The organism is Stutzerimonas tianxiuensis, from assembly GCF_053470365.1.
This window is the reverse complement of sequence record NZ_JBPVWS010000002.1, coordinates 173,277-230,420: the sequence shown is the minus strand read 5'-3', so window position 1 is coordinate 230,420 and position 57,144 is coordinate 173,277. Positions and strand designations below refer to the sequence as shown.

The 57,144-nt window shown below is 57.4% G+C and carries 53 protein-coding genes and 4 tRNA genes (1 of these 57 cut by a window edge); 13 read left to right on the top strand and 44 right to left on the bottom strand.

All coding sequences use genetic code 11. The annotated features are described in order from the left end of the window. From cydB to ACSSNI_RS03785, 4 genes are all read right to left on the bottom strand, one after another. On the bottom strand, nt 1-941 hold the 5' portion of the coding sequence (gene cydB / locus ACSSNI_RS03800) for a cytochrome d ubiquinol oxidase subunit II (protein ID WP_102836203.1). Its footprint begins 67 nt before the window's first position; 941 of the gene's 1,008 nt are visible here — the first part of the coding sequence; it begins with the start codon at nt 939-941; its stop codon lies beyond the left edge, outside the window. A 3-nt stretch (nt 942-944) separates the two neighbouring features. Beyond that, nucleotides 945-2,384 (bottom strand): cytochrome ubiquinol oxidase subunit I, encoded by a 1,440-nt coding sequence (locus ACSSNI_RS03795; protein WP_148926224.1) that lies wholly within the window; start codon nt 2,382-2,384, stop codon nt 945-947. A gap of 232 nt (nt 2,385-2,616) precedes the next feature. Further along, nucleotides 2,617-4,254: a methyl-accepting chemotaxis protein gene (locus ACSSNI_RS03790; protein ID WP_102836201.1), complete on the bottom strand. Its 1,638-nt coding sequence runs from the start codon at nt 4,252-4,254 to the stop codon at nt 2,617-2,619. A gap of 383 nt (nt 4,255-4,637) precedes the next feature. After that, nucleotides 4,638-4,714: transfer RNA gene (locus ACSSNI_RS03785), tRNA-Asp, on the bottom strand. 343 nt (nt 4,715-5,057) lie between these two features. Between ACSSNI_RS03785 and ACSSNI_RS03780 the strand changes: the two genes are divergently transcribed. After that, on the top strand, nt 5,058-5,693 hold the full coding sequence (locus ACSSNI_RS03780) for a type II secretion system protein N (protein WP_200639385.1): 636 nt from the start codon (nt 5,058-5,060) through the stop codon (nt 5,691-5,693). 3 nt (nt 5,694-5,696) lie between these two features. Next, a complete protein-coding gene (gene gspD, locus ACSSNI_RS03775; protein ID WP_200639384.1) occupies nt 5,697-7,967 on the top strand; it encodes a type II secretion system secretin GspD in 2,271 nt (756 codons plus the stop codon). An 88-nt stretch (nt 7,968-8,055) separates the two neighbouring features. On the opposite strand, the gene ACSSNI_RS03770 is transcribed toward gspD, so the two are convergent. The 13 genes from ACSSNI_RS03770 to leuC form a co-directional block, all read right to left on the bottom strand. After that, nucleotides 8,056-9,267: an O-succinylhomoserine sulfhydrylase gene (locus ACSSNI_RS03770; RefSeq protein WP_200639383.1), complete on the bottom strand. Its 1,212-nt coding sequence runs from the start codon at nt 9,265-9,267 to the stop codon at nt 8,056-8,058. A 44-nt stretch (nt 9,268-9,311) separates the two neighbouring features. Beyond that, nucleotides 9,312-10,817: an amidophosphoribosyltransferase gene (gene purF, locus ACSSNI_RS03765; protein WP_200639382.1), complete on the bottom strand. Its 1,506-nt coding sequence runs from the start codon at nt 10,815-10,817 to the stop codon at nt 9,312-9,314. 84 nt (nt 10,818-10,901) lie between these two features. Continuing rightward, nucleotides 10,902-11,414, bottom strand: coding sequence for a CvpA family protein (locus tag ACSSNI_RS03760; RefSeq protein WP_200639381.1), 513 nt, complete (start codon nt 11,412-11,414; stop codon nt 10,902-10,904). Nucleotides 11,415-11,528: 114 nt separating this feature from the next. Beyond that, entirely contained in the window at nt 11,529-12,158 is a 630-nt protein-coding gene (locus tag ACSSNI_RS03755; protein ID WP_200639380.1) for an SPOR domain-containing protein, read from the bottom strand. Further along, complete coding sequence (gene folC, locus ACSSNI_RS03750) at nt 12,142-13,446, bottom strand: bifunctional tetrahydrofolate synthase/dihydrofolate synthase (RefSeq protein ID WP_200639379.1); 1,305 nt, start codon at nt 13,444-13,446, stop codon at nt 12,142-12,144. The genes ACSSNI_RS03755 and folC overlap by 17 nt, the downstream gene beginning before the upstream one ends. Then, nucleotides 13,443-14,336 (bottom strand): acetyl-CoA carboxylase, carboxyltransferase subunit beta, encoded by an 894-nt coding sequence (accD, locus tag ACSSNI_RS03745; protein WP_200639378.1) that lies wholly within the window; start codon nt 14,334-14,336, stop codon nt 13,443-13,445. Before accD ends, folC begins: the two co-directional genes overlap by 4 nt. Nucleotides 14,337-14,560: 224 nt before the next feature. Further along, nucleotides 14,561-15,184, bottom strand: coding sequence for a phosphoribosylanthranilate isomerase (locus tag ACSSNI_RS03740; protein ID WP_159968188.1), 624 nt, complete (start codon nt 15,182-15,184; stop codon nt 14,561-14,563). A gap of 124 nt (nt 15,185-15,308) precedes the next feature. Then, nucleotides 15,309-16,175 carry a tRNA pseudouridine(38-40) synthase TruA gene (truA, locus tag ACSSNI_RS03735; RefSeq protein WP_200639377.1) on the bottom strand — a complete coding sequence of 289 codons (867 nt, stop codon included), beginning with the start codon at nt 16,173-16,175 and terminating at the stop codon, nt 15,309-15,311. A gap of 2 nt (nt 16,176-16,177) precedes the next feature. Continuing rightward, the gene (locus tag ACSSNI_RS03730) at nt 16,178-18,913 is read right to left on the bottom strand and encodes a motility hub landmark protein FimV (protein WP_200639376.1); all 2,736 of its coding nucleotides are present in this window, start codon (nt 18,911-18,913) and stop codon (nt 16,178-16,180) included. Between the two features lie 457 nt (nt 18,914-19,370). Beyond that, nucleotides 19,371-20,483, bottom strand: coding sequence for an aspartate-semialdehyde dehydrogenase (gene asd, locus ACSSNI_RS03725; protein ID WP_200639375.1), 1,113 nt, complete (start codon nt 20,481-20,483; stop codon nt 19,371-19,373). 187 nt (nt 20,484-20,670) lie between these two features. Then, nucleotides 20,671-21,753 carry a 3-isopropylmalate dehydrogenase gene (gene leuB / locus ACSSNI_RS03720; RefSeq protein WP_200639374.1) on the bottom strand — a complete coding sequence of 361 codons (1,083 nt, stop codon included), beginning with the start codon at nt 21,751-21,753 and terminating at the stop codon, nt 20,671-20,673. A 64-nt stretch (nt 21,754-21,817) separates the two neighbouring features. After that, nucleotides 21,818-22,465, bottom strand: a complete 648-nt coding sequence (gene leuD, locus ACSSNI_RS03715) for a 3-isopropylmalate dehydratase small subunit (protein ID WP_148926235.1) — start codon at nt 22,463-22,465, stop codon at nt 21,818-21,820. Nucleotides 22,466-22,475: 10 nt separating this feature from the next. Next, the gene (gene leuC, locus ACSSNI_RS03710) at nt 22,476-23,903 is read right to left on the bottom strand and encodes a 3-isopropylmalate dehydratase large subunit (protein WP_148926236.1); all 1,428 of its coding nucleotides are present in this window, start codon (nt 23,901-23,903) and stop codon (nt 22,476-22,478) included. Between the two features lie 153 nt (nt 23,904-24,056). Between leuC and ACSSNI_RS03705 the strand changes: the two genes are divergently transcribed. Both ACSSNI_RS03705 and ACSSNI_RS03700 read left to right on the top strand, forming a co-directional pair. Next, complete coding sequence (locus tag ACSSNI_RS03705; protein WP_102836185.1) at nt 24,057-24,923, top strand: LysR family transcriptional regulator; 867 nt, start codon at nt 24,057-24,059, stop codon at nt 24,921-24,923. 121 nt (nt 24,924-25,044) lie between these two features. Beyond that, nucleotides 25,045-27,939, top strand: coding sequence for a sensor domain-containing protein (locus tag ACSSNI_RS03700; RefSeq protein ID WP_200639373.1), 2,895 nt, complete (start codon nt 25,045-25,047; stop codon nt 27,937-27,939). A gap of 97 nt (nt 27,940-28,036) precedes the next feature. Here ACSSNI_RS03700 and ACSSNI_RS03695 read toward each other — a convergent pair whose 3' ends face one another. After that, nucleotides 28,037-28,480 carry an Hsp20 family protein gene (locus ACSSNI_RS03695; RefSeq protein ID WP_200639372.1) on the bottom strand — a complete coding sequence of 148 codons (444 nt, stop codon included), beginning with the start codon at nt 28,478-28,480 and terminating at the stop codon, nt 28,037-28,039. 116 nt (nt 28,481-28,596) lie between these two features. Between ACSSNI_RS03695 and ACSSNI_RS03690 the strand changes: the two genes are divergently transcribed. Beyond that, entirely contained in the window at nt 28,597-29,343 is a 747-nt protein-coding gene (locus ACSSNI_RS03690; protein WP_200639371.1) for an SDR family oxidoreductase, read from the top strand. A 7-nt stretch (nt 29,344-29,350) separates the two neighbouring features. Here ACSSNI_RS03690 and ACSSNI_RS03685 read toward each other — a convergent pair whose 3' ends face one another. From ACSSNI_RS03685 to ACSSNI_RS03595, 19 genes are all read right to left on the bottom strand, one after another. After that, nucleotides 29,351-30,325 (bottom strand): tRNA dihydrouridine synthase, encoded by a 975-nt coding sequence (locus tag ACSSNI_RS03685; protein WP_200639370.1) that lies wholly within the window; start codon nt 30,323-30,325, stop codon nt 29,351-29,353. A gap of 337 nt (nt 30,326-30,662) precedes the next feature. Further along, complete coding sequence (locus ACSSNI_RS03680; RefSeq protein ID WP_200639369.1) at nt 30,663-31,130, bottom strand: tetratricopeptide repeat protein; 468 nt, start codon at nt 31,128-31,130, stop codon at nt 30,663-30,665. Further along, nucleotides 31,131-31,526, bottom strand: coding sequence for a hypothetical protein (locus ACSSNI_RS03675; RefSeq protein ID WP_102836179.1), 396 nt, complete (start codon nt 31,524-31,526; stop codon nt 31,131-31,133). Further along, entirely contained in the window at nt 31,508-31,834 is a 327-nt protein-coding gene (locus tag ACSSNI_RS03670; protein WP_200639368.1) for a helix-turn-helix domain-containing protein, read from the bottom strand. The genes ACSSNI_RS03675 and ACSSNI_RS03670 overlap by 19 nt, the downstream gene beginning before the upstream one ends. Before the next feature lie 141 nt (nt 31,835-31,975). Next, nucleotides 31,976-32,443 (bottom strand): YkvA family protein, encoded by a 468-nt coding sequence (locus ACSSNI_RS03665; protein ID WP_200639367.1) that lies wholly within the window; start codon nt 32,441-32,443, stop codon nt 31,976-31,978. A 472-nt stretch (nt 32,444-32,915) separates the two neighbouring features. Continuing rightward, entirely contained in the window at nt 32,916-33,233 is a 318-nt protein-coding gene (locus tag ACSSNI_RS03660; RefSeq protein WP_200639366.1) for a ComEA family DNA-binding protein, read from the bottom strand. A gap of 125 nt (nt 33,234-33,358) precedes the next feature. Further along, nucleotides 33,359-34,633 (bottom strand): flagellar hook-associated protein FlgL, encoded by a 1,275-nt coding sequence (gene flgL / locus ACSSNI_RS03655; protein WP_200639365.1) that lies wholly within the window; start codon nt 34,631-34,633, stop codon nt 33,359-33,361. An 11-nt stretch (nt 34,634-34,644) separates the two neighbouring features. Further along, on the bottom strand, nt 34,645-36,717 hold the full coding sequence (flgK, locus tag ACSSNI_RS03650) for a flagellar hook-associated protein FlgK (RefSeq protein WP_200639364.1): 2,073 nt from the start codon (nt 36,715-36,717) through the stop codon (nt 34,645-34,647). 2 nt (nt 36,718-36,719) lie between these two features. Then, nucleotides 36,720-37,913, bottom strand: a complete 1,194-nt coding sequence (flgJ, locus tag ACSSNI_RS03645; RefSeq protein ID WP_200639363.1) for a flagellar assembly peptidoglycan hydrolase FlgJ — start codon at nt 37,911-37,913, stop codon at nt 36,720-36,722. An 11-nt stretch (nt 37,914-37,924) separates the two neighbouring features. Then, nucleotides 37,925-39,028, bottom strand: coding sequence for a flagellar basal body P-ring protein FlgI (locus tag ACSSNI_RS03640; protein WP_200639362.1), 1,104 nt, complete (start codon nt 39,026-39,028; stop codon nt 37,925-37,927). A gap of 13 nt (nt 39,029-39,041) precedes the next feature. Beyond that, on the bottom strand, nt 39,042-39,737 hold the full coding sequence (gene flgH / locus ACSSNI_RS03635; protein WP_102836172.1) for a flagellar basal body L-ring protein FlgH: 696 nt from the start codon (nt 39,735-39,737) through the stop codon (nt 39,042-39,044). Between the two features lie 29 nt (nt 39,738-39,766). Next, nucleotides 39,767-40,552, bottom strand: coding sequence for a flagellar basal-body rod protein FlgG (gene flgG / locus ACSSNI_RS03630; RefSeq protein WP_159968204.1), 786 nt, complete (start codon nt 40,550-40,552; stop codon nt 39,767-39,769). Nucleotides 40,553-40,596: 44 nt separating this feature from the next. Next, complete coding sequence (gene flgF, locus ACSSNI_RS03625) at nt 40,597-41,337, bottom strand: flagellar basal-body rod protein FlgF (RefSeq protein WP_102836171.1); 741 nt, start codon at nt 41,335-41,337, stop codon at nt 40,597-40,599. 188 nt (nt 41,338-41,525) lie between these two features. Further along, entirely contained in the window at nt 41,526-42,848 is a 1,323-nt protein-coding gene (gene flgE / locus ACSSNI_RS03620) for a flagellar hook protein FlgE (protein ID WP_200639361.1), read from the bottom strand. A 31-nt stretch (nt 42,849-42,879) separates the two neighbouring features. Beyond that, nucleotides 42,880-43,560, bottom strand: a complete 681-nt coding sequence (gene flgD / locus ACSSNI_RS03615; protein ID WP_200639360.1) for a flagellar hook assembly protein FlgD — start codon at nt 43,558-43,560, stop codon at nt 42,880-42,882. Nucleotides 43,561-43,578: 18 nt separating this feature from the next. Then, entirely contained in the window at nt 43,579-44,022 is a 444-nt protein-coding gene (gene flgC / locus ACSSNI_RS03610; RefSeq protein WP_102836168.1) for a flagellar basal body rod protein FlgC, read from the bottom strand. A gap of 14 nt (nt 44,023-44,036) precedes the next feature. Further along, nucleotides 44,037-44,441 (bottom strand): flagellar basal body rod protein FlgB, encoded by a 405-nt coding sequence (gene flgB / locus ACSSNI_RS03605; RefSeq protein ID WP_200639359.1) that lies wholly within the window; start codon nt 44,439-44,441, stop codon nt 44,037-44,039. Nucleotides 44,442-44,642: 201 nt separating this feature from the next. Continuing rightward, nucleotides 44,643-45,467, bottom strand: a complete 825-nt coding sequence (cheR, locus tag ACSSNI_RS03600; protein ID WP_200639358.1) for a protein-glutamate O-methyltransferase CheR — start codon at nt 45,465-45,467, stop codon at nt 44,643-44,645. Between the two features lie 37 nt (nt 45,468-45,504). Next, entirely contained in the window at nt 45,505-46,437 is a 933-nt protein-coding gene (locus ACSSNI_RS03595) for a chemotaxis protein CheV (protein WP_102836166.1), read from the bottom strand. A 162-nt stretch (nt 46,438-46,599) separates the two neighbouring features. Here ACSSNI_RS03595 and flgA point away from each other — a divergent pair, with 162 nt between their 5' ends. The 4 genes from flgA to ACSSNI_RS03575 all read left to right on the top strand — a co-directional run bounded on the left by flgA (nt 46,600) and on the right by ACSSNI_RS03575 (nt 49,125). After that, complete coding sequence (gene flgA, locus ACSSNI_RS03590) at nt 46,600-47,352, top strand: flagellar basal body P-ring formation chaperone FlgA (protein ID WP_200639357.1); 753 nt, start codon at nt 46,600-46,602, stop codon at nt 47,350-47,352. A gap of 105 nt (nt 47,353-47,457) precedes the next feature. Further along, nucleotides 47,458-47,787 (top strand): flagellar biosynthesis anti-sigma factor FlgM, encoded by a 330-nt coding sequence (gene flgM, locus ACSSNI_RS03585; RefSeq protein WP_200639356.1) that lies wholly within the window; start codon nt 47,458-47,460, stop codon nt 47,785-47,787. 44 nt (nt 47,788-47,831) lie between these two features. After that, nucleotides 47,832-48,302, top strand: coding sequence for a flagella synthesis protein FlgN (locus ACSSNI_RS03580; protein WP_200639355.1), 471 nt, complete (start codon nt 47,832-47,834; stop codon nt 48,300-48,302). Nucleotides 48,303-48,375: 73 nt separating this feature from the next. Continuing rightward, complete coding sequence (locus ACSSNI_RS03575; protein ID WP_102836162.1) at nt 48,376-49,125, top strand: flagellar brake protein; 750 nt, start codon at nt 48,376-48,378, stop codon at nt 49,123-49,125. A 666-nt stretch (nt 49,126-49,791) separates the two neighbouring features. Here the strand turns inward: ACSSNI_RS03575 and ACSSNI_RS03570 are convergent. Then, nucleotides 49,792-49,868 (bottom strand) — tRNA-Arg (locus ACSSNI_RS03570). A 262-nt stretch (nt 49,869-50,130) separates the two neighbouring features. Here ACSSNI_RS03570 and ACSSNI_RS03565 point away from each other — a divergent pair. From ACSSNI_RS03565 to ACSSNI_RS03555, 3 genes are all read left to right on the top strand, one after another. Further along, complete coding sequence (locus tag ACSSNI_RS03565) at nt 50,131-50,334, top strand: hypothetical protein (RefSeq protein ID WP_200639354.1); 204 nt, start codon at nt 50,131-50,133, stop codon at nt 50,332-50,334. A 38-nt stretch (nt 50,335-50,372) separates the two neighbouring features. Further along, nucleotides 50,373-50,555, top strand: a complete 183-nt coding sequence (locus ACSSNI_RS03560; protein ID WP_200639801.1) for a PA3371 family protein — start codon at nt 50,373-50,375, stop codon at nt 50,553-50,555. A gap of 215 nt (nt 50,556-50,770) precedes the next feature. Beyond that, complete coding sequence (locus tag ACSSNI_RS03555; RefSeq protein WP_200639353.1) at nt 50,771-51,097, top strand: Arc family DNA-binding protein; 327 nt, start codon at nt 50,771-50,773, stop codon at nt 51,095-51,097. 187 nt (nt 51,098-51,284) lie between these two features. On the opposite strand, the gene ACSSNI_RS03550 is transcribed toward ACSSNI_RS03555, so the two are convergent. The 4 genes from ACSSNI_RS03550 to mgtE form a co-directional block, all read right to left on the bottom strand. Next, entirely contained in the window at nt 51,285-52,421 is a 1,137-nt protein-coding gene (locus ACSSNI_RS03550) for a sodium ion-translocating decarboxylase subunit beta (RefSeq protein ID WP_102836158.1), read from the bottom strand. A gap of 10 nt (nt 52,422-52,431) precedes the next feature. Continuing rightward, nucleotides 52,432-54,213 (bottom strand): sodium-extruding oxaloacetate decarboxylase subunit alpha, encoded by a 1,782-nt coding sequence (oadA, locus tag ACSSNI_RS03545; protein WP_200639352.1) that lies wholly within the window; start codon nt 54,211-54,213, stop codon nt 52,432-52,434. Nucleotides 54,214-54,235: 22 nt separating this feature from the next. Then, complete coding sequence (locus ACSSNI_RS03540) at nt 54,236-54,478, bottom strand: OadG family protein (protein WP_159968217.1); 243 nt, start codon at nt 54,476-54,478, stop codon at nt 54,236-54,238. Between the two features lie 137 nt (nt 54,479-54,615). Beyond that, nucleotides 54,616-56,064, bottom strand: coding sequence for a magnesium transporter (gene mgtE, locus ACSSNI_RS03535; protein WP_200639351.1), 1,449 nt, complete (start codon nt 56,062-56,064; stop codon nt 54,616-54,618). A gap of 310 nt (nt 56,065-56,374) precedes the next feature. Here mgtE and ACSSNI_RS03530 point away from each other — a divergent pair, with 310 nt between their 5' ends. Continuing rightward, nucleotides 56,375-56,866 (top strand): DUF4124 domain-containing protein, encoded by a 492-nt coding sequence (locus tag ACSSNI_RS03530; RefSeq protein ID WP_200639350.1) that lies wholly within the window; start codon nt 56,375-56,377, stop codon nt 56,864-56,866. Between the two features lie 55 nt (nt 56,867-56,921). On the opposite strand, the gene ACSSNI_RS03525 is transcribed toward ACSSNI_RS03530, so the two are convergent. Together ACSSNI_RS03525 and ACSSNI_RS03520 are read right to left on the bottom strand one after the other, a co-directional pair. After that, nucleotides 56,922-56,998 (bottom strand) — tRNA-Arg (locus tag ACSSNI_RS03525). Between the two features lie 69 nt (nt 56,999-57,067). Then, nucleotides 57,068-57,144: transfer RNA gene (locus ACSSNI_RS03520), tRNA-Arg, on the bottom strand.

Sequence of the window (57,144 nt, the reverse complement as noted above, 5' to 3'; positions counted from 1 at the left end):
AGGATCAGCGGAATGATCAGCAGCGCTCCGACCAAGGTGAACCCCTGGCTCTGGGGTGGCGCAGCGGCGTCCCAGATGGTGACGGACGGCGGAATGATGTTTGGCCAGAGGCTGATCCCGAGTCCGCTGTAACCCAGGAAGATCAGCGCCAGGGTAAACAGGAACGGAGAATAGTGGGCGTAACGCTTGATTGATCGCAGCAGCCCGAAGGTGCACGCCAGCACCAGAATCGGCACCGGTAGGAACAGGATCAGATTCGGCATGCTGAACCAGCGCTCTGCGATGTCCGGATGGGTCAGCGGCGTCCAGATACTGACGATGCCGGTAACGGCCAGCACCGCCCAGACCAGCGGAATACCGATGTCATGCATGCGTTTCTGCAGGTCACCGGCGGTTTTCATGATCAGCCAGGTGCAGCCAAGCAGGGCATACGCCACGATCAGGGCCAGGCCGCAGAACACCGAGAACGGCGTCAGCCAGTCCAGTGGGCCACCGGCATAAGCGCGATCAGCCACAGGGAAGCCATGGATGAAGGCACCCAGTGCGACCCCCTGGAAGAAGGTTGCGGCCAGCGAGCCACCAACAAAGGCCTTGTCCCACACGTGCTGTCGGGCTGCGCTGGCCTTGAAGCGAAACTCGAACGCCACACCACGAAAGATCAACCCCATCAGCATGAAGATGATCGGCAGGTACAGCGCCGAAAGCACAACCGAATAAGCCAGCGGGAACGCGGCGAACAGTCCGGCCCCACCTAGGACGAGCCAGGTCTCGTTGCCGTCCCAGATCGGCGCCACGGTATTCATCGCGACATCGCGCTCGGAGGTATCGGCCAGAAACGGAAAGAGGATGCCAATACCCAGATCGAACCCATCCATCACCACGTACATCATGATGCCGAAGATGATGATGACGGCCCAGATCAGCGAAAGATCAATTCCCATAACTCAGTTCCTCTCGCCCAGTTGGTCACCATGATCGTGAGGGATCGCCTCGTCTGCTGCGGACAGTGGCCGCATCGGCGTGCGCTTCTCGCCCGGCCCACCAGCGCCCTTCTCGTTGCCTTCATTGATGATCGGCCCTTTGCCGATCAGACGAAGGACGTAGACGAAACCAATGCCGAATACCGCGAAGTAGATCAGGACGAACATCGCCAGGGTCAGCCCCAGCTGCCCGGCGCTATGGTTGGATACCGCATCGGCAGTCCGCATGATCCCGTACACCACCCAGGGCTGCCGCCCAACCTCGGTGGTAAACCAACCGGCGAGAATCGCAAGAATCCCCGACGGGCCCATCAGCAATGCGAGACGCAAGAATGGCTTGGAGTGAAACAGTCTGCCGCCGCGACGCAGCCACAGACTCCAGAAACCGGTGAAGATCATCAGCAGTCCCAACGCGACCATGATCCGGAAGGTCCAGAAGACAATGGTTGAATTGGGCCGGTCCTCCTTGGGGAAGTCCTTCAGCGCCGGGATCTGCTCGGTCAGGCTGTGCTTGAGAATCAGACTGCCCAAATAAGGAATTTCGACCTTGTAGCGAGTTTCTTCCCGCTCCATGTCCGGCCAGCCAAACAACAGTAGCGGCGTCGGCTCACCTGAAGTGTTATCCCAGTGACCCTCCATCGCGGCGATCTTGGCGGGCTGATACTCAAGGGTGTTGAGACCATGGAAATCCCCCACCACTGCTTGGATTGGCGCGACGATCAGCGCCATCCACATCGCCATGGACAGCATCTTGCGCACTGCGGGGTTGTCGTTGCCGCGCAGCAGGTGCCATGCGGCAGAGGCGCCTACCATGAACGCCGTCGCGAGAAACGCGGCAATCGCCATGTGGGTCAGACGGTAAGGAAACGACGGGTTGAAGACGATAGCAAACCAGTCCACTGGAATCACGATGCCATCGATAATCTCGTGACCCTGCGGGGTATGCATCCAGCTGTTGGATGCCAGGATCCAGAAGGTTGAAATCAAGGTGCCGACTGCGACCATTAATGTCGAAAAGAAATGCAGCCCAGCGCCAACGCGGTTCCAGCCAAACAACATGACACCGAGGAAACCGGCCTCGAGGAAGAACGCGGTGAGTACCTCATAAGCCAGCAACGGCCCCGTGACGCTCCCAGCAAACTCGGAATAGGCGCTCCAGTTCGTGCCGAACTGGTACGCCATGACGATGCCAGAGACCACCCCCATACCGAAGTTGACGGCAAAAATCTTCAGCCAGAAATGGTACAGATCTCGATAGACCTGGCGCTTGGTTTTCAGCCACAACCCTTCCAGCACCGCCAGGAAACTCGCCAAACCAATGGTGATCGCTGGAAAGATGATGTGGAACGAAATCGTGAAAGCAAACTGGATTCGCGCAAGCTCAAGCGCTTCCAAACCGAACATTAACCACCCCTCGTCAGTAAGCCACCAGCCCCTGGCTTGTTAGTCAAAGCACGCATTACTGACAGCATTAAACCGCAAGGGTGCGTCGATTACCCCGTTACAGGTTGACGCAGGTCAAGGTAAACGCTCGAAGGTTGTGGTCAGGCCAACCTCTGGCACGTTGCTGTCTGGCATGTGCAGCAACGGTCACGTCGCGGGGTTCAGCGCATCAGCAAGGCATCATCACGCAGCATCAGCCTCGGAAGTAACCCACCTTGCGATTCAACTCCTGAGCGAGCGTCGTCAGGTCTCGACTCGAGGCGGCGACTTGATTGGAGGCAGCAGAACTGGCGACGGCCGAATCATGGATGCGCGTGACGCTCTGGTTCACCTCCTCGGCCACCGCACTCTGCTCTTCCGAGGCCGTTGCGATCTGAGCATTCATTTCGTTGATCGAGCCGACCTCTTGGCGAATCTTCGACAGCGCCCCCTCCGCCTCGTGAGTTTGCTCGACCGTCTGTTGCGCCATTCGCCTACTGGCCTGCATCACCTCTGTCGCCTTGCCTGCTCCAGCCTGCAAGGACTCGATCATTTCACTGATCTCACTCGATGACTGCTGGGTACGGTTAGCCAGCGACCTCACCTCGTCGGCCACGACCGCGAATCCTCGGCCGTGCTCCCCGGCCCGCGCCGCCTCGATGGCAGCATTCAGGGCCAAAAGGTTGGTCTGCTCTGCAATGGCGGTGATGACCTGAAGAATTTTTTCGATGCTGCCGCTTTGCTCGGAAACCTGGGTAACCGTTTCGGTGGCCTCCTCAAGCACCTTGGCCAGATTGTGGATCGATATCGCCGTTTCACCCACCACACGGGTACCGGTCTCGACTTGCTCGTCGGCACTTTTGGCTGCAGACGCGGCGCGGGCAGCAAAGTTGGCGACTTCACTGACGGTCGCTGCCATCTGATTGATCGCGGTCGCCACCTGCTCGGCCTCGGCGGACTGCTGCTGGATCTGCTGATTGCTGTTGGACGATGAGGTCAGCAGTTCCCCTGACGCCACGCCAAGCCCGTCTGCAGCCGCACGAACTTCGGCGATGATGCCGGTCAATCGGCTGGCCATTTTTGCAGTCGCACCCATGACGCTGTCCGGATAGCGGGTGAGGATCACCTGGCCGAGGTCGCCATCGGCAAGGTTGCCGATTACGCGGGCCACTTCATCTGGCTCTGCGCCGAGGGTTGATCGCAACTTGCGGATGATCAGCACTGCGATCGCCGTGCCCAATAAAATCGCTATGCCGGTGACAGTGACGATGAGCATGAGAAAGCCGCTAGCCGTATCACGTACCACGGTCACCTGCTGATTTATGGACATCTCCTGATGATCGATAAAGGCATTGATCAGGCGCAGCCATTCGTCATAGCCACCTGCGACGTTTTCCAGGAGAAAGGCGTAGGCTCGTTCCGAGCCTTGAGCGAACCGCATGTCGATAACTTGCCTGGTCAGCTCATTGGTCTTCACTTCTACCGCTTCGATCTGTCCCATCAGTTGAAGCTCGATAGGGTCAGCGGTGCGCTGGGCCAACATTGCCTTCATCGGACCGGCCGAGTCGGCATACATTTTTGCAAGCCGGTCGATTTCAGCTACCCGATTACGCGCAAAATTCGGGTCAGCCGCGCTTACCGCATCGCGTACTGCAATTGCCCGGTCGTGAACGCTTCCTCGGAAGTTGATCGCGTATCGCTGCTTCAAACCTGCCTGAGAACTGATGCTCTTCATGGTCTGATCAATGGTGTCGACCTTGAACGCACTGATCATCGCAACAACCGCCATCAACGCGAGTACGACGAAAAAACCGAGACCGAGGCGCCTGGACACTGACATATGCTTGTTCATGATGAGTCTCTGTACGGGAGCTGCTAGGCAGCCAGCGATAAAGGTCGTTACGGCGCGCCACCAGAAAACTCTGAGGCGGCCATATCCTGCACAAGAAGATGGCACATTGATATATATTTGTACAAGTATTTCGCGTTTATCGGCAGTAATAAGTAGTTATTCCGATGCAAAACCCTCCCATAGAGCGAAAAAACCTCCACCTTGCACGCTGGATGTACAAGTTTGAGAATTTAGCTTGATACAAGGGCGCGCAGACCCAGACCAGACGCATCGGCGTGGGTGAGGCATATTGAAGTGATCGAAACGAGCATGAGGAAGGTAGAAACGAAAAAAGCGGCCTTATGGCCGCTTTTCGCGTGGCTTCCGCAAATGGGAAGCAGATATGGCGCAGCGGACGGGACTCGAACCCGCGACCCCCGGCGTGACAGGCCGGTATTCTAACCGACTGAACTACCGCTGCGCGTCGGCCGGACTTTCGTCCGATTCGCAAAGCTTCAATCCTCAACCGTTGTGACTAGTGGCTGATCGCCCTGCGAGGCGCGCAATTTACGCACCCCCCCTCACCAAGTCAACACTGTGCCGCGATTATTTATAAAAAAATAACGGCGAACCCAAATGGTTGCTGTAATTGACCGGCCGCTGGGCACCTTTTGCCTGAAAAACAGTCAGTTGCACTGGCATAGTCAGGTGCTTGTTTGTCATGGTCTGGGTCTACACTGCCAGCCAAGCCCGCCGCTTGCAGCTTCCGCGATCCGAACAAGCGGTCACCATCATCAATTACTTGGTTTCATGGAGCGCCTAGCTTGGCTTCCCCCGCAGCACTGCAGAAAGTTCGCCAGTATGCGCCCCTGGTCGTTAGCGCAGTTGTCGTCGTGCTGTTCGGCCTCTATCTGGCTGGCCAGATCATGACCTGGCTCAAACTGACTCAAACGCCGCCTGCCGCTATGCTGGACGATCGCCAAGCTGCCGGGGCCGCACCTGATCTCGAGCGAATGGAGCAGCTATTTGGGTCTCCCCCTTCAACCGACCAGAGCTATAGGCCCGGCGAATCGAGTTCTAATCTAACCTTGCTAGGCAGCTTCGTTCATGCGGACCCGGCTCGGTCGACCGCAATCATTCAGCTGAGCAGCCAACCGCCGCAGCTTTACCGGATTGACCAGGAGCTTGAATCGGGGGTGCGCCTGTACAGCGTTCACCCAGACAGGGTCGAAGTGAAGCGTGGTGCTCGTATCGAGAGCTTATTTTTCCCAAGCGTTCGCTCCCCCACGGCCGCGCTCGATAGCCTGCCCGACTATAGTGAGCCAGCGGAGGAGGAAATACTCGACCCGCAAGCCGAGATGCTTCAACAGCAGATGGAAGCACTCCGGCAACAGATGGAAGGGACTACAAGCCCGCCAGAAACCATGCCCTCCGACGAACAGACCACGGAAGACAACTGACCGATGCTGCCATTTTCCTCCCGCCCGCTCATTGCTTTGCTCGCCGCCGGTCTGCTTGCCGCTTCCCTGCCTCTGCACGCCGCCGACCCAGGAATCGAGCCGAGCGAGACCCAACAGGACGGCTGGACGATCAACCTCAAGGATGCGGATATCCGGGCCTTTATCGATCAGATAAGCCAGCTGACCGGGCAGACCTTTATCGTCGATCCTCGCGTAAAGGGACAAGTGAGCGTCGTGTCGTCAACGACCCTTTCCCTTGAAGAAATCTACCAGCTCTTCCTGTCAGTCATGGCCACCCACGGCTTCAGCGTGCTCACCCAGGGTGAAGTAGCTCGAATCGTGCCCAATGCTGAAGCCAAGTCGGAGGCTGGCGGAGGACCGACCGGTGGAGATCTGCTGGAGACCCGCGTCATCCAGGTCCAGCACACCTCTGCCACTGAATTGATTCCATTGATCCGTCCCCTGGTGCCGCAATATGGGCACCTTGCGGCCGTCAGCTCAGCCAATGCGCTGATCATCAGCGACCGCAGCGCCAACATCGCGCGCATCGAAGACTTGGTACGCCAGCTCGACAAAGCCCAAAACGACGATTACTCGGTGGTGAATCTGCAATACGGCTGGGCTGTGGACATCGCTGAGGTTCTGCGTAACACCTTGGCACGCGGAGAAGCCAAAGACACTGCCGGTGCACAGATCATTGCCGATTCGCGCACCAACCGTCTGATCTTTACCGGACCAGAACTGGCTCGCCAGAAGTTGGCCAGCCTGGCTAAGACACTCGATTCACCCAGCACGCGCTCAGCCAATACCCGAGTGATTCGCTTGCGCCACAATGACGCCAAATCGCTCGCCGAGACGCTCGGAGACATTTCTGAAGGGCTCGCCGCGCCTGGGGATGGCGAAGCCCAGGGTGGCCGCCAGCAGAACATACTCATTCGCGCCGACGAGAGCCTCAACGCTCTGGTCATGCTGGCCGAACCGGAACTGATCTCGACGCTCGAATCGATAGTTCGCCAACTCGATGTGCCCCGGGCCCAGGTGATGGTGGAAGCAGCCATCGTCGAAGTATCCGGGGACATCACTGACGCACTTGGCGTGCAGTGGGCCGTGGATGCGCGAGGAGGCACTGGCGGAGTCGGTGGTGTCAGCTTTGGTAACACGGGGCTCTCTATCGGCAGCGTGCTCAATGCCATCAATGACAATGAGATCCCGAGCAATCTGCCCGACGGCGCCATCATCGGTGTCGGCACGCGTAGCTTTGGTGCACTGATTACCGCACTGTCTGCCAACAGCAAGAGCAACCTGCTTTCGACCCCGAGCCTGCTGACGCTAGACAATCAGGAAGCCGAGATTCTGGTGGGCCAGAATGTGCCATTCCAGACCGGCACATACACAACCGACGCGTCTGGTGCGAACAACCCGTTTACCACGATCGAGCGAGAGGATATTGGCGTCACACTCAAGGTGGTCCCGCATATCAACGAGGGCGCCACGCTGCGCCTGGAGATCGAGCAGGAGATTTCATCGATCGCACCGTCCGCAAGCCTTTCGGCGCAGGCCGTGGACCTGGTGACCAACAAGCGATCGATCAAGAGCACCATCCTCGCCGAAGACGGCCAAGTCATCGTACTGGGTGGTTTGATTCAGGACGACGTGACTCGTACCGATTCCAAGGTGCCGCTGCTCGGCGATATCCCACTGCTGGGAGCGTTGTTCCGCTCCACCCAGGAGAGTCACATCAAACGCAACTTGATGGTGTTCCTACGGCCGACAGTGATTCGCGACCGTGCTGGCCTGGCCGCGCTGTCCGGCAAAAAGTACAGCGACATCCGAGTCATCGAAGCCAGCCCAGGCAGCCCGAGTATCCTGCCAGCCACGCCTGAAGGCCTGTTCGATGGGCAGGGTCAGCCGGCCCCGGCAATCGACCTGCGCTCCAACGAACCCAGCCAACGCAGCCGTCTGCCAGCTACACCGGCAACGCAACGCGCGCCACAGAGCTTCACCGCACAACCGCAGCCTCCGGTTCAAGCGCCGGTTCGCTCAGGCTGGGCAGTGCAGCTGGCGAGCCTGCAAAATGGCGACAGTGCTCGGGGGCTGGCGAACAAGCTTCGCGAGGAAGGATTTGAGGCCTACCTGCGCGTCAGCGGGCGCACGCACCGGGTGTTCGTGGGCCCGATAGACAGCCGGCAGGAAGCCAGTCGAATTCGGGACCAACTGGAGATCGAACAGCGGCTTGATGGTTTTGTGGTGAATTTCGAGCCGATGAAGAACTGAACCACTGACACTCGACACTGACAGGTTGCGTCGGCGTCCAGCCAGTAAAAAAGCCCCGCTTAAGCGGGGCTTTTTTTACTGTATCGATCTAAAGCGCAGCCAATCCTCGTGCGAGATCAGCTTCCAGGTCAGACACATCCTCAAGCCCCACTGCTACCCGAATCAAGCTATCACGGATCCCTGCTTTGGCTCGGTCTTCGGCAGATAGACGCCCATGGGTGGTGGATCCGGGATGGGTGATGGTGGTTTTGCTATCACCCAAATTCGCCGTGATTGAGATCAAGCGAGTGGCATCGATGAAACGCCAGGCGCCCTCTTTGCCGCCAGACACCTCGAAGCTCAGGACCGCACCAAAGTCTTTCTGCTGACGCTTGGCCAGTTCGTGTTGAGGATGGCTAGGCAACCCTGCGTAATAAACTTTCTCGACCCCCGGCTGTTGCTCTAGCCACTCCGCTAATGCGCGCGCACTGGCACAGTGTGCTTGCATACGCAGGCGCAGCGTTTCCAGGCCTTTGAGAAAGACCCAGGCGTTGAACGGGCTCAACGTCGGTCCTGCTGTGCGCAGAAATCCCACCACTTCCTTCATTTGTTCGGCACGACCAGCAACCACACCGCCGAGACAGCGGCCTTGGCCATCGATGTATTTGGTGGCGGAATGAATGACAATATCGGCACCAAGTGCCAATGGCTGCTGCAGGGCAGGTGTGCAGAAGCAATTGTCCACCGCGAGCATGGCACCATTGCCATGACACAGCGCTGCCAGCTCGGCAATATCCACCAACTCGGCCAGCGGGTTGGAGGGGGACTCGACGAAAACCAACCTGGTGTTGGGCTTGAATGCGGGCGCCCAGTCTGCAAGATCGGTAAGCGGTACGTAATCGACCTGCAGTCCGAAACGCTTGAGGTATTTCTCGAACAACGAAACCGTAGCTCCGAAAACGCTGCGCGATACCAGCACGTGGTCGCCAGCGGAGCACAAGCTCATCACCATGGCCAGGATTGCGGACATCCCCGACGCGGTCGCTACGGCCTGCTCAGCGCCCTCCATGGCGGCAATACGCTCTTCGAATGCTCGTACGGTGGGGTTGGTATAGCGTGAATAGACATTCCCCGGCGTCTCACCGGCAAAACGCGACGCAGCGTCAGCCGCACTTCGGAACACATAGCTGGACGTGAGGAATAACCCTTCGCCATGCTCCCCCTCAGGCGAGCGGCGCTGGCCCGCTCGAATAGCCAGCGTATCCATGCTCACACCGGACAAATCACTGTCCAGACGGCCTGCGTCCCAGTCGGTTGTCATAGTCATTTCCACCCTGGACCGTGGCGGCAAAGCCGCCGGGTCGATCAGTTGTTATACAGGTCGATAATGGCACTGCCGGCGACGCCCTTGCTCTTGCTCAGGTCATTGCGGGCCTGTTCGATCTTGTGCAGATAGACGTCATCGATGTCGCCGGTCACATACTTACCGTCAAACACTGCGCAATCAAAGTTCTCAATCTTTACCTTACCGCCGCCAACAGCCTCGATCAGGTCCTGTAGGTCCTGATAGACGAGCCAGTCGGCACCAATCAGCTCGGCGACCTCTTCGGTGCTGCGATTGTGCGCGATGAGTTCGTGTGCACTGGGCATGTCGATGCCATAAACGTTCGGATACCGAACGGCTGGCGCTGCCGAACAGAAATAGACGTTTTTAGCCCCGGCTTCGCGAGCCATCTGGATGATTTGCTTGCAGGTCGTACCGCGGACAATGGAGTCATCCACAAGCATCACATTTTTGCCGCGAAACTCGAGATCGATGGCATTGAGTTTCTGCCGTACCGACTTCTTGCGCGCGGCCTGACCGGGCATGATGAAGGTCCGACCGATATAACGATTTTTGACAAATCCTTCGCGAAACTTCACACCAAGCCGGTTCGCCAGTTCCAATGCTGCCGTGCGGCTGGTGTCGGGAATCGGGATGACCACGTCGATGCCATGTTCGGGACGCTCCCGGAGAATCTTGTCAGCCAGTTTCTCACCCATGCGCAGACGCGCCTTGTATACCGACACGCCATCCATCAGCGAATCCGAACGCGCCAGATAGACATGTTCGAAGATGCAGGGGGCGTAGTGCGGGTTAGGCGCACACTGACGAGTGTGCAACTTTCCATCAGCCGTGATGTAGACGGCTTCGCCTGGGGCGAGATCGCGAATCAGCGAAAAGCCCAGTACATCAAGCGCGACGCTCTCAGACGCGATCATGTACTCCACACCTTGATCGGTGTGACGCTGGCCGAACACGATTGGGCGAATTGCATGCGGATCGCGGAAACCAACGATGCCATAGCCGGTGACCATGGCCACCACGGCATAGCCGCCCACACAACGTTCATGCACCTTCGCAACGGCGGCAAAGACATCCTCCTCGGTGGGCTGCAACTTGCCCCGCACTGCCAGCTCATGGGCGAAAACATTGAGCAGCACTTCCGAGTCTGAGTTGGTGTTCACATGGCGCAGGTCGGACTCGTAAATTTCCTTGGTCAACTGGTCGACGTTGGTCAGGTTGCCGTTGTGCGCCAGCGTGATGCCATAAGGGGAGTTCACATAAAATGGCTGCGCCTCTGCCGAGCTCGAGCTGCCCGCCGTGGGATAACGCACATGACCGATACCCATGTTGCCTACCAGGCGCTGCATGTGACGCTGCTGGAAGACGTCCCGTACCAGCCCGTTGTCCTTGCGTAGAAACAGCTTGCCGCTGTCACTGGTCACGATTCCGGCGGCGTCCTGCCCACGATGTTGCAGTACGGTAAGCGCGTCATACAACGCCTGGTTGACGTTCGACTTACCGACAATGCCGACAATGCCACACATGCAAGGAACCTCTCAGTTGTTACAGGCTGATCCGGACATAGCACAGGCTTGAGCCTTGGCACGTCCTTCTAATGAGTGCTCGCCTCAGCTTGAAGCATCGAGCGAACCGGCCACCCACTGACTTCCAAACCCGAGAATCAGGTTCTTCGACCAGTCAGCAACCAACAGAAAATGCGGTAAAAGTGTCGACTCTCGCCACCAGGGATCTTGCTGGACAGGGGCGAGGCTGAGCAGGCCAACCAATACCACGACCAACAGCCCCCCTCGAGCGGCGCCGAATACCATGCCAAGGAAACGATCAGTACCGGAAAGGCCAGTAACCCGCACCAGTTCTCCGATGAGGAAGTTGACCAGTGCCCCGACTAACAAGGTCAGGACGAACAGAATTACGCACGCCGCAATGACCTGAAAGGAAGGTGTGCTGACGAACTCCGCGAGGTAGTGCGAAAGCGCGCCACCAAACATCCAGGCAACAACCCCGGCGATGATCCAGGTGAGCAGTGAAAGCGCCTCCTTAACGAAGCCTCGTTTCAAACTGATCAAGCTGGAAATGACCACAACGGCGATAAACGCCCAATCGACCCAAGTGAATGCCACAGGGTTTCCTGCAAAGGAGAAAGGCGGCGTATTTTAGCAGAGCGCCCGCTTGGGAGTAAGCACCGTGGAGGCGCCCTCCCGACTGGCGTTAAAAGGGGTGGAGCACCATCAAAATCAGCGTTGCTCTGGTTTGAAACGTACTACGAATCCGTCAAGTTTATGCTGTCGCTGCAATTGATCACGCAAGCGATTGGCCTCCGCCCGCTCCACCAACGGCCCCACGAATACTCGATTCATCCCGTCCGCAGTGCGTATATAGGCGTTATAACCTTGAGACCGCAGAGTTTTCTGCAACTTCTCGGCGTTCTCGCGACTGGAAAGGCTGGCCAGCTGCACCGACCAACTAACCGGCAGGTTGGCAGTATCCAGCCGCTGCTCTTCCGCATTTTCTGGCATGAGCGGTGGGGCTGCGGTGACTGCCTGCTCGGAAGCTTCCGGCGCAGGCTGTGCCTCCGCTGGAACTGGATCGATCGGATTAGCGGGAATACTGGATTCGGCGACAGAGTCTTCTTCGATAATCTCGTAATCTTCAGGGATGGCTTCGACCGCTGGCTCAGGGACCTCTACAGGCTGGGTCTCAATAATCGGCGCAGCAGGTGTCTCTGGCATTGCCGGAGCATCAACAGCGATCTGCTGGCCGGCATCATCTCGATTGAAAAGCATCGGTACGAATATTACCGCCAGCGCAACAAGCACCAACGCGCCGACAATACGCTGCAACAATCTTCTATCTACCAAGAGCATGCCCTCCGCTCGATGCGAGCTGATCTAGCCAAGCCAGCGCCTCAGCCACACAGTAAAATGATCCAAACACTACTATCTCGTCACCCTTGCGCGCCTGCTCACACTGCTGCTGGAGCGCCTCGGGTATTCCAGAGCAGATAGTGACGGCCTCGCCTCGCTCCATCAATGCCGATCTCAACTCGCCTGCCGTTCGCGACCGAGGGGTTCCCAAGGGCGCCACCGCCCAGGAGTCGAAAACGGTCTTCAGCGCATTGATGACACCCAAAAGATCCTTGTCAGCCAAAAGGCCGAAGACGGCAAGGCGGCGACCGGACGCCGATTTATGAGGCAGTTGACCTGCCAAATAGTCAGCCGCGTGCGGGTTATGCCCAACATCAAGCATGATCGTCAGCTCAACACCGCGCCAGCAGACAGTGCGCCGATCCAGGCGACCGGTAACGCGAGTGTCTTGCAATGCCTCGACGAGCTGCTCCGGCTGCCATGACGATTCAAGCAATGCAAAGGCCTGCAAAGCTAACGCAGCGTTATCCAGTGGAAGGGAGAGCATCGGTAGATCTAACAGCTCCAGGCTACGTCCATCGGCGGTTTTGCCACGCCAATGCCAACGGCCCGCCTCCTTGCTCAGATCAAAATCGCGCCCACGGACCAATAGAGGCACAGCGGAACGGGACGCGCTTTCCAACAAAGATTCTGGCGGATTAAAGTCGCCACATACGGCGGGCTTTGCAGGGCGAAATATCCCGGCTTTTTCAAAGGCCACGCTTTCGCGGGTAGTCCCAAGCCATTCGGCATGATCCAAACCGATATTGGTAACCACCGCCACGTCCGCATCGACTAGGTTAACTGCATCGAGACGCCCGCCTAGCCCAACTTCAAGGACCACTGCATCAAGTGCTTCGCGCTCAAAGAGCCAAAAAGCGGCCAACGTACCCATTTCGAAATAGGTGAGGGAAACAGAGCCTCTCGCTTGCTCCACTGCCTCGAATGCTTCGCATAAGGCCTCGTCTGTCGCATCGGCATCGTTGACACGAACCCGTTCGTTGTAGCGCAACAGATGCGGTGAGCTGTAAACACCCACCGTCTTACCCTGCCCTGCCAGCATTCGCGCAATGAAGGCGCACGTGGATCCCTTGCCATTAGTACCGGTTACGGTGACGACCTGGCAAGCCGGACGTGTCAGTCCTAGCCTTGCGGCGACTTCGCGGCACCGCTCAAGGCCCATATCAATAGCAACAGGATGCAGCTGCTCAAGATACTCGAGCCAGCCTCCCAGGCTGCGCCCGGTCATGCGTCAGCCGTGACTAACGCGGGTTCGCCCGGAGTAGGCAACTGCTGAAGCTGGGCCAACAGACGCGATAGACGAGCGCGCAACTCGGAACGAGGGACTATCAAGTCGATCGCACCATGATCAAGCAAGAACTCACTGCGCTGGAAACCTTCAGGCAGTTTCTCACGCACGGTCTGCTCGATAACGCGCGGACCGGCGAAACCAATCAGCGCCTTAGGCTCTGCGACAATGACGTCTCCCAGCATGGCGAGACTTGCCGATACCCCCCCATAAACCGGGTCGGTAAGAACGGAGATGAAGGGCAACCCCTCCTCGCGCATACGTGCCAGTACTGCAGATGTCTTGGCCATCTGCATCAGCGAAATCAGCGCCTCTTGCATCCGAGCACCGCCGGACGCTGCAAAGCAGACCAGCGGGCACCGTTGCTCAAGCGCAGCGTTCGCAGCACGCACAAAACGCTCCCCAACGATAGCCCCCATAGAACCGCCCATGAACGAAAACTCGAACGCACAAGCTACAACCGGCATATGCATCAAGGTCCCAGTCATTGCGATCAGGGCATCTTTTTCCCCGGTTTGCTTCTGCGCAGCGGAGAGCCGGTCCTTATATTTCTTACTATCCCGGAATTTCAGTCGGTCGACTGGCTCGAGGTCTGCAGCGATCTCTTCACGGCCTTCCTTATCGAGGAATATATCCAGGCGAGTTCGCGCGTCGATCCGCATGTGATGCTGGCACTTCGGACAGACATCCAGGGTTTTTTCCAGCTCCGGGCGATAGAGAACCGCCTCACAGGACGGGCATTTATGCCAAAGCCCCTCGGGTACTGAACTTTTCTGCGTCTCAGAGCGCATGATCGAGGGGATCAGCTTATCTACCAGCCAGTTGCTCATGCTTTTTGTTCTCCACAGTTTGTCAGTCCCGCGCGTAGCGACTGCACGCACCGGCAAAATTCACGTTTGCGACAAGTGTCCAACCGGAGTCACTGCGTCGCGTAGGCACTATTCACAAAACGCTGCCACTGACAATTGCCCCTAACCCCACCAATGGCAGCTCATCATTGATGGGCCTGGACAATCCAGCCAATGGTAACTGGACGGCAAGCAACCTCCGTTCGTCACATCGACGCCCTTACCAACCGAACGAACTCCCTCACACTCGCGGCATCTTTGATGCCCTTGCTAAGTTCCACTCCCCCACTCACATCCACGGCGAACGGCCGCACCTCAGCTACGGCCTGCTGGACGTTTTCGCAAGTCAGCCCGCCGGCAAGTATCAAAGGCTTAGGGAGGTCAGCGGGTATGAGCGACCAGTCGAAAATCTCGCCAGTCCCCCCAGGAACGCCAGCAACAAAAGTGTCGAGCAGAATGGCGCTGGCACCAGCATAGCGTGCAGCCTGCCGCTGAACGTCCTCGCCCGTCTGGACGCGGAGCGCCTTGTACCAGGGTCGACAGAAACCTTCGCAGTCGGCGGGGCTTTCATCACCGTGAAACTGAAGCATATCCAACGGTACGGCATCGAGCGTTGCGCTGATCTCGCTACGCGATGCATTGACGAACAAGCCGACGGTTGTGACGAAAGGTGGCAGAGCAGCAACAATATTCCAGGCTTGCTGCACACTCACTGCCCGCGGACTCTTGGGGTAGAACACCAGACCGATTGCGTCCGCCCCGGCTTCAGCCGCAAGAAGCGCATCCTCGACGCGGGTAATTCCACAGATCTTGCTACGAACGATAGGCAACGGCGGGCACCTGCAAGAGAAGACCCCGGATGGTAACAAAAGCACAAGAGGCTGCAACCTGCATCACCCGCCCGCCTAACATCCTGCATCGCCAAGGCCCGTTCGAATTTAGCCTTTTGCTTCATCACTGGAGCGCGCGAACATCCGGCAGCCCTGACAGGAAGTGTGGCCCCAAAAAGCGCTCTGGTAACTGGAACTGCTCTGGATAATCCACTTGAACGAGATACAACCCGTACGGATGGGCCGTCACTCCACCAGTACGCCTCACCCGCGACTCCAGTACCTCCCGAGCCCATGCCACAGGCCGTTCGCCGGCACCAATTGTCATTAGAACGCCAGCAAAGTTACGCACCATATGGTGCAGAAAGGCATTGGCCCGAACATCGATGACGATAAGCCTGCCATGTTCGAGTAACTCAAGGTGATGAATTGTTTTGATCGGCGATTTTGCCTGACATTGGCGAGCACGGAAGGCACTGAAGTCATGAGTTCCAACGAAGGCTGTAGCTGCCTCACGCATGCGAGCGATGTCTAGAGGGCGGTGATTCCAGGTTACCTCTTCGGCCAGATGGGCAGGTCGTATGTGGTCGTTATAGATAACGTATCGGTAACGACGAGCCATGGCGCTGAAACGCGCATCGAAGCTGTTCGGCATCTCCTTGGCCCAGGTCACGCTTATATCACTGGGCAGGTTCTGGTTCGTACCCATGACCCAGGCGTGCATGGACCGCTTCACTGGCGTATCGAAATGCACGACCTGGGCGCACGCGTGAACGAGCGCATCGGTACGCCCAGCGCAACTCAACGTCACCGGGTGACCGCCAGCAACCTTGCTCAAAGCATTTTCCAACGAAAGCTGAATGGACGGTACGCCGTCACGCTGTCGTTGGAAGCCCCGATAACGGGCGCCTTTGTACTCGACGCCGAGGGCAATTCTGAAAACGTCAGCGGCAGCCGAATCGGCTGCCGCTGGGCGTACTGCTTCAATCATAGTCAGGCTAGTTTGGCGAGCATCTCTCGCGCCTCTTGCTGCTGGTTGTCACTTCCTTCGCTCATTACTTCGTCCAGAATATCGCGGGCACCCTCAGCATCACCCATGTCGATGTAGGCACGCGCGAGGTCAAGTTTGGTGGTGGTCTCATCAGTATCGGCAAAGAAATCGAAATCGTCGTCAAGCGCCTCAGGTGTCGACGCAACCGGCTCAACCGCACCAGTCGTCATTGCTGGAGACTGATCAAGCGGCTCATTGAAATCGCGTGACAGATCTTCCAGATCCGCCTCGACCACCTCCAACTCAGAAGAGAATGTTTCCGGCGCAGGCTCTGCAACAGGCTCGTCGTCCAAGGACAGATCGAACTCGTCCGGCATGTCCGTGGGCTGGTCGGGGTCAGTAAGCCCAAAGTCAAGCTCATCCACTGACTCGCTCGAGGCCGGCTTAGTCTCGCCTGCAAGACCCAGCATCAAATCATCGCCAGCAGCCGAACTGGAAGATGGCTCATCTAGATCGAGGGAGAAGCCAGCCAGCTCATCATCCAGGGAGACATTGCTGGAAGTTGCCGGCTCGTCTAGATCAAACGAAAAGTCATCTGCAGCTTGGTCCTGTGCTGCGGCATCCAGGCCCGTCTCGTCGAAGTTGACGTCATCCCGCTCCACAGCGGACCCACCGACAGGCGTAACGGAGAGGTCCGTCAGGTCATCTTCTAGTTCGAGATCATCAAGGCTCAGATCAAAATCATCATCCGCCTGTTGCTCCGCCAAGGGGGCAGGCTCTTCCAACTCAAGATCATCCAGACTGAAACTGTCGAGGTCGTCGCTCGCGGAGACAGACGCAGCCACCGCGCCAAAACCTGCGGCCGCCATTGCTGGATACCTCGCCTTAGTTTGCTCGATCTCCGCAGACGAACCACCTATTTCCCGTAGCTCTGCTTCCTGGCGGGCAAACCCTTCTCGATCGCCAAGCTCAGCATAGACCTCCATGAGCTTTAGGCGCAGGTCGCTACGTTGTGGCTCGTCATTCAGCGCATTCTGAAGCAGCTCGGCTGCCTGGTTAAAACGACCGTAGGCAATATAGATGTCTGCTTCCGCCAGGGGATCGCTGCCCGTACCTGCCAGCGAGTCAGCAGAAACCTGACCAGCATCGTGAGAGGCCCCCAGATCAGCAGATTCAGTGTCGGACGAATCGAGCTCATGCTGCGCAACATAAAAGCTATCAGTCGAATTGTCGGCCAGAAGACTTTCTTGCAACTCAGCCTCTCTCATCGCGTTGCGACGAGACAGCACCATTAATCCAACCAGCAGGAGCAACAACGCGCTGCCACCCAGAACACCGAGTAGAACGGGACTACCCATCAATTCATCAACATAGCCGTCGGCTTGCGGTTCTTGCGGAGCAGAAACCGGTGCCGCGGGAGCAGCAGGCGCCTGAACATCCGGCTCAGGAGCTTCTGACTTCTCACTCTGGGGCGGCTGAGGCGCGGCGCTCGGAGCAGGATTGGCCTCAGTAGCAACTTCAGGGACAACCTCGGCCGCTTGCGTCACAGGCGTAGCGCTGTTGCCGGCTTCATCGACCGAGGGAGACGGCGAAGCAGCCAAGTCAAGACCTGCCTCTGCCCCGGACGCCAGCTGCGCCTGCAACTTGGCGAGCTGGTCGTCTTTTAGCTGCATCAAGCGCTGTAGCTTATCCAACTGCCCCTGCAGATCATTTAGACGATCCTTCAGGTCGAGATTTTCTCGACGACTGGAATCAAGACTTTCTTCACTGACAGCCAGCTTGTCGCGCAACGCTGCAGCGTCAGCGCCGTCCCCCCCATCACTGCCAACGGTAGACTTACCGGCCGCTGGCGCAACCAGGCGGAGGTTATCGCCTTGCTCGCTACGCGAGGGTGCAGCATCGGCTGAGCCGCGCTGGGTTGCGTCGAGCTGACGAGCAGCCGGCGCCCCAGGGCCCGCAGCCTGTCGCCAACTCGCGTTCTGCTGGGCAACCTCCTGAATCGCCTCTGCTTGCGACCGACGGCCAATCTGCTCGGCGCTGGGCAAGCGAAGCACCTGACCGTTCTTCATTCGATTGATGTTGTTGCCAATGAACGCGTCCGGATTAATATCCTGAATGGCCAACATGGTTTGATGGACGGTACCACCCAGACGGGCCCGCTCTGCTATCTCCCAAAGCGTGTCGTTAGGGGTAACTTTATATTCGCCACCCTGCGACGCAGGAGTCGTGGAAGACGAAGAGGTAGATCGGGACGCGACTTGCGGGGCAGCGGCCGGCCGGGAAACCGGAGTGGCAACCGGCAGTTGCGGCGCGACTGAAGCCGCAATCTCAGGCGAATACAGTGGCGGATCCAGGAGCAACGTGTACTCACGCAGGAGACGACCGCTTGGCCAGAGCACTTCGATGAGGAAATTCAGATAGGGTTCGCGAACCGGTTTGGTCGAAGACACGCGAATGACGCTTTTGCCGTCTGGGCGTAAAACCGGGGTGAAGGTCAGGTCAGTCAGGAAATACTGGCGATCAACACCTGCACGATTGAAATCTTCAGCGGATGCCAGAACCGGCACAACTTCACCGGGCGCTAGCGTTTTGGCATCCAGCAGTTCGATTTCGGCTACCAGCGGTTGATTCAGCGCAGACTTCAGCGTGACCTCGCCCAAGCCCAGCGCATAAGCCATTTCGGAAGTCAGCGCGGTAGCAGCCGCGATTGCCAGCACCAGATTGCGAACCCGAACCATTGTGTAAATCCTTGTTTTTAACTTTTCTCGGATCTTCGAGAGGGTCTTATAGTCACTGCCTGCGCCCGCCAGGTGGCGGTCCCCCGTCAGCGATAAGCCTAAACAGCGTTTTTAGCTAGACTAATTCTTCGAACTTCCAGCAAGTATCTTTTACAGATAGGGTTTTATCAACAACTCACCAGACCAGCTGGCGCTGCCCGTCACGCCTTTTCGCGTGTTATCAGACCCAATCCACAAATTAGCCCGGCGTGCAAAAGCGAGCGGCAGGATTAATCATCGGCACAACATCTCAGATGCCGCTTCCCTTGCGTGCCTTCAGGCGCTTCGCTGTGGTGGAAGCAACCCCATATACATGACACATAGACTTAAGCTGATCGAGAGCGGTAATTCGCTTTGTCATGGCGCAAAAAAAGCGCCGCGGTATCCCGAGGCGCTTCAGATTTGGCTCCTTCGTGACTTATCGCTCGAGAAGGATACGCAGCATGCGCCGCAAAGGCTCTGCAGCACCCCACAGCAGCTGATCGCCCACAGTGAATGCGCCAAGGTAATGCGACCCCATGTTCAGCTTGCGCAGCCGACCGACCGGAACACTCAATGTGCCAGTCACTGATGTCGGACTCAGTTCCTGCATACTCGCGTCTCGATGATTCGGAACGAGCTTCACCCAGGGGTTGTGCTGGCTGATCATGCCTTCGATATCCGAAATGGGCACATCTTTGTTCAGCTTTATGGTCAATGCCTGGCTGTGGCAACGCATCGCGCCGACACGTACACAGATACCGTCGACCGGAATCGGGCTTTTGAAACGCCCTAGAATCTTGTTGGTCTCCGCCTGTGCCTTCCACTCTTCGCGGCTCTGGCCGTTCGGCAGCTCTTTGTCGATGTAAGGAATCAAACTGCCCGCCAGTGGAACGCCGAAATTGTCTACTGGGAACGCTTCCGAGCGTTGGCATTCGGCGACCTTACGATCGATCTCCAGAATGGCGCTGGCCGGATCAGCCAGTTCATTGGCAACCGATGCGTTGATACTGCCCATCTGCTTGATGAGTTCGCGCATATTCTGCGCGCCAGCACCGGACGCAGCCTGATAAGTCATTGCGCTCATCCAGTCGACCAACCCATGCTCGAACAGGCCACCCAGGCCCATCAGCATCAAGCTGACCGTGCAGTTGCCGCCGATGTAATTGAGGGTGCCCGCGTCCAGTTGATGATCGATGACCTTGCGGTTGACCGGATCGAGCACGATAACGGCATCGTCGTGCATACGCAGCGTGGAGGCTGCATCAATCCAGTAGCCTTTCCAGCCCGCTTCCCGCAGTTTGGGGAAAACCTCGCTGGTGTAGTCACCACCTTGGCAGGTAAGAATTACATCGAGGGATTTCAATTCATCGATGCTGTAGGCGTCCTTGAGCGGCGCCATATCCTTGCCAATCGAGGGGCCCTGACCGCCGACGTTGGAAGTAGTAAAGAATACCGGCTCGATCAGGTCGAAATCCCGCTCCTCCAGCATCCGCTGCATAAGCACGGAGCCAACCATACCGCGCCAACCGATCAGACCTACACGTTTCATCGCAACTACACCTATATATGTGTGACCCGCATGACGGGCCGTCGACTAAGAAATACGCTTTCGGGTTCGAAAGCGCGGGCGCGCTGTCCATTTATGTCTGACACCACGCCTCGCACTCCTCGGCGTTTCCGCCTAGCCGTCGCCCCACAAGCTCTATCAACGGCTGGTGCAAATGGGACCAGAGAGATTACAACTTCGCGAGCGCCGCGACTACCGCATCACCCATCGCCTGGGTATTCGCCTTTTCACAACCCTCAGACCAGATATCACCCGTTCGCAGGCCCTGATCCAGCACGTTACTAACCGCCTGCTCGATCGCATCTGCTGCAGCGACCTGGTTGAAGCTGTAGCGCAGCATCATCGACACCGAGAGGATCGTTGCCAGCGGATTGGCGATACCCTTGCCTGCAATGTCCGGTGCCGAACCGTGACAAGGCTCGAACATACCTTTGTTGTTCGAATCGAGAGAAGCGGACGGCAGCATGCCGATTGAACCTGTCAGCATGGAAGCTTCATCCGACAGGATGTCGCCAAACATGTTGTCGGTGACGATTACGTCGAACTGCTTCGGTGCGCGCACCAGCTGCATTGCGGCGTTATCGACATACATATGGCTGAGTTCAACGTCCGGGTAGTCCTTACCGACCTCCTCCACCACTGCGCGCCATAGCTGACTGGATGCCAGTACGTTGGCCTTGTCCACCGAGCAGAGTTTCCTGTTGCGCACCCGAGCCATGTCAAAACCGACCTTGGCGATCCGGCGGATTTCACTCTCGCTGTAGGGCAGCGTATCGAAGGCCATACGCTCGCCATTTTCCAGCACCTTGCTCTCGCGTGGTTGTCCGAAATAGATGCCCCCAGTCAGCTCGCGAACGATCAGGATATCCAGGCCGGCCACGATCTCCGGCTTCAGGCTGGACGCGGCCGCCAGTTGCGGGTACAGCAAAGCCGGACGCAGATTGCCGAACAACCCCAGCTGCGAGCGAATCTTCAACAGGCCACGCTCAGGCCGGATAGCAGGGTCTATTGCGTCCCACTTCGGCCCGCCAACGGCACCCAGCAGGATTGCATCCGCAGCACGAGCACGCTCGAGCGTCTCGTCAGCCAATGGCACGCCGTACTTATCAACCGCCGCGCCACCCAACTCGTCGTAGCTCAGCTCCAGGTCGAGCTGAAACTTGTCGTTAGCCAGCTTTAGCACCTTGACCGCTTCAGCCATGATTTCGGGACCGATGCCGTCGCCAGGAAGAACCAGAATCTGTTTAGACATTTAAAGATTTCCTTCTAAAAGCTGAAAGCCGCGTGTAAACCACCCAGGCTCACAACTTCTTGTTTTATTTGATCGCGCCGAACAACCAGGGCTGGCTCTTTTGATGACCTGCTTCGAACGCCTTGATGGCCTCAGCATCCTGTAACGTCAGGCCGATGTCGTCCAAGCCATTCAGCAGGCAATGCTTGCGAAACGCATCGACTTCAAAACTGTACTGCACACCGTCCGGACGGGTGACCGTTTGCGCAGCCAAGTCCACGGTGAGTTGATAACCCTCTGCAGCCTCGGCCTGTTCGAATAACTCGTCGACTTCTTCTTCTTTCAACACGATTGGCAGCAAGCCGTTCTTGAAGCTGTTGTTGTAGAAGATATCGGCAAAGCTCGGCGCGATAATCGTGCGAAAACCGTACTCTTCCAATGCCCAAGGCGCGTGCTCACGCGAGGAGCCGCAGCCGAAGTTTTCCCGGGCAAGCAAAACGCTGGCGCCCTGATAGCGCGGAAAGTTCAGCACGAATTCCTGATTCACCGGACGATGCGAGCAGTCCTGATTAGGCTGCCCGACGTCCAGATAGCGCCACTCGTCGAACAGGTTCTGACCAAAGCCAGTACGCTTGATCGACTTGAGAAATTGCTTGGGGATGATCTGATCGGTGTCGACATTAGCGCGATCGAGCGGCGCGACGAGACCGGTATGCTGGGTGAATGCTCTCATGGTGGTCTCCTCAGGCCTGCATCAATTCACGAACGTCAACGAAGCGACCAGTCACCGCAGCCGCAGCAGCCATTGCCGGACTGACCAGATGCGTTCTGCCACCGGCACCCTGGCGCCCTTCGAAGTTGCGGTTGGACGTTGACGCGCAATGCTCGCCACTGCCCAGTTTGTCGGGGTTCATTGCCAGGCACATCGAACAACCGGGCTCGCGCCACTCGAAGCCCGCCTCTACAAAAATCTTGTCCAGCCCCTCAGCCTCGGCCTGTTGCTTGACCAGTCCCGAACCTGGCACCACCATCGCCTGCTTCACCGTTGAGGCAACCTTACGCCCCTTGGCCACTTCCGCGGCAGCGCGAAGGTCTTCGATACGCGAGTTGGTGCAGGAGCCGATAAAGACGCGATCAAGCTGGATGTCGGTGATCCGTTGATTGGCCTGCAGCCCCATGTATTTCAGCGCACGGGTTATGGAGTCACGCTTGACCGGGTCAGCTTCAACCGCCGGATCAGGTACGCTTTGATCAACAGCCAGGACCATCTCAGGTGACGTACCCCAACTGACCTGCGGCTTGATGTCTTCTGCCTTCAACTCAACGACCGTGTCGAAAACCGCGTCCTCATCCGAAACAAGTGTCTTCCAGACCTCGACAGCCTGGTCCCAGTCGGCGCCTTTGGGTGCGAAAGGCCGGCCTTCGACATAGGCGATGGTCTTCTCGTCCGCAGCCACCATGCCCACGCGGGCACCCGCCTCGATGGACATGTTGCAGATCGTCATGCGTCCTTCCATCGACAAGTCGCGGATGGCGCTGCCGGCAAATTCGAGCGCATGACCATTGCCACCCGCGGTGCCAATCTTCCCGATGACGGCCAACACGATGTCTTTGGCGGTCACACCGAAGGGCAGCTTGCCTTCAACACGCACCTGCATGTTCTTCATCTTTTTAGCGACCAAGCACTGTGTTGCGAGCACATGCTCGACTTCCGAAGTGCCTATGCCATGGGCCAACGCACCGAACGCGCCGTGCGTCGAAGTGTGCGAGTCGCCGCAGACCACGGTCATGCCTGGCAGGGTTGCGCCCTGCTCCGGGCCGATGACATGAACGATGCCCTGACGAATATCGTTCATCTTGAACTCGAGGATGCCGAAGTCATCGCAGTTCTCGTCCAGCGTTTGCACCTGGATGCGGGAAACCTCGTCTGCAATGGCTTCCAGCCCACCCTGACGCTCGCCCTTGGTAGTCGGCACGTTGTGATCCGGAGTAGCGATATTGGCATCGATGCGCCATGGCTTGCGCCCTGCCAGGCGAAGCCCTTCGAACGCCTGGGGCGAAGTCACTTCGTGCAGGATATGACGATCGATATAGATCAGTGACGAGCCATCATCACGGCGCTTGACCTCGTGCATCTCCCAGAGCTTGTCGTAGAGCGTTTTGCCAGCCATCGGACTTTCCTCATCAGTGCGTTGGGCAATAGCCCTTTTGCTTATAGGGTCATGCTACGGACCTACCACAGATTACTCAAATTCATATTTTTCATCGCAATCATTCCCCTGTGGAATACTAATGCGAAGCCAAGCAAACCACTGGAGTCGGACATGGACCTTGCCAACCTCAACGCTTTCATAGCGGTCGCCGAGATGGGCAGCTTCTCCCAGGCGGCCGAACGCCTCCACCTGACTCAGCCGGCGGTAAGCAAACGCCTGGCTTCACTGGAGTCACAGCTGAACGTGCGGTTATTCGATCGGCTAGGCCGCGAGATCGGCCTGACCGAAGCCGGCAGAGCGCTGCTTCCTCGCGCGTATCAGATCCTCAATGTCCTGGACGACACCCGCCGCGCCCTGACCAACCTCAACGGCGACGTCAGCGGGCGACTGACCCTGGCCACGAGCCACCACATCGGCCTGCATCGCCTGCCCCCCTTGCTGAGGCGCTTCACTCGCGCGTACCCGAACGTGAATCTGGATATCCGCTTCCTCGACTCTGAGGTGGCATACGATGAAGTCCTGCATGGGCGCGCCGAGCTTGCGGTGATCACCCTGGCGCCGCAAACCGCAGCGCCTATTCGTGCGGTCAAGGTGTGGGAAGATCCGTTAGATTTTGTGGTTGCGCCCGAGCATCCCCTGGCGCGTATGGGCGAAATAACCCTGGCTGATGTCGCCGGCTATCCGGCCGTGTTTCCAGGCGGGAATACCTTCACCCACCATATTGCCCAGCGGTTATTCGAGCGCGAGGGGCTGACGCCCAATATCACGATGAGCACCAACTACATGGAGACGATCAAGATGATGGTGTCCATCGGGATCGCCTGGAGCGTCCTTCCACGCACCATGCTTGATGATCAGGTGGTGCGCTTACCCATGCCGGGCGACCAACTGGCAAGGCAGCTCGGATATATCACGCATACCGAGCGCACCCTGTCTAACGCAGCCAAGGCCTTCATGTCTTTGCTGGACGCCGACTAAGCGCACTTGCACTTTGCCATCAGCTACGGATAAGTTCGGATCACAACTACAAAATCAAAGAGAACCATGAGCATCGCCTGCCATCGACACCTTCAGCAGACCCAGCCCTCCGAGGTCGCCTATGTTGCCGCCTGACGCGAAGCCAGAGTCCTCACCAAGCGCAGCACCCAAACCATGGCAAGACGTAGCTCGCCTGCTATCCGTGCTCGACGGGGCGGGACTCGGCCTGTGGTCCTGGGATGTCCAACGCGGCACCATGCACTGGTCGCTCGGCACAGGAAAACTGTTCGGTCTGGACACGCCGCTGGTAGAGCTATCTCCAGATCAGTATCTAGATCTGATCGTTGCTGAGGATCGTCCGCATATCGAAGCCGCTGCTTGTTGGGTGCTTGCCGGCTCAGAAACGCGCTTCAGTTTCCGGCACCGGGTTTGCTGGCCTGACGCAAGCGTGCGGTGGCTGGAGATCGATGGCCAGCGGCAGATCAGTGATGATGGCAACACGATTCTGGTTGGGGTCATCCGCGACATCACCGACCAGCACACTCAGGCGCAGGCGCTGGAAGACAGCCAAGAGCGCCTTGAGTTGGCATTGGCCTCCGCAGAACTGGGCAACTGGGAATGGCACATACCAAGCGACCGCCTATATGCCTCTCCCAGAGCGTCCGAACTGCAAGGCCTGATAGAAGGCCCATTCGATGGCTCGTTTCGCGAGTTTTTCCGCAGCGTTGCTGCCAATGACCGCAAGACGATGCGCACGGCATACAGCGATTTACTCGCCGGACGCCGGCAAACCTATCAGGCCACGTATCAGGCGATCCATTCAGACGGCACAATTCGGCATCTTGAAAGTACCGCCAAACTCTACCGAGACGAGCATGGCGCGCCGTTGCGCATGGCGGGGATCATCATCGACGCCACCGAAAGGGTCCTGCGCGAGCAACATTTGGCAGCCTCGGAAGCGAAGTTCTCGGCCTTGTTTCAAGGCAGTCCGGACCCGATCTCCCTGTCCCGCATCCGCGACGGGGTTTTCATGGAGATAAACCCGAGCTTCAGCGTCGTGTTTGGTTGGAACAGTACCGACATCGTCGGGCGTTCTGCCCCTGAAGTGGGCATCTGGCGAGACGAGCGGCAGCGAAAATCACTGTTTGAGCAGCTGATGCGTGATCAGCGGCTGGAGAACGCCGAGGCACAGTTCCGCACCCGCTCAGGGCAAATCGTCACCTGCGTGGTTTCCAGCAGGTTCATCCGTGTCGACCGCCGCCTGTGCATCGTCACCACTTTTCGTGACATTACCAAACGACAACAGGCCGAAGCAGCACTGAAGGCCAGCGAGGTCAAATTCGCCAAGGCGTTCCATTCGAGCCCTGACGCCATCATCATCAGCGAGCGCAGCACTGGAAGATTCATCGAAGTCAACGAAGGCTTTCACCGCCTCTCTGGTTACCGTCCGGAAGAAGCTATCGGCAGGACCTCTTCCGAACTGGGCGTCTGGCCCAGCACGCAACGCCAAGAAATCCTCGAACGGCTCGAACGTGATGGCCGGGTGACGAACTGGGAGATGGTCGGCCAGGACCGTCACGGTCGTCTCAAGCAGATTGAGGTGTCGGTAGAGCCAATCGAGCTGAACAACACCGATTGCCTGCTGTTATCCGCGCGCGACATCAGCCAGCTCAAGGCGGCTCACGCGCAGATCCATCACCTGGCCTATCACGACCCGCTGACCAATCTGCCCAACCGTACCTTGCTGATGGATCGCCTGACCCAGCAGACGGCGCTGCACAAAAGACACAACCTTCGCGGTGCGTTGTTGTTTCTCGACCTCGACCACTTCAAGCACATCAATGACTCGCTCGGTCACCCCGTCGGCGATGCAGTCTTGAAGATGATCACTGCTCGCCTTGAGGCCAGCATCCGCCAGGAGGACACCGTTGCCCGCCTGGGAGGTGACGAATTCGTTGTGCTGTTGACCGGCTTGACCGGCAAGCGCTCGGAAGTGACCCGCCATGTTCGCCAGGTTGCCGAAAAACTTCGCACCCTTCTCGCGCAGCCCATGGTGTTCGAAGGCAACAGGTTGCAGGTAACACCCAGTATCGGCATCGCCCTGATGCCGGATCACGGCGAGACACCCGCCGATCTATTGAAGCGAGCCGACATCGCCCTTTATCGCGCCAAAGATGCCGGGCGCAATGCAATCCAGCTCTTCCGCACGACCATGCAGCAAGCCGCCAGCGCGCGCCTGCAACTTGAAAGCGAGCTGCGCCTGGCGCTACAGCGCAACGAGTTCGAACTGCACCTTCAACCGCAGGTAGATGCGCGCTCCGCCAGGGTGATCGGCGCCGAGGTTCTGTTGCGCTGGCATCATCCCGAGGATGGCGTGCGCTCTCCAGCTCAGTTCATCGACGTGCTTGAAGAGAGCGGCCTGATCGTGGATGTCGGAAATTGGGTCATCAAGGATGCCTGTCGTATTGCCGCCTCGCTACTGACAGGCGGGCTCGTGCATCCGGACAGCTTCAGCCTTTGTGTGAACATCAGCCCGCGCCAGTTCCGCCAAAGCGAATTCGTCGAACGGATTCTCGAGGCGCTCAAAGCCGCCGAGCTCCCGCACAGGATGATCAAGCTGGAAATTACCGAAGGCATTGTGATTCAGAACCTGGAAGACACCATCGCTAAAATGCGCCGTCTCTGCCGGCAGGGCGTGAGCTTCGCCATGGACGATTTTGGTACTGGTTATTCGTCGCTCACTTACCTTAAGCGCCTACCGGTAGATGTTCTCAAGATCGACCAGTCGTTCGTCCGCGATGCGCTGGACGACCCAAACGACGCCGAGATTATTCGCGCCATCGTTGCAATGGCGCGGAGCCTCGGGCTGGAAGTGATTGCCGAGGGTGTCGAAAAGCAGGCACAGCTCGACCTGCTCCAAGCGCAGGGTTGCCACCTGTATCAGGGATATTTGTTCAGCCACCCTCTTCCGCTGTCGGATTTCGGAAAATTGCTAAAGGTCCATTCATCTAGCTGAATGAGCCTTCTGCTGCAAAAGAAAAACCCCGCCGAGCGATTTCGCAGGCGGGGTTCCCTCAAGTTACAGGCCTATCGCTTATGCGCGGACTGCCCGATCAGCTCTCTAACGCCAAACGCTCACCGTTAATTGGAATGCGCTTGGGTTTAGCCTCCTCCGGCACGACACGCTCGAGCTCGATGCTGAGCAGCCCATTATTCAGCGCTGCGCCTTTCACCTCTATGTGGTCAGCAAGGCGGAACGAGAGCTTGAACGCGCGCTGGGCGATGCCCTGATGCAGATAGGTAACGTTTTCGCCACCGTTTTCACGCTTGCCGCCACTTACCGTCAGCACGCCTCGCTCGACCTGCAGATCAAGGTCGGACTCCTGGAACCCAGCGGCTGCTACGATAATGCGGTACTCGTCATCACAGTGCTTTTCCACGTTGTAGGGCGGAAATGAGCCGTTTGCGTCATTGCGCAGCGCGGACTCGAACAGGTCGTTGAAACGATCAAAACCAATGGACTGACGAAACAGTGGAGCCATCGAAAAATTAGTCATGTTGCTTTCTCCTGAAATTCAGCGAGTGGTTCATACAGGACCCGGATTCGGCACCCTGTAATGCCCTAGATAGGAGCGGCTCGCTTGTTTTCAAGACCGTACGCCGGGGATTTTTTATGTCGAAAGTGATGTTGATAACAGGCGCCAGCCGTGGCATTGGCGCAGCCACCGCCAGGCTCGCAGCGGCTGAAGGTTACGCGTTGTGCCTGAACTTTCGACAGCGTCATGACGCAGCAGAGCAGCTACTGAAAGAACTACACAGCCAGGGCGCACAAGCGATTGCTATCGAGGCGGATATAGCGGACGAATCACAGGTCGTCCGACTGTTCGAAGCCGTCGACGCAGAGTTCGGCAGGCTCGACGCACTGGTGAATAACGCCGGAATGCTTGAACGCCAAATGCGCCTCGACAACATGGATAAGGCACGCCTGGAGCGCGTATTCGCGGTCAACGTGTTTGGAAGTTTTCTCTGCGCACGCGAGGCGGTCAAGCGCATGTCGACCCGCCACGGCGGTTCCGGTGGCGCCATCGTCAACGTATCGTCGATTGCTGCCAAACTCGGTGCGCCCAACGAGTACATCGACTATGCAGCCGCCAAAGGCGCAATAGACAGCATGACCCTTGGTTTGGCCAAGGAAGTCGCAGCGGAAGGCATTCGGGTTAATGCGGTACGGCCTGGCGTGATTTACACAGAGATCCACGCCAGCGGTGGCGAGCCAGACCGCATCGAGCGCGTCAGGAGCAGCGTGCCCATGGGCCGAGGGGGCGAAGCGCTAGAGGTGGCGGAAGCAATTCTTTGGCTGGTCAGCGACAAGGCCAGCTACACCAGCGGCGCTCTGCTCGATGTGAGTGGTGGACGTTAGCAGGTGACTAGACAGCCTCTTCAAATCCCAGTGAGCTCTCGTCTAAGCCCAACAGCGCGTCGAGCCGCTCGCAATCATTCTCCCGCCGTACCTGAGCGAACATCGTAACGGCTTGCGGATAACTGCGTGTCAGCAGAGATATCCACTGCTTCAAGCGGCCAGGTGCATAACGCGGAGACATCTTGCGTCGCGCCTGCCCCCAGAAATCAGCCAGTAGCGGCTGGAGATCTTCCCAACTCATCGGCTCACGCAGCTCACCAGCTTTTGCCGCCGAGATCTGCCGGGCTAGATCCGGCCGACAGACCAGGCCGCGACCTAGCATGATGTCCTCGACACCGCTGACTTCTCGGCAACGGCGCCAGTCATCTACCGTCCAGATATCGCCATTAGCAAACACTGGCACATTGACGGCGTCCTTGACCCTGGCCACCCACTCCCAGTGCGCGGGCGGCTTATACCCCTCGACCTTGGTCCGCGCATGCACCACCAGCTGCTCTGCGCCCCCGTCAACCAGCGCGCGGGCACAATCGAGCGCCCCTTCCTTACTGTCAAAACCCAGACGCATTTTGGCGGTGACGGGAATCGGCCCCGGCACAGCCTTGCGTACCTCATGAAGTATGGAATGCAGGAGGTCTGGCTCATTGAGCAGGATGGCACCGCCGCGCGACTTGTTGACGGTCTTGGCCGGGCAGCCAAAGTTGAGGTCGATTGCCGGGGCGCCAAGGCTGCACGCATAAGCAGCATTATCAGCCAGACAAAGAGGATCGGAGCCCAGCAACTGCACTCGCAATGGCGTGCCCGCGCGAGTAGCGGCTCCGCGCTGAAGCTCAGGCGCCAGTCTGTGAAAGCTGGACGCCGGTAGCAGACGATCCGAAACCCGAATGAACTCGGTCACGCACCAATCGACGCCACCTACACCGGTGAGCACGTCCCGCAGGATGTCATCAACGAGCCCTTCCATAGGTGCCAAGGCGATCTGCATCAGAAACGACCCAACCGAAAAAAGGCTGCATTGTACGGACGTAAGCGCCGGTACGAAATCTGCGTATTACACTCAGCCGGCAGACTGAATGAGCAGGCGTATCGTGCAACCTACCGGTTATCGACTGACAATACCTCAGCTGTTTCGGCCCGCGTGATCAGCGCCCGACTGCTAGATGGAAAATCGATAATTTCAAGCGTTTCGGGACTTCAACGGCCACGCGATGGCCGAAAAGCGCTTGCTGGGTGGACCGCCGGCTCGATGGCGCTGGATGCCATGCACCAGACCTAAAGTAAGCAGTCTGCGCATATAGAGCACTCTCGCTCGTCTCAGGCAATCAAAGACCGAGTTTGGCAGCGCTGGCCTTGTAATGCTCTGCCTGCTGAGTGTCACGAGCCAGCCCATGACCACCAGCCATGTACAGCTGGGACAACCGTGCCGCAGCTAACGGGTGCCCCGCCTCGACGGCAAGCTTCCACCAGTGCGCGGCCTTTGCACCGTCTGGGCCGTGAGTAGCGTCTTCGCCCAGGCAGATGACACCCATCTGGTAGGCAGCCTTGGCATCGCCTTTCTCAGCCGCCAAGCGCAGCAAACGTATGCCTTCCTGCCTTGCCCCGTAACCTTGACCACGGAACAGCAGGATATGGCCATAAAAACTCTGCGCTTTGATATCACCAATCGCAGCCATCCGAGAAAACTGGCCCTCCATCCACCGCCACATTTTCGGTTGCCGAACAACCCGTCGAGAGCTCATCAGTCTGCGCGCAACCAGATAGCCGACTCGCGCTTGAATGTTGTTCAACATCTACGGAATCCCCGGATAATCAAATTCGAACACTCGCGCAACCTCGCCCGCATGCCAGGATGCGGCAGCAGAACCATCTGCCGGACCAGAAAAGCGCCCGAGGCGCGTCGCACACTCGAAAAATCCTGTTCTTGGTAACCGACTGGCACCTTGACTGACGACCAATGCACTACGTAGCGGCCGATCAGCATGGGCATCCAGAGCCGCCAGATGCTCCAACGCGGCAGTCAACGTTTGCATGGCAGGCGCGGGTAGCTGGAGGCGTTCGATCAACGCTCGGTAAGTGACCAAATGGCGTTGTCGCCGGACTTCAGCTAATTCGTCCATCAACGCCTGCCAGTGAGGACGACTGATGCGAATTGACGCTGCGGTGCCTGTTACGCCTCCTGCTGCCATCCTTCAATCTCCAATGCACGGGCAAGTGCGCGACGTATAGCCTCACCAGGTTCGCGTTCGCCCCGCTCGATTAGATCCAGGTAAGCAGGGCTGATGCCGACAGAGCGTGCCAGCGCTTCCTGAGTCAACCCTTTGGCCTCTCGCAACACCGGCAACGTATTGAACTTCGGCAATACGCCTGAAGTACCTGCTCCCACCGGCACAGCGGCACTCACGCTACGCCCGCTGCCTAATAGTGCCTGGTACTCGTCCCAAGGCAGCACGGCATACTCCGGCATACCGTCCCGCATGATGACCTGAACGCTCATCCTCTACCCCGACCGTAGTCTCAAATTCAAAGACAAGATCTTATCAGCCCGGGCGACAATTCATTCATCATCAAAACACCCCACTAAAGAGTGAGGGGGCGATGCTGAGTAAGCACTCGAAAGGATTAAGCCCTCGAGCTTCTAGAACTCGGGATTACGCCCTCTACCGACAGAGCCGGCGCCTGCTTCGTCGATGGAAGGCAGCTGATCGATATCTGCCCGCACATCTGCGGGCTGGCTGTCTCGCCAGGTGCGAAACGCCTGCAACTCGCCAGACCATTTTCGGATTATCCAGCCCAGTACCGCCAGATCATCGACAAATCCGAGACCTGGAATCCAGTCTGGGATGGCGTCCATCGGTGACAGGAAATACAGCAAACCAGCGACTGCAGCGACCAGCGCGGGCCTGCTGACCTGCCGATACTCACCTCGCCACCACGCCACGCACAGCCCTTGCAACAGACTGAGATCTTCACGCAACCCTTTTACCAAGCCACCCCGAGCTGAGCGTTTTTTAGCGACCGCAAGCAGCACTATCGGTAACCTTCCACGAGCGAGAACGCCTCGCGCTACCGGCAGGTACTTTAAGAAATTCCAAGGTGCTTTCATCGAATGCCTCCTGCTAAAGCTGCTTTGCCACTGCCGGAAGAAATATCCACAGAACCTGTGGATAACCCTGTGAGCAGTTGCTTGATGACTAGCTGAAACGCCCGCGCGACGCGGCCTACGAACAGATCGGCGGCTTTTTGCCCAGAGCGAATAACGCCTTTTAAATCAGCAACTTAAAAAAACAGCACAGTACGCTTGGTGAGTCCGCAAAGACTCTCAGGCTTTACGAAAACGATTGTGAATAACCGTAACATGTCAACACCTTTGTAAGGCCAATTGCACTTGAAAACAGGGTGCTAAAGCCGATTAAGCGTTCTAACAAGGACAACATCAGCCAGTCCACGTTCCTGCCCAACCGTCAGTGGTGACGCCGCACAACCAACACTATGGAGAGCAAGCGGCCAGCAACTTAAAATCACGGAAACAAAAAAGCCGGTCGAATGACCGGCTTCGTTGAAACAGATTTTGGCTATCAGTTTGCGCTCAACTTGGCTCTATTTTTTTCCAAAGTGGCCGCGCCTATTCCTTTGACTTCGAGCAATTGGTCGATCGAGCTAAATGGACCATGGGCATCGCGGTAGGCGACGATCGCCTTGGCCTTCGTAGCGCCTATCCCCTTGAGTTCACGGGTCAGGGTTTCAGCGTCGGCTGAATTGATGTTGATCGGCGCCACTTGCTGGGCCGCCGCAACCATCACGGGGTCAGCGGACTTCGTCGGGCCAGCAACACTACCGAGAGAGACACTAGCGAGCAGAGCGATTATTGAAGCGGATAGCAAAGACTTAAGCATTGTTCATGTCCTTATGAGTGTCGGATTAACGACGCGGTACTCCATGCGCCGCAGTCACACTCTAAGTCGCACCAAGATCAAGTCAAATCGCGGTGCTTGTTCTGTGAACCGTGCCCGCCGGCGGCTCAACGCATCACGTTGAACAGGCTCAATCCTGCAATCTTCACATAACTTTGCTGGGCTGCCTCAAGTACCACCGTTTGCATCGATAGCCGAGACAGCGCCTCAGCGTAGTCGAGCTCCCGTAGCTCGGCCTGCACGCCCTTGTTGACTAGCGCAACATCTTCGTTATCGGTTTGTGTAGTTTCGATTACGTTAAGTCGAGCCCCGATATTTCCGCGCGCCTGATCCACACTGACCATACCGTGATCAAGATTGGTTAAAGCCACCGCTACGGCGTCGCGTACGCCGGTATTGCCAGTGGAAGGGTTTTCCAGAGATGAGCGGAGGTTGGCGATGGTGTCGAGAATTCCCTGCTTTTGCTGCGTTGCACTGGAACCAGATGGTTTCGGTGTGATATTTACCGCCTCCCCCCCCGTAGCCGCTCCGTTGAGCTGCAGCGTCACACCGCGAAACACTAACGAATCACTGTTGCCAGAGTCACCGTCCATTTTCAAGCCAGTTCCGTCCGCAAACGGGACCGCCGCAGGCATACCGCTATTGTCCAACTCATAAACGTCGTAGCTGCCGTCCGCATTGAACTGAAGCTGAACTCCACTGGCGGGAAAGCCGTTCGCTCCGGAAAAAGCCACCTCGTCACTCACGAGTGGCGCTGAAACAGCTAGCGTTGAGCCAGGCGGAAACGGTGCGGCGGGCTGGCTTTCCAAGCGCCCCGCATCTGTTACGTTCTGAAAAATGGACTTGCCGTTATCGCTGATCGGTATCCCCAGAGAGCTTGCGATCTGCAATTTCCGCTGCCCTTCGTCGCCTTGGTAGCTGTAGCTTCCATCGGCAGCACGAACGAACGGTTGCGTCTTTCCCTGAAACCCGGAAAACAAGTACTCGCCACGAGCGTTGCGCGTGTTCATAAGCGATAACAGCTCGTCCTCGCGCTCACCCAGCTCCGCGGCGATAGCCTTCCGGTCCTGCGGATCCAGTGCACCGTTGCCGGCCTGTACCGCCAGCTCACGCACACGTTGCAGGACGGTGTTCACCGAGTTCAGGGTGACCTCTTCCTGGGTCAGGCTGTTCTTTGCCGCCGTCAGATTGGAGTTGTACTGGCTGAGCACATTCTGCTGCTGCTCAAGCTGCAACAGACGCACTGACGCAACCGGGTCGTCCGCAGGCGTCAGGATGCGATTGCCCGTGCTGATCTGCTCCTGCGTGCGAGTTGCATTGGAGTAGTTGCGCTGAATACCGGCTACGCCGTTATTGAATGCTTGCAGTGTCGAGATGCGCATGGGCGGGCCTGTTACCTGAAGGTATTGATCAATGTATCGAACAAGGAGCGGGCAACTTGAATGATCTGAGCGGAAGCGTTGTAGTACTGCTCGAACTTAATCAAGTTCGCGGCCTCCTCATCGAGGTTTACAGCCGACAGCGAATCGCGATTATCCGTGGCCTGCTTGAGAATCGCGCCGGTCGCTTCACTGTCCATGCGGGCCTGAGCCGTCAGGGTGCCGACGCGCTCAACCAGTTCGCCATAACCATCGGTGAAGCTGAAGCCAGACCCCGCTGATCCAGCGTCAACACCAACGGTCTGCTTCGTCTGAAGATCAACAAGCTTCAACGCATTGCGATTATCGGAAACCCCGCCTTGGTTATAAGTCAGCGAAAAATTATCGTTTGTCTGAGGTCTTCCGCTGACATTGAAGTCGAACTGATAAGTGCCTCCTGGGGTGACCGTGTATGCCAGCCGTACGGTATTGGTCGTACCGGACTGGAATACCGGTGAAAGGGGGTTGCCGCTACCATCAACAATAGGATCGCCCTTCGTATCCACGTATGCCCAACCGGCAGGCAGGGAGCCAGCATCGGTCAACGTATAAGTGCCGTCCGAGTTCGCGGTTGCGGTGAGGTTCAGCCCACTGCCAAATGCCGTCTTGAGGGCGTTTAGGTCGATTGGCGATGGTGCCGATGCCATATCCGGTTGGCTGATAGCGCCGGTGCCGGCATTCTGAAGATTACTCTGTCCGCTTGCTACGGCAGCGAAAGCCAATTGGTCGGCCTGGTCCAGTGCCACTCTGACGTCCGCTGCACCCCGACGAGTGGGCTGAAGGTTGAACTTGTCACCAACAGCCGGCAACGCGCTACCCAGTTCAACCTGGAAACCCTGATCGCGACCATCCTTGTCGGTAAAAGACAATGGGCCACTCGGAGCGCCAGACACGGTCATCATCTGATTGTCGCTCAGTCGACGAACCTTATAGGCAGCACCGTCGTACTCCATGAGGTAGTCGCTGGTAGTCAAGGCACTCGTGTTGGTGATGTTCAGCAGTGGCTGTGCATTAGAGCTGTTGCCAGCGAAAGCGGTGACCCGGAGCTGTGCTAAGGATGAAGCGTTGAAATCGCCGAACAGCGCTTTGCCGACCTGCCCCTTCAGATCCAACCCCTGCCCCAACTGCGTATTGACCTGGTCGCTGACAGCCAGAGCCAGTCGCCCCAGAGAATTCAGGGTTGGGTCCAGCACTTCGCTGCGGTAGCGGATCAGGCCACCCAGCTCACCGCCACTGATCTGTGAGGTGATGCCCTGACGGGAGCTCCCACTTACGAACTGGATTTCATGACGATTGGGATCGCCTTGACCCGGAACGACTTCGAGGCGACTCACCGTGCTGCCCACTACGAGCGGCTGACCCGTTCCAACGGAAATATTGAAGCTGTTGTCGTCCTGAGGCGTCACCGTGACACCAATGTACGTGGACAACTGACGCACCGCCTCATCACGAGCGTCAAGAAGATCATTGGGCTTCTGGCCATTAGCCGACGCAATGGCGATCGCATTATTCAAGCTACCGATGCTGCCAGCGAGCCGGTTGACTTGGTCGGTCACCGCCGCCATCTGTTTATTAGTGAAGTTGTTCTGCTCGGTCAGGCGGTCCGATACCGTATTGAAGCGCCGTGCCAAACCTTCGGCTTCAGCCAGCACCAGCTGGCGCGCCGGGATATTGGCGGGGTCTTCCGCTGCGGTTTGCAGTGCCGAGAAAAACTTCTGCAGCGACGGTGTAATACCGGTCGTGCTGCCGGCCAGCAAGGAATCGAGCTGGTCGATCTGGCTCTTATAGGCTTCAACATCGCTGCTCAGCGATGTGCTGCTGCGCAGCTGGCTAGTCAGAAACTCACTGTAGCTACGGCGTATTTCCACCAGCGTCGTGCCCGAGCCCACATAACCCGCACCGCTGAACTGCGGGGTACGGGTCGCCTGCGAGGCATCCTGCCGGCTAAAGCCCGGCGTGTTGACGTTGCTGATGTTGTGACCCGTAACGGACAACTGACTCTTGCTGGCACTCAGGCCGGACAGGCCAATATTCAATAGATCAGCCATGTTTAACCTCTAGTCCGAACGGCGGGCGACGTGCTGGCGTCGGCAATTGTCTGATAGGTCTGCACTTTGCGAGCGATCTGGTTGATCTTGCGTGCGTACTGCGGGTCAGTTGCATAACCTGCCCGCTGCAGTTCGTTGACGAAACGCTCGGAGTTGCCAGACGCACTGGCCACCTGAAGGGCTGGCTTGTAACGATCGTTGTTTTCCAACAGCCGGACGTAATCGTTAAAGCTGTGTTCGAACGAGTCATATGCCCGAAACCCGGCAACCTCTTTGGTTGCCTTGCCATTGACGTACTCGGTCGTGGTGACCTTCGCGGACGCACCGTCCCACCCCGTGGCTTTGATGCCGAACAAGTTGTGGCTGTTAGTGCCGTCCTTCTGCTTGATGATCGATTTGCCCCAACCGGTTTCAAGCGCGGCTTGTGCCACGAGGAAACGCGGCTCGACACCTAAACGCTTTGCTGCTTTTTCAGCCATCGGCAGCATCGTGGCGATGAATTCTGCGGGCGAGCTGAAACGCGTCTTGCTCGGCGCGCTTGGAGCAGTCGCCTCGACGCCGTTAACTGTCAACGGTGCGTCCTGAGGCGCTGCGAAAGCGGTAGCAGGCTTCCAGTCAACATCGACCAGAGGCTGAGCCGTGCCCGCCTGGCTAGCTTGAGCCGCTTGGGTATTTGCAGCTGTAACCTCCGCATGAGCGCGCTCGGCAAATCGTCCCGGCAATGCCAGACGACGCTGATTGAGCAGCTGAGAATCGTTGCGCGCCGGGTCAACTGGAGCAATCTTCGAGTTGGGATTGCTCGACCACTTGGCCCCTTCGGTCTGTGCCACCTGGGCGAAAGGATTCGGCTTTTCGCTGGGCTCCTGCTGCTTGCTAAGCTGACGAATCAGCACGTCAGCAAGGCCGATGCCGCCGCCTTCTTTGGATAACGTGACCGAGAGCTGCTGGTCGTGCATGTCCTGATACTGCTTGCTGGCCTGGCTGTTGAACGGGTTGTCCTTCGACATGACTTCGGTGGCCGAACGCATCGACTTGAGCATCTCGTTCATGAACAGGGACTCGAACTCCTGCGCCACCTTGCGCACGTTCTCGGCACCGTCACGATCCTTGCCGACCTTGAGTTGGTTCAGACGATTGAGGTCAGAGTAGCTACCGCTGTCAGGTGTGCGTCGACCCAGTCCCAGACGATTTTCCATTATCCCTGTCCTCAAATGACAATCAGGTCTGCTTGCAGGGCACCGGCCTGCTTCAACGCCTCGAGAATCGCCATGAGATCGCTCGGCGCCGCGCCGACCTGATTCACCGCCCGAACGATTTCGTCCAGAGTCGTGCCAGGGCCAAACTTGAACATCGGCTTGGCTTCCTGCTCTGCCTTGACCTTGGAATTGGGAACTACCACGGTCTGCCCATCAGAAAGCGGATTTGGCTGACTCACCTGCGGATCTTCGGAAATGGTCACGGTCAAGCTGCCGTGTGTCACTGCAGCTGGCTGAACACGTACGTTCTGGCCGATGACGATGGTCCCGGTTCGCGAGTTAATGATGACCTTGGCCACCGCCTGCCCCACGTCCACTTCCAGATTTTCCAGGATCGATAGGTAATCCACACGCTGGCTAGGATCCAGCGGGGCGGTGATGCTGATCGAGCCGCCATCGAGCGCCTGAGCCACGCCCGGGCCTAGCAGCTCATTTATGTGATCCACGATGTTCTTGGCGGTGGTGAAGTCCGGACGATTGAGGTTCATGGTCAGGGTTGTGCCCTGGTTGAAAGCGCTGGGCACCGGTCGCTCAACTGTCGCCCCTCCGGGGATTCGGCCTGCAGAGGGAATGTTGACGGTGATGCGCGAGCCATCTGCGCCGCCGGCATCGAAACCGCCCACGACGAGATTGCCTTGAGCAATCGCATAGACATTGCCGTCGATCCCTTTGAGCGGCGCCATCAACAGGCTCCCGCCACGCAGGCTTTTGGCGTTGCCGATCGACGATACGGTGATGTCGATCGTCTGGCCCGGCTTGGCGAACGGCGGAAGCTCGGCGTGTATCGAAACAGCTGCCACGTTCTTCAGCTGGACGTTGCCGCCCGCAGGCACCTTGATACCAAACTGCGCCATCATGTTATTGAAGGTCTGCACTGTGAAAGGCGTCTGGGTCGTCTGGTCGCCGCTACCGTTCAAGCCAACCACAAGACCGTATCCGATCAGCTGGTTGCTACGTACACCCTGAATGGTGGCGATGTCCTTCAACCGCTCGGCATGGGCAGGAAGCACCACCACACAGAACAAGGCAACCAAAATCGAGCTGAACAGTTTCATTGCCTGTACCTGCTTAGAACGGCCACAACGGGCTGATGAAGAAACGATCCAACCAACCTGGCTGGCTGGCATCGGCGAAGGCGCCGGTACCGGAGTAAGTGATACGGGCATCAGCAATACGGGTCGAAGGGACGGTGTTATCGGTGGCGATATCGTCCGAACGTACCAGCCCGGCAATTCGCACTAACTCATCACCAGTATTGAGCGTCATCCATTTTTCCCCGCGGATCGCGAGAATGCCGTTCGGCAGCACATCCGAGACGGTCACGGTGATCGAGCCGGAGAGGCTGTTGCTCTGCCCCGCCTGACCGGAACCAGAGGTATCCCGTGACGCTTCGTATTCAGCGCCCAACGTCATCTTGTTGTCAGTCAGCGGATTAACCATCGATACGGCACCGCCGAACAGCGAACCCAGGCCGATGTTGGCACTGCTGTCCTTGGCGATTTTCGAATTGGAATTCTTGCTGGCCTGGGTTTTTTCGTTGAGTGTGACGGTGATGATGTCGCCGACCCGATAGGCCTTACGATCGTCGTAAAAATTGGTCTCGAAGCCGGCCTGATAGATCGCGCCATTGTTCTGCGCGGCCGGCAGTGGCGTACGCGGCAGAACTGGCGAGTAATAGGGATCGTTGGGCTTCGGAGCCGGCGCCATGCAACCGGACATAATCACGGCGGACACCAGTGGAAGGACAATCAACAAGCGGCGCATATTCACCTCAATCCAGCGGCTGACGGCTGTTACAGCTGCTGGGTGACAAAGGACAGCATCTGGTCGGCCGTGGAGATGACTTTCGAGTTCATCTCATAGGCGCGCTGCGTGGTGATCATGTTCACCAACTCCTCGACCACGCTGACGTTAGAGTTTTCCAGGGTGTTCTGCAGTACGGTGCCCAGGCCGTTGAGACCGGGTGTGCTGACTTGTGGCGCACCGCTCGCGGCAGTTTCCAGGAACAGGTTGCTGCCCATCGCTTGCAGACCGGCCGGGTTGACGAAGTCAGCGGTCTGAATGTTGCCAATGATCTGTGGTGCCGGGGTGCCCAGCGTTGTAACGGACACAGTGCCGTCCTCCCCCACGGTGAAGGTCTGCGTTTCCGGCGGTACGACGATCGCAGGCTCCAACGAGTAACCGTTGGAGGTCACGATTTGGCCTTCAGCGTTCAGATGGAAACTGCCGTCACGCGAGTAGGATACGGTGCCGTCTGGCAGCAGCACCTGAAAGAAGCCACGGCCATTGATAGCCATGTCGAGCGGCTGTTCGGTGGTCTGCAGGCTGCCGGCGGTGAACTGCTTTTGCGTGCCTACGATTCGCACACCGGTACCCAGCTGCAAACCCGAAGGAAGTTCGCTGTCCTGGCTGGACTGTCCACCGGGCTGACGACGTATCTGATAAAGCAGATCCTGAAATTCGGCCCGATCCTTCTTGAAGCCCGTTGTCGAGACGTTCGCCAGGTTGTTGGAAATGGTGGTCAGGTTCATGTCCTGCGCGGACAAACCGGTCTTGCTGACCCACAGTGCTGGAAGCATGTTCTTCTCCTCGTGCGCCGGAATTCGGGCGCCGCCTAGTTTGTTTAGCTGATCTGCAAGACTCGGGCCGCTGCGGCGCCATCTTCTTCGGCAGTACGCATCATCTTCACGTGCAGCTCGAATTGCCGGGACAGCGCGAGCATCGAAGTCATCTCGGCAACGGCGTTGACGTTGCTCGCTTCAAGGAAGCCTGAGGTCACGCGAACCGCGGCGTCAGCCTCGACTGGCTGGCCATCCTTCATGCGGATAAGACCGTCGGTGCCCTTCTCCAACTGCTTGGGATCAGGATTGACCAGTTTCAAACGATCGACCGTAACCACCACATTTGGATCTTCACCGAGCGCGCGGATACTGATCGAGCCGTCAGCTCCGATCTCCACTTTCTCTTCTGGCGGCACTGCGATCGGCCCGGCATTGCCGAGCACCGGCAAACCGTCGCCGGTTCTGAGCATGCCAAGCGTGTCGATATTCAAGCTGCCGGTACGGGCATAGGCCTCGCTGCCATCCGGCGCTTGCACGGCTATCCAGCCATCTCCCTCAACCGCTACGTCCAGGTCCCGACCGGTCTCTTGCAAGGTGCCGGAACTGAAGTCCGTGCCTGGACGCTCGGTCATGGCGTAAACACGTGCCGGAAAGCTGTCTCCGAACACTTGCATCGAGCGCGCTTGCTCGAAGTCCCGCCGGAAGCCCGTGGTCGAGATGTTTGCCAGGTTGTTGGCATGTGCCTGCTGAGCACGAGCGTTTTGGCTCGCCCCCGTCATGGCCACATAGAGCATCTTGTCCATCGAACCTCCCTACGCAAATTGACGCTAACTGAACTGATATCAGCTACAAAGCAAGCGCTATGCCAAGCGACCAAGGCCTTATTAAGCTATTGAAATACATAGAATTACCGGATAAAAAAAAGGCCCCGAAGGACCTTTTGAAAACGGAGCGGCAGTTTCCCGCCACCCCGCGCAGTGCCTGGTAGCAATCAACGGAGGTTGATTATCGTCTGGGTAATCGCGCTTTCGGTTTCGATCGTCTTGGCGTTGGCCTGGTAATTACGCTGCGCCACGATCAAGTTGACCAGCTGGTCTGAGAGTTCAACGTTGGAGTCTTCAAGAGCGCCAGCCTGCAACGAACCGAGGGTGCCACTGCCAGGCGGGTTGCGCACTGGCTCACCTGATTCGAAAGACTGGACCCACTGCGTCTTACCGACTGGCGTGAGCCCCTGAACGTTGGCGAAGTTGGCCAGGATGATCTGACCCTGCACTTTGGACTGGCCATTGGTGTAGCGGGCGAAGATCGCGCCAGTTTCGCTGATCTCAAGGCCCGCCAACTCACCGGTCGTATATCCGTCCTGGCTGACACTGTTGACGGCGAAGGCGCTTGCATACTGGGTAGACCCGCGCATATCGATCGATACGTCGAGACCGCCTGCCGGTGCAGCATTGTTAAGCGCCCAGGTACCATCGGTATTCTTGACTGCAGGCTGCCAGCCGGCCACAGGGGTAACCCCTCCGGTCGGAGTGAGCAACGCTCCGGACGGAGTAAAGGTCAACTGAGTAGAGCTAGGCGTTGTTGCGACAATGGGGTCCGCATCAGCTGGCTGCTGAGGATTACGACCGTCGATGAGCACATGCATCGTCCATGTGTTCGGCGTGTCGTTAGGTGGAGTCGCGCCATCAGTCGGGGTTTTCACAAAGTACTGCGTCATCACGTGCGCGTTACCTTGCTGGTCATAAATGTTGGTCGAGGTGGACGAGTTATAGCTCAGCGGGTCAGCCGGGTTGAACGGGGTGTTCACCGGCTGGACGTTGGTCGAGTTCAGGTTGAATCCCTGGACTACTTTAGTAGTGGCCTTGGGTTCCTGACTGGCCGTCTGAATCTTCAAATTGCTAACTTGCCCCGTCTGGATATTACCGCTGTCGTCAACCGAATAGCCCTGGAGGTTATAGCCGAAATTGTCGACCAGATTGCCTTCTTTGTCCGTGCCGAAATAGCCGGCGCGGGTGTAGCTCAGCGCACCGTTGTTGCTGACCTGAAAAAAGCCATTGCCGTTGATGGCGAGGTCCAGCGCGTTCTGGGTGTAGTTGATGTTGCCCTGGTTGAACTGCTGCGACACGTTCGCAAGAAGCACCCCACTGCCTTGAGGGTTTTTGCCAGTACCAAGGACCGACGATGCGTAGACGTCCGCAAACTCTGCACGAGACTGTTTGAAGCCCGCAGTCCCAGCGTTGGCGATGTTGTTACCCGTGACATTGAGGTCTTTGCTGGCGGCACGCATGCCGCTAAGGCCGATATTGAACGACATGAATTGCTCCTGTTACCGGACGTGCCGGCAGTTACTGACCGATAACCTGGACTTGAGACAGCCCAATGCTGCCGACACCGGCTAGATTGAGCTGAAGCTCACCACCGTTTTGCCCAAGCGTGACGCTGTCTACGTTGGCAGGGAGCAAGGTATAAAGGCCCTTGGTCTCGCCCTGGTAGGTCGCTTGTGCTTCGAATCGATAGGTGCCGGGCGGCATGGTTTTGCCGCCCGAGTCCTTGCCATCCCACATGAATGAGACGTTTCCAGCTTGCTGCTGACCCATGTTGATTCGATTGACCACCGTGCCCGCGCTGTCGTAAACGTTGACCGCTACGTTGCTGCTGGTTGTGGGGAGAACGATGCTGGCCTTGAAGGTTTCGCTGGTATCTACGACTGCTTTGTCGGTCGGCACGATGACTTTGCGGCCGACCAGCGAAGAGGCTTGCAGCGCTTGGGATGACTGATAGCCGGACAGCATGGTTTCCATGCTTGAGTTCAGTTTTTCGACACCCTCAACGGTGCTGAACTGCGCGAGCTGGGCAATGAACTCGCCGTTTTCCTGTGGCTCCAGCGGGTTCTGGTTGTTCAGCTGGGTCACCAGCAGCTCCAGAAACTCATTCTTGCCAAGGTCGTTGCTTTTAACTTCGCGATCTTTGATCTGGTATTGGTCCAGTACCGAGCCGGTACCGCCGACGCCGCCTGTCGTGCTCATGGCAATCTCTCGTTAGGGTTACTGGCCCAGGGTCAGAACTTTCTGCAGCATGGTTTTGGCTGTATTCATCAATTCGGCATTGGTCTGGAACGAACGACTGGCAGAAATCATGTCGGCCATTTCTTCCACCACATTGACGTTTGGGTAGTACACGTAGCCCTCGGTGTTCGCCGCAGGATGGTTGGGCTCATAGCGAGCTTGCAGCTCGCTCTGGTCTTCCACGACACCAAGCACCTGTACGCCTGCGCCCGCCTGATCCTGTTCGGCGAACAACGACTCGTTCGGTGAACCGTTAGCCTGTTGCAGCATGGTCGCGAACACCGGGTGACGTGCACGGTAGGTTTGGTCAACGCTGGATGAGACTGTTTCGGCGTTAGCGATGTTGCTGGAAATGGTATTCAGGCGAGTGCTTTGGGCACTCATGCCGCTGCCGGCGATGTTAAAGACGCTGCTGAGGGACATGATTTTCGCTCCTTTTATTCGCCGCGCAGGGCGCTCATCAGCCCCCGAAACTTACTGTTGAGCAAGGTAAAGCTTGCCTGGAAGTCGATGGCATTCTCGGCGTAAGCCGCCTGTTCAACCTGAGCATCTACTGTGTTCTGATCGAGCGACGCATGCGCAGGGGTGCGGAAGCGCAAGCCAGGATCGGCAATTTCCATCCCTTCGGCAGCGATATGTTTGCTGCTGGTCACGGCCACGCCGAATCCGCCCTGATTCTTGCTGTTCTGCGCAGCAAGAACCGAGCTGAAATCCAGATCACGCGCCTTGTAATTGGGGGTGTCAGCGTTGGCAATGTTGTTGGCCAGCACTTCGGCGCGCTGAGCGCGAAAGCCGAGCGCCTTCTCGTGGATGCCAAGTGCCTTTTCGAAACTGATGCTCATGATCTGGCCCTCTGCCGGATACAAGTCTGCTTAGCAAACCACCAGCAAAGCCCATGCCATTTATGCAACAAGCTGATCTATAAGGATTTTTTCTAGAAAGGCTTGGGTTGCGCGTCAAAAGCGGCAAAGCGTGACCATGCTTTTGCCGCTTAGTCAGCCCGAAGCGACAGATTCCTGCCGCCTGTCCGGCAAAGATTAAGGCTACTTGGCCTTATAGATGATGCCTGGGCTGCACTGGACCATTTGATACAGCTCGGGAAGGCCGTTCAGCGCTTCGGATGCTCCCAGAAACAGGTATCCGCCTGGCTTCAGCGTTGCGTGAATCCGCTTGAGGATGTCTTTCTTAACATCGGCGGAGAAATAGATAAGGACGTTGCGGCAGAACACCACGTCGAACTTGCCGAGCACCGCATAGCTGTCGAGCAGGTTTTGCACACGAAATTCGACGCGACTGCGGACTGCCGGCTTGACTACCCAGCGGCCCGGGCTTTTCACATCGAAATAACGCTGCAGACGCTCGCTGGACAACCCGCGAGCAATGGCGAGACTGTCGTATTCGGCCGCTTTGGATGCCGCAAGCATGGCCCCGGACAATTCAGTGGCCACTATCTGTATGGCCGTTTTCGGCTGGCTAGGGCTGCTGCGTTCGTACTCATCGATGGTCATCGAAAGCGAGTAAGGCTCCTGCCCCGACGAACAAGCGGCAGACCAGATACGCAAGCGCTGACCTGGGGAGCCTTTCAAAAGCTCAGGCAGAACCCGGCTCCGCAGCACCTCGAACGGATAGGTATCCCGAAACCAGAGTGTTTCGTTGGTCGTCATCGCATCCACGACCTGCTCGCGCAGGCCGCTGCGCGGCTGAGCCTGGATCTTCCTGACCAAGTCACCGAGGCTCTTGAGGCCCTGCTGCTCCATCAGCTTGTTTAACCGGCTCGACACCAGGTACTGCTTGTTGCTACCCAGTAGGATGCCGCAGGTCTTCTCGAGAAAGACGCGAAACTGATCGAAATCGGGATCAACAGACACTAATACTGCCCACCAGTCGAATTGAGAGGACGAGGCCTCATTTCTTATCCGTTGTCCGGATCCGCTCTATGACCCGATTGGCCAGATCATCCGCCTGAAACTTGGCAAGGAAATCGTCCGCACCGACCCGCTTGACCATGCTCTGATTGAACACCCCGGAAAGCGAAGTATGCAGGAGAATGTGCATGTCGCGCATCGCGGGATCCTGACGCACTTCGGTCGTCAGTGTATAGCCATCCATTTCTGGCATTTCGATATCGGAAATCATCATCACGAACTCGTCAGACGGCTTCTTGCCTTCCGCCACCAGCTTTCGCAAATAGGTCAGCGCCTGCCTTCCGTCGTTGTGCGCAACGACTTCGATCCCCAGATTCTGTAGACAACGCATGATCTGCTTTCTCGCGACAGACGAGTCGTCGACAATCAACACTCGACTGGTGGACGCCTTATTACTGGTCGCCTCATCTGCAATGCTGACCGAGAGCACCTCAGACACTGGCGCCACTTCGGCTAGCACTTTTTCAACGTCGATAATCTCGACCATCTGCTGATCCACATGGGTCACTGCAGTCAAATAATGGTCGTGCCCCACGCCTTTAGGCGGGGGAAGGATATCTTCCCAATTCATGTTGACTATCCGCTCCACCGAGCGGACAAGGAAACCGAGCACCTTCGTGTTGTACTCAACGATGATGGCAAAGCTGTTTGGCAAGTCCTGTAATACGGGTTTGCCAGTGGCAGCGGATAGATCAAGGATGGAAAGCGTACTTCCCCGAATGTTCGCTACCCCTCTTACAACAGGGCTCGACCGAGGCATGACCGTAAGCCGCGGGCACTGCAGCACCTCTTTGACCTTGAATACGTTGATGCCATAGAGCTGCTTGTCGTCCAGTCTGAACAACAACAGCTCCAAACGGTTCTGCCCCACTAGCTGGGTACGCTGGTTAACCGAATCCAATACACCGGCCATGCCAGTTTCCTCTTGTGTGTGAGATGGGTAGGCAGACATCTGTAGCTCAGACAATCTGGCGCGCAGTGCACTGCTTTGACAACGGAGTTGCTGACCCGCCTTGCCTGCCTCGGCCATTCCCAAATTACCGGCAAACGGCACGCCCCTTGCTTCGAGCAAGCCATGAACAGACAGACGACTTTTTTCCGGCATCCATGCAAGGCGCTTTGCCAACTGGGCCTGTTGGCAACTCTATGCCTGCTGAACCAGCTGGCTGTTTCAGCGAGCTTCACGCGCCCTGAACAGCTTATCGACGCGACCCGCGCTTTTCTTGAGCGTGAAGTCACTGACTATTTACAGAGTAGCCAAATCAAGGCGCGCCATGAGATTGAACTGAACAGGCTCGACCCGCGCCTGCGCCTGGCGGCTTGCGATCAAGCATTGACGACCAGACTCGAAAGCCCGGCACAACCCGTTGGTCGCACTACCGTGCGGGTTAGCTGCGAAGGCACATCACCCTGGTCCGTTTTCGTCCCCGCTCAGGTACATTTGTTCCGCGAAGTGATCGTAGCCAGACGGCCCTTGGCCCGTGAAAGCGTCGTCGAGCTCGCTGACGTCTCCCTTGCCGAGCGCGACGTCGGCTTGTTGACCCAGGGCTACCTGACATCGTTCGATCAAGTGCTGGGCAATAAAATCACCCGCAGCGCCCTACCCGATCAGGTATTACCACCAACTTACTTATCCGCGGCTGAAATAGTCCGAAAGGGTGATCAGGTGGTAATCAGCGCGAAAAACTCTACGATAAATGTAAGAATGCCAGGTGAGGCCCTTACCAACGGCGCACTTGGCAGTCAGATCCGAGTCAAAAACCAACGATCCGGACGAACTATCAAAGCTCGCGTCACTGGCCCCGGGCAGGTTGAAGTGGCGATGTGAGGACGAGGCGCTGCGGCGTCAGGTCTTAGCATGAAAAAAGACTAAAGTTTCATGAGGATTTGCCGAAAAGCAGGCAAGCGTCCTGACTTATTCGAGGTTTCGATCATGGTTATCGATTTCAACCGGCCTAACAGCGCCGTCAATTCTTCAAGCAATACGCGGAGCAATAGCGTCCAAAACACAGAGCGACCAACCGCGCAGCAGGCTCCTGCTGAAGAAGTGAAGACCACCGGTAACAGCTCCGTATCGGGAGAAAGCGTTCAGCTGAGCCCCGAAGCCCAGCGTCTTCAGCAGACAACCGAAAAGCTGAGTCAGCAGCCCGCTGTTGATCAGGAGCGTGTCGCCCAGATCAAACAAGCAATCGCCGATGGCAGCTATCAAGTCGACAGCCAGCGAGTAGCTTCGAAGCTGCTGTCATTCGAAAGCCAGCGCTGAGCTGGGCATCAATGCGAGCAGGCGTGAGTGCAACAGAGGCCACTATGCTAGATTCCGAATTGCTCCAGCAGCTGACTGACGATATCGGCACCGCCCGAACACTACTCGAGCTCACCGATGCAGAATACCTGGCACTCGCTGAGCGAAATCTCGCGGGATTGGAGCAGCTGCTCACGCAAAAGCAAGCACTGTTAGCACTTCTGGGCCAACACGGCACGCTACGCAGCCAGGCATTGGCTAAGGCGCAGCTAAGCGCCGACCGGAATGGCCTAGCGAAGGTTGCCGCAGGCTCGGCTATAGGCAATGAGATCCTTATCCAGGCGGAACAGCTGGAGGGCATTCTCGAAGACTGCCGCAAAGCCAATGAACGCAACGGCAAACTTATCCGCGCCAACCAGAGCGCCGTTGGCACAATGTTGCAGGTATTGCAGGGCACCACCACGACCCCGGATCTATACGATCGGCGCGGAAGCGCCGCTAAAAGCACTCATCATCGCCCGCTCAGCCAGGCCTGAACCATCCGCAGCACAATGACATCATAGTGCTATCATGCGGCTGACGTCGTTACATGCCGGAGAGCAATGCCAAGTGTCTAGTCCTTTCGCTGAGGGTGAAGGCCCTCAGCCTCCTCAGATACTCAAGACTCCAGTCGAAGTCCAGGCGAATCTACGCCCCCTGCTGGACAACCATATCCCTCTGCAGCTTCGCTTTGCCGAGCGCACGCTGCGGTATCAAACCTACCTGGTTGAGATAAATCGTGAAAAGGGCTGGCTAGCATTAGACGAGCTGATACCTAGTGATGGCGAGCGGCTGATGGCATCAGGAGAAGCTTTCCAAATCGAAGGCTTTTATGAAGGCGTGCGGATTGCCTGGAACAATCCACACCCAGCACATATCGGCGAACTGGACGATGCGCGCTGCTATTGGGTCCCTCTGCCCGACGAGATTCTCTACCACCAGCGGCGGAACGCCTATCGCGCCACATTGAGCGGGCAGACCATCGCTGCCGAACTGAGCGGCAAGATGGTCAAGAAGCATCTCGCCGGCAAGGTGCTGGACATGTCAGCTACGGGTTGCAAGTTGAGCTTTCCAGGTAACCTGCAAACAAACCTCCAGTCAGGGCAGGTGTATGATCAGCTCCGTTTGGAGTTGCCGTTTGGCGTTGTGACAACTGCAGCCGAGCTAAGGCACGTGGTGTTCGACGAGAAACTTGATCTGACATTCTGCGGAATGCGCTTTTACCGCATCAGTGGCCTGACGCAACGGCAGGTCGAACGATTCGTCTATCAACTACAGCGCGAAGCCCGACGCGACCAGGTCACCGACCGATTTAGCTGATACTGCCGAGCCCACAGGCTATAGTTCTTATCGAAGCTGCAGCCGGCCTTCGTTACCGGATCCAGCACAGCCAGATCCCCAGCCAGTGGGCCGACTCGTCAGCTCGCGGTTAACTATGACGGTTAGCCACTTCGAGCACACAATAAGTCGACGCTTTCCAAGCAAGCGACCCCTCCCACGGCGACAACCCCATAGCGCTTGAGATCCGCTCAGCAGACCTCGGGCGCAGACTTCTCTGCTAGATCACACCGCGACCGCAAAGGCAGGCGTCACAGTTGCACTGCTGGCTGGACGTGATCGCTGAATATCCACGCTGCGCAACAACGGCTGAGCTGTCCGCTACGGACTGCATCATCGCCACCAGACCAGCCGCTGAAACAGCGTACGAAGCTATCGGCAGAACCTGTGATGGGGGCTATCCCTTGCAGCTCCTGCTACTTGTCAGCAACGTATTAATTCGCCGCTGCGACGAACCCCTAGGGCCGCGCAGTTTCCTTTCGAGCAGCCTGCGGATTGGCGTTCAGCGCCAGCCAGACGCATCTGGGCATAGTTTGGAATGAGGAAGGCGGGAATAGTGTCATTCAAGACAGCGACAAGCAGCGAGACAGACAAAGCAAAGGCTGCAGAAATTGCCAGAAGCTTCGACGGACAAAACGCTCTGATATGTGGCGTCCCAGGCGAGGTTCGAACTCACAACCTTCCCCTTAGGAGGGGGATGCTCTATCCAATTGAGCTACTGGGACACGCGAGCGGCAGCATGTTAGCGAGCCTTGGCGCATTTGTCATGCTCGTCCATGATGCATCAGACAACTACATGCACACCGAACTGAAGCAGCACATCGCTCGCCTTGCAATTTGCATGGCCTTGACTCAAGCAATCTTGCAAAGCGCATTGCGCATCTTCGATATTCATCGGTATGCATCTGATTTACAACGGTTTTATTTCCGAACGCCATTGGCATGGGAGGTGCTTAATTACCTGAACGTTAAGCGAAGGAGACGCCAATGCTACGCCCAGCCTATCTACTCTGCACTGCCGTCTTGGCCGCTGCCGCGATCCCGCTGCTCGAGAACTTCCCAGATGCGGAGCCAATGCAGACGATGTCGAAAACGTCCCAGGCGACCACTCCAAGACTTTCGGTGCCTGCAAGCACCATCAGCGGCAACGCGCTGATCAAACCTGCTCAAGCACAACGCTGGGTCTTTTAAACGTAGATTGCTGCACGCGGTTCTATAGGAGATTAAAAGTGTCGATTTATGGATATCTATTCTTTGTGCTCGGCGTGCTGTGCGGTGCGCTTAGTATCGGCTCTACGCTTCCGAACTTCTGGGATACGCTCGTCACAACCGGTTCGGTGGTCTTCGCAGTGCTGTTTGCGATTACGCTACTGGTAGGCCGACGCATCAAGTTCGATCCAGTGCTGCGCTAGCGGTCGTTCATACGGGCGAGACAAGCGCTGGATCACATAAAGGCCATTAGCCACCACAATCGGCTTTACTCCTTTTTTGTACGCCGTATAATTGGCGTCATTAAGTTGTCCGGCAACTTTTTCGCAGGTCGTGGAACAGCATGTGCTGTTTGGTGTCAGACCGGTGACTAGAACGGCAATAAGCCACCATCGCCCACCTGACTATCCGGTTTAATATGCGCCCAATGAAGCAGGCAGTTTACTCCAGCCGCACGGCTGACAAATTCGTGGTTCGCCTCCCAGACGGCATGCGAGAGCGTATTGCAGAGGTTGCGCGGAACCATCATCGCAGCATGAATTCGGAGATTATTGCGCGGCTGGAGCAAAGCCTTCTGCAGGAAGGTGCGCTTGACGATGATTCAGCAATGCGGCTGGACAGCCCAGAGCTAACGCTGCATGAGCGCGAGTTGCTTCAGCGTTTTCGCCAACTGGCCCACCGCCAGCAAAACGCCTTGATCGCACTCATAGCGCATGATGCCGAAGCTGCAAAAGAAGAAGATTGATCCGCTCGGTACTAATGAGCAGCGTAATTGCCCTGACAGCTGTCAGGGCAATTACTTTTGGCAAAATCTTACTGCCCAGCTAGGCAATACTGTGGGCTTATGCGGGACATGAAAACGCAAGATGCCTGCGCTTCAGCGCAGGCATCCTTCAGTTCTCGCTGCCCGTAGCCACACATCAACCGAAGCGCTAGCCAACAAAGCTGAGCAGAATTCCCGCGGCGACCGCTGAGCCAATGACCCCCGCTACGTTCGGCCCCATGGCATGCATGAGCAAGAAGTTCTGCGGGTTCGCCTCTAGCCCCACCTTATTCGACACTCGCGCCGCCATTGGCACCGCCGACACACCTGCCGATCCAATCAGCGGATTGATCTTGTTTGTGCTGAAGATATTCATGACCTTCGCCATAAGCACACCCGCCGCCGTACCGCCACAGAAGGCAACCATACCAAGTAGCAGGATCCCAAGGGTCTTCATCTGCAGGAACGCTTCGGCGGACAGCTTGGAGCCGACAGTTAGCCCCAGCGCAATGGTCACGATGTTGATCAGCGCATTACGTGAAGTGTCGGCCAGACGATCCACGACCCCACATTCGCGCAACAGGTTACCGAACGCGAACATCCCCACCAGCGGCGCGGCATCCGGCAATAGCAAACCAACCATAAGAGCAAGCATGAGCGGAAAGACGATCTTTTCTGTCTGACCCACATGGCGCAGCTGGGTCATGACAATGGCACGCTCCTCCTTCGTCGTCAGTGCACGCATGATGGGCGGCTGAATCAACGGCACCAGCGCCATGTAAGAGTAGGCTGCGACAGCAATCGGCCCCAGCAGATGCGGCGCGAGCTTTGCCGTTACGAAAATCGAGGTCGGGCCGTCTGCACCGCCGATAATTGCAATCGAAGCAGCCTCGCGCAGGGTGAACTCCATGCCTGGAACCCCCATTGCGGCCAGCGACAAAGCGCCAAGCAAGGTGGCGAAAATACCGAACTGCGCCGCTGCGCCAAGCAGCAACGTCTTCGGATTCGCCAGCATTGGTCCGAAGTCGGTCATCGCACCGACGCCCATGAAGATCAACAGCGGGAACACACTGGTCGGTAAACCGACTTCGTAGAAAAGATGGAGGATCCCTGCCCCCTCGGCCATGTTGGCGACGGGAATATTGGCTAGCACCCCTCCAAATCCGATCGGGATCAATAGCAAGGGCTCGAACCCCTTGCGAATCGCCAGATAGATCAGTCCCAGGCACACCACGATCATCAGCAGCTGACCAGGCTCAATGTGATAGAGGCCTGTGCTGTGCCAAAGCTTGAGCAACTTATCCATGCAGCGCTCCTTAAGCGATGGTCAGCAGGCTATCGCCCACCGACACCGCATCGCCGACCTTAACGTTCACACCTGAGACGGTGCCGGCTTTGAACGCACGGATTTCAGTCTCCATCTTCATGGCTTCGAGGATGATCACCAGGTCCCCCTCCTGAACCAGCTGACCGGGCTGCACGAGGACCTTGAAGATGTTGCCCGCCAACGGAGCCGGCTGAGGCTCGCCTGCACCGGAGACCGGTGCGCTAGTAGCTGTTTGTGGGACGCCTGCCCCACCGCCGACCGCCTTGATCCCCTCGATATCGCCACCCTCGTTGACCTGGACGACGAAAGACTTACCGTTAACTTCGACCGTGTAAGTTTCAGGCACGCCTGCTGCGCGCGGCGCCTGTTCCTTGCCAGTCGGCACCGGCTCGAAAGCAGAGGCGTTGCCCCGGTTTTCAAGAAACTTGAGGCCTATCTGAGGAAACAATGCATAAGTGAGGACGTCATCAATCTCGTTCGAAGCAAGCTTGATGCCTTTCTCCTGAGCCAGTCCTTTCAACTCCGCCGTCAGCTTTTCCATTTCCGGCTGTAGAAGATCAGCAGGGCGGCAGGTGATCACGTCAGCACCATCAAGAACGCGCCGCTGCAGTTCAACATTGAAAGGGGCCGGTGCGGCGCCGTATTCACCTTTAAGGATGCCCGCGGTTTCCTTGGTGATGGACTTGAAACGCTCACCGGTGAGCACGTTGATGACTGCCTGGGTGCCGACAATCTGAGAAGTCGGCGTTACCAACGGAATGAACCCGAGATCTTCACGGACACGAGGAATCTCAGCGAGCACCTCATCAAACTTGTCGAGAGCTCCCTGCTCCTTCAATTGGCCTTCCATGTTGGTCAGCATGCCGCCTGGCACTTGCGCCACGAGAATGCGCGAGTCGACACCCTTGAGCGTGCCTTCGAACTTTGCGTACTTCTTGCGCACCTCCCGGAAGTACGCAGCGATTTCCTCCAGCAGCAAAAGATCAAGGCCGGTATCACGCTCGGTGCCCTGGAAAATGGCCACCACCGATTCGGTTGGAGAATGCCCATAGGTCATCGAGAGCGAGGAAATGGCCGTATCGACGTTATCAATGCCTGCTTCGACAGCCTTCAGAATAGCCGCCGTAGACAGGCCCGCCGTGGCGTGACACTGCATATGGATCGGAATAGACAGACTTGCCTTCAACCGCGAGACCAGCTCGTAGGCCATATATGGCGTAAGAATGCCGGCCATGTCCTTGATCGCCACCGAGTCGGCGCCCATGTCTTCGATCTGCTTGGCCAGGTCGACCCACATTCCCAGGGTATGCACCGGGCTGGTGGTGTAGGAAATGGTGCCTTGTGCGTGCTTGCCCTGCAGCTTGACCGCTCGCAGAGCGGTTTCCAGGTTGCGCGGATCGTTCATGGCATCGAACACACGAAACACGTCAACGCCGTTGATCGCCGCGCGCTCAACAAATTTTTCGACCACGTCATCGGCGTAATGCCGATAGCCCAACAGGTTCTGGCCACGCAGCAGCATTTGCTGTCGGGTATTAGGCATCGCTTTCTTCAGTTCGCGAATGCGCTCCCAAGGGTCTTCACCAAGATAGCGAATACAGGAATCGAACGTCGCCCCACCCCAGGATTCGACGGACCAGAAGCCAACCTGATCAAGCTTGGCGGCAATCGGCAGCATGTCTCCAAGACGAACGCGGGTGGCCAGAATGGATTGATGCGCATCACGAAGCACCACTTCGGTAATGCCGAGCGGTTGTTTGACAGATGTCATGAGGGGAACTCCCTGTTCTGAATCAACCACGACGAGCGCGGTGCTGATGGATAGCGGTCTGGATTGCCTTAATGACATCGGCATCCACTTCAGCCACAGCGGGTTCGCTGGAAGCCAACTGAGCGGTGGGCGCACTGTCGAAGCGGGCGATCACAACAGACATCAGGCGAATGCAGGCAATCAACAAAACGAGGAAGACAAAAACGGAACCTAAGCCGAACAGCATAAGTTCGACGCCTTCAAGGAGGAGTTCGCTGGGGGTCATCGGGATTCCCTTTCTATCAGCGGCTCGAGCCGCCTGTTATTCGCTTCAAGTTGGGGCCTTCGCTAGTGCGAAACCTCAGAACAGTAGCCTGAACAACAGGCGCAAGGCAAACGCCAAGTCGACGCAGGAGGGGCGGGTCAGAGAAGAAAAATCGTTGCGAGCCCGAGAAATATAAAGAAACCACCACTGTCGGTTACGGCAGTGATCATGACACTGGCACCCAGCGCTGGGTCTCGCCCCATTCGCGCTAAAGTTACCGGGATCAGCACGCCCATCAAGGCCGCCAGTAGAAGATTGAGCGTCATGGCTACAGTCATGACTACCCCCAGCGACCAGCTTCCGTACAGCCAGTAGACCACGACGCCGATAACTCCACCCCATATCAAGCCATTCAGCATCCCGACACCCGCTTCCTTACGCAGTAAGCGAGCGCTGTTACCAGTACCCATCTGATCAAGCGCCATTGCCCTCACAATCATGGTGATTGTCTGGTTGCCTGAATTACCGCCAATCCCTGCAACTATCGGCATCAGCGCCGCCAATGCAACCAGCTTCTCGATTGAGCCATCGAACAGACCGATGACGCGTGAAGCAACAAAGGCGGTAACGAGATTGACTGCCAGCCAGGCCCAACGGTTGCGCAGCGACTTCCACACAGAGGCGAAGATATCTTCTTCTTCGCGCAGACCCGCCATGTTGAGCACTTCGCTTTCGCTCTCCTCGCGGATCAGGTCCACCATCTCATCGATGGTCAGACGCCCGATCAGCTTGCCGCTCTTGTCCACGACAGGCGTCGATACCAAGTCGTAGCGCTCGAATGCCTGGGCCGCCTCATAAGCATCCTCATCCGGATGAAAGGTCACCGGATCACTGGCCATCACCTCAGCCACGTGCCGCTCCGGATCATTGACCAGCAATCGCTTGATCGGCAGAACACCCTTTAGCACGCCGTCGTAATCGACAACGAACAACTTGTCGGTATGACCGGGCAGCTCTTTGAGCCGCCGTAGATACCGCAGCACGACTTCCAGGCTCACATCCTCTCGAATCGTGACCATCTCGAAGTCCATCAGCGCGCCGACCTGATCCTCCTCATAGGACAGCGCCGAGCGGACACGCTCACGCTGTTGCGCATCGAGCGTTTCCATCAGCTCGTGAACAACGTCTCGGGGCAATTCGGCCGCCAGGTCGGCCAGCTCGTCAGCGTCCATTTCCTTGGCCGCCGCAAGAAGCTCATGGTCATCCATGTCGGCGATCAGCGTCTCGCGAACCGCGTCGGAGACCTCGAGCAGAATGTCGCCGTCGCGATCGGACTTGACCAGTTGCCAGACGGTCAGGCGGTCATCTAGGGGCAAGGCTTCAAGGATATGAGCGATATCCGCGGGGTGTAGCGCCTCGAGCTTGCGCTGCAGCTCAACGAGGTTTTGGCGATGCACCAGATTCTCGACAAGATCCTGATGCTGCCCTTCCTGGCTCTGACGATGCGCCAGATCTTCTACGATCCTGTGGCGATGGAGCAGCTCGACGACTTGCGCCAGACGATCCTGGAGACTTTCCTGCGGCTTTTTTGCTTCTACTTCAGTCATGGCGCACTCCACCCCCAGCGGAGCGCACCAGGGGATCAATCATTCAAAAATTGATTGGCAAGCGAAGGTTTTATACGACTACTGGGCAAATCCATGAGGGGGATCCAGGAGCCCGAAGGGCGGACCGCGCAATAATACCACCGCAACCGCGATGCACGACCGCGAAATACAGGCAATACAAACGCTTGCGCGTAGCCACAGAGGGGTCGCGCGCTATCAATGTGGACGCATTCACGTTGCGGAAAGGCACCACTGCGAGCCAAGAAGTATTTGGCTAGGCTGGGCCAACCTATCGTCAAGGAGGACGACCATGAACAAACTGATTACAGGAAGCTGCTGCGCCCTGCTCCTCTCGACCGCCCCGACATTCGCCGCAAGCATCTATCGCTGCAGTGATGCCGCAGGCCACGTTACCTTTACTCGACAGGGGTGTCCGATCGATCAGTCGGCACAGCGTCAGGAAGCCGTAAACCCTACGCCTAGCTCCGGCAAAGCGATACCGCTGGCCAACCCCCTGGAACGGCGCAAGAGCCGAGAGAAAGAGTCGACTCGAAGCCTTATCGTGGTCGGCGCGCAGGATGATGGATGCGGAAACCGCATAATCGGACGCGCAAGACGAGATGCGTTGATTAAACAGCAGGTTCGTCCAGGCATGACCCGCGACGATATCGATAGCACCTTCGGCAAACCCGACACGGTCACCAGCCGCAATGGCCGCGTACAGTATCGTTACAGCAGCAAAACGGGCCGAACGCAGACCATCAGTTTCGACGAGCACGGCTGCGTTCAGGGAAAGCGCTAAAGCGCTGACCCCCAAACGAAAAAGGGCCTGCATCGCTGCAGGCCCTTCTCGTTTTTGGTGCACTCAGGAGGATTCGAACCTCCGACCGCTCGGTTCGTAGCCGAGTACTCTATCCAGCTGAGCTATGAGTGCATAAGCGATTGATAAACCAGATCACCGCTGGCTACAACAAAGAACCACATTTCTGGGATTCTCTAAAAGTGGTGCACTCAGGAGGATTCGAACCTCCGACCGCTCGGTTCGTAGCCGAGTACTCTATCCAGCTGAGCTATGAGTGC

Bases quoted from the DNA above. Each gene is read 5' to 3' on its own strand.
- ACSSNI_RS03795 (WP_148926224.1), bottom strand. From the start codon at position 2,384: ATGTTCGGTTTGGAAGCGCTTGAGCTTGCGCGAATCCAGTTTGCTTTC.
- ACSSNI_RS03790 (WP_102836201.1), bottom strand. From the start codon at position 4,254: ATGAACAAGCATATGTCAGTGTCCAGGCGCCTCGGTCTCGGTTTTTTC.
- gspD (WP_200639384.1), top strand. From the start codon at position 5,697: ATGCTGCCATTTTCCTCCCGCCCGCTCATTGCTTTGCTCGCCGCCGGT.
- ACSSNI_RS03770 (WP_200639383.1), bottom strand. From the start codon at position 9,267: ATGACAACCGACTGGGACGCAGGCCGTCTGGACAGTGATTTGTCCGGT.
- purF (WP_200639382.1), bottom strand. From the start codon at position 10,817: ATGTGTGGCATTGTCGGCATTGTCGGTAAGTCGAACGTCAACCAGGCG.
- ACSSNI_RS03755 (WP_200639380.1), bottom strand. From the start codon at position 12,158: ATGCTCTTGGTAGATAGAAGATTGTTGCAGCGTATTGTCGGCGCGTTG.
- folC (WP_200639379.1), bottom strand. From the start codon at position 13,446: ATGACCGGGCGCAGCCTGGGAGGCTGGCTCGAGTATCTTGAGCAGCTG.
- accD (WP_200639378.1), bottom strand. From the start codon at position 14,336: ATGAGCAACTGGCTGGTAGATAAGCTGATCCCCTCGATCATGCGCTCT.
- truA (WP_200639377.1), bottom strand. From the start codon at position 16,175: ATGATTGAAGCAGTACGCCCAGCGGCAGCCGATTCGGCTGCCGCTGAC.
- ACSSNI_RS03730 (WP_200639376.1), bottom strand. From the start codon at position 18,913: ATGGTTCGGGTTCGCAATCTGGTGCTGGCAATCGCGGCTGCTACCGCG.
- asd (WP_200639375.1), bottom strand. From the start codon at position 20,483: ATGAAACGTGTAGGTCTGATCGGTTGGCGCGGTATGGTTGGCTCCGTG.
- leuB (WP_200639374.1), bottom strand. From the start codon at position 21,753: ATGTCTAAACAGATTCTGGTTCTTCCTGGCGACGGCATCGGTCCCGAA.
- leuD (WP_148926235.1), bottom strand. From the start codon at position 22,465: ATGAGAGCATTCACCCAGCATACCGGTCTCGTCGCGCCGCTCGATCGC.
- leuC (WP_148926236.1), bottom strand. From the start codon at position 23,903: ATGGCTGGCAAAACGCTCTACGACAAGCTCTGGGAGATGCACGAGGTC.
- ACSSNI_RS03705 (WP_102836185.1), top strand. From the start codon at position 24,057: ATGGACCTTGCCAACCTCAACGCTTTCATAGCGGTCGCCGAGATGGGC.
- ACSSNI_RS03700 (WP_200639373.1), top strand. From the start codon at position 25,045: ATGTTGCCGCCTGACGCGAAGCCAGAGTCCTCACCAAGCGCAGCACCC.
- ACSSNI_RS03695 (WP_200639372.1), bottom strand. From the start codon at position 28,480: ATGACTAATTTTTCGATGGCTCCACTGTTTCGTCAGTCCATTGGTTTT.
- ACSSNI_RS03690 (WP_200639371.1), top strand. From the start codon at position 28,597: ATGTCGAAAGTGATGTTGATAACAGGCGCCAGCCGTGGCATTGGCGCA.
- ACSSNI_RS03685 (WP_200639370.1), bottom strand. From the start codon at position 30,325: ATGCAGATCGCCTTGGCACCTATGGAAGGGCTCGTTGATGACATCCTG.
- ACSSNI_RS03680 (WP_200639369.1), bottom strand. From the start codon at position 31,130: ATGTTGAACAACATTCAAGCGCGAGTCGGCTATCTGGTTGCGCGCAGA.
- ACSSNI_RS03675 (WP_102836179.1), bottom strand. From the start codon at position 31,526: ATGGCAGCAGGAGGCGTAACAGGCACCGCAGCGTCAATTCGCATCAGT.
- ACSSNI_RS03670 (WP_200639368.1), bottom strand. From the start codon at position 31,834: ATGAGCGTTCAGGTCATCATGCGGGACGGTATGCCGGAGTATGCCGTG.
- ACSSNI_RS03665 (WP_200639367.1), bottom strand. From the start codon at position 32,443: ATGAAAGCACCTTGGAATTTCTTAAAGTACCTGCCGGTAGCGCGAGGC.
- ACSSNI_RS03660 (WP_200639366.1), bottom strand. From the start codon at position 33,233: ATGCTTAAGTCTTTGCTATCCGCTTCAATAATCGCTCTGCTCGCTAGT.
- flgL (WP_200639365.1), bottom strand. From the start codon at position 34,633: ATGCGCATCTCGACACTGCAAGCATTCAATAACGGCGTAGCCGGTATT.
- flgK (WP_200639364.1), bottom strand. From the start codon at position 36,717: ATGGCTGATCTATTGAATATTGGCCTGTCCGGCCTGAGTGCCAGCAAG.
- flgJ (WP_200639363.1), bottom strand. From the start codon at position 37,913: ATGGAAAATCGTCTGGGACTGGGTCGACGCACACCTGACAGCGGTAGC.
- ACSSNI_RS03640 (WP_200639362.1), bottom strand. From the start codon at position 39,028: ATGAAACTGTTCAGCTCGATTTTGGTTGCCTTGTTCTGTGTGGTGGTG.
- flgH (WP_102836172.1), bottom strand. From the start codon at position 39,737: ATGCGCCGCTTGTTGATTGTCCTTCCACTGGTGTCCGCCGTGATTATG.
- flgG (WP_159968204.1), bottom strand. From the start codon at position 40,552: ATGCTTCCAGCACTGTGGGTCAGCAAGACCGGTTTGTCCGCGCAGGAC.
- flgF (WP_102836171.1), bottom strand. From the start codon at position 41,337: ATGGACAAGATGCTCTATGTGGCCATGACGGGGGCGAGCCAAAACGCT.
- flgE (WP_200639361.1), bottom strand. From the start codon at position 42,848: ATGTCGTTCAATATCGGCCTTAGCGGCATGCGTGCCGCCAGCAAAGAC.
- flgD (WP_200639360.1), bottom strand. From the start codon at position 43,560: ATGAGCACGACAGGCGGCGTCGGCGGTACCGGCTCGGTACTGGACCAA.
- flgC (WP_102836168.1), bottom strand. From the start codon at position 44,022: ATGTCCCTCAGCAGCGTCTTTAACATCGCCGGCAGCGGCATGAGTGCC.
- flgB (WP_200639359.1), bottom strand. From the start codon at position 44,441: ATGAGCATCAGTTTCGAAAAGGCACTTGGCATCCACGAGAAGGCGCTC.
- ACSSNI_RS03595 (WP_102836166.1), bottom strand. From the start codon at position 46,437: ATGGCCGGTGTATTGGATTCGGTTAACCAGCGTACCCAGCTAGTGGGG.
- flgA (WP_200639357.1), top strand. From the start codon at position 46,600: ATGAACAGACAGACGACTTTTTTCCGGCATCCATGCAAGGCGCTTTGC.
- flgM (WP_200639356.1), top strand. From the start codon at position 47,458: ATGGTTATCGATTTCAACCGGCCTAACAGCGCCGTCAATTCTTCAAGC.
- ACSSNI_RS03580 (WP_200639355.1), top strand. From the start codon at position 47,832: ATGCTAGATTCCGAATTGCTCCAGCAGCTGACTGACGATATCGGCACC.
- ACSSNI_RS03565 (WP_200639354.1), top strand. From the start codon at position 50,131: ATGCTACGCCCAGCCTATCTACTCTGCACTGCCGTCTTGGCCGCTGCC.
- ACSSNI_RS03555 (WP_200639353.1), top strand. From the start codon at position 50,771: ATGCGCCCAATGAAGCAGGCAGTTTACTCCAGCCGCACGGCTGACAAA.
- ACSSNI_RS03550 (WP_102836158.1), bottom strand. From the start codon at position 52,421: ATGGATAAGTTGCTCAAGCTTTGGCACAGCACAGGCCTCTATCACATT.
- oadA (WP_200639352.1), bottom strand. From the start codon at position 54,213: ATGACATCTGTCAAACAACCGCTCGGCATTACCGAAGTGGTGCTTCGT.
- ACSSNI_RS03540 (WP_159968217.1), bottom strand. From the start codon at position 54,478: ATGACCCCCAGCGAACTCCTCCTTGAAGGCGTCGAACTTATGCTGTTC.
- mgtE (WP_200639351.1), bottom strand. From the start codon at position 56,064: ATGACTGAAGTAGAAGCAAAAAAGCCGCAGGAAAGTCTCCAGGATCGT.
- ACSSNI_RS03530 (WP_200639350.1), top strand. From the start codon at position 56,375: ATGAACAAACTGATTACAGGAAGCTGCTGCGCCCTGCTCCTCTCGACC.